General features: G+C 67.0%; 55 protein-coding genes, 1 tRNA gene and 1 pseudogene (2 of these 57 running past the window's edge). 27 read left to right on the top strand and 30 right to left on the bottom strand.

Features of this window, described 5'->3' with window-relative positions:
* The 5 genes from ACIBTM_RS27600 to ACIBTM_RS27580 form a co-directional block, all read right to left on the bottom strand.
* Window positions 1-1,833, bottom strand: partial view of a peptidase domain-containing ABC transporter gene (locus ACIBTM_RS27600; RefSeq protein WP_395880046.1) — the 5' portion only. 363 nt of this gene lie to the left of the window's left edge; 1,833 of the gene's 2,196 nt are visible here — the first part of the coding sequence; it begins with the start codon at window positions 1,831-1,833; its stop codon lies off the left edge, out of view.
* Entirely contained in the window at window positions 1,830-2,312 is a 483-nt protein-coding gene (locus tag ACIBTM_RS27595; protein WP_395880045.1) for a hypothetical protein, read from the bottom strand. The genes ACIBTM_RS27600 and ACIBTM_RS27595 overlap by 4 nt, the downstream gene beginning before the upstream one ends.
* Entirely contained in the window at window positions 2,309-5,629 is a 3,321-nt protein-coding gene (locus ACIBTM_RS27590; protein ID WP_395880044.1) for a type 2 lanthipeptide synthetase LanM family protein, read from the bottom strand. Before ACIBTM_RS27590 ends, ACIBTM_RS27595 begins: the two co-directional genes overlap by 4 nt.
* A gap of 96 nt (window positions 5,630-5,725) precedes the next feature.
* The gene (locus ACIBTM_RS27585; RefSeq protein WP_395880043.1) at window positions 5,726-5,992 is read right to left on the bottom strand and encodes a mersacidin/lichenicidin family type 2 lantibiotic; all 267 of its coding nucleotides are present in this window, start codon (window positions 5,990-5,992) and stop codon (window positions 5,726-5,728) included.
* 82 nt (window positions 5,993-6,074) lie between these two features.
* Entirely contained in the window at window positions 6,075-6,314 is a 240-nt protein-coding gene (locus ACIBTM_RS27580; protein ID WP_395880042.1) for a mersacidin/lichenicidin family type 2 lantibiotic, read from the bottom strand.
* Window positions 6,315-7,065: 751 nt separating this feature from the next.
* On the opposite strand from ACIBTM_RS27580, the gene ACIBTM_RS27575 reads away from it, so the two are divergent.
* Window positions 7,066-7,722, top strand: a complete 657-nt coding sequence (locus tag ACIBTM_RS27575; RefSeq protein WP_395880041.1) for a response regulator transcription factor — start codon at window positions 7,066-7,068, stop codon at window positions 7,720-7,722.
* Here ACIBTM_RS27575 and ACIBTM_RS27570 read toward each other — a convergent pair.
* Both ACIBTM_RS27570 and ACIBTM_RS27565 read right to left on the bottom strand, forming a co-directional pair.
* Window positions 7,706-8,374 (bottom strand): response regulator, encoded by a 669-nt coding sequence (locus ACIBTM_RS27570; protein ID WP_395880040.1) that lies wholly within the window; start codon window positions 8,372-8,374, stop codon window positions 7,706-7,708. The two genes, ACIBTM_RS27575 and ACIBTM_RS27570, sit on opposite strands and share 17 nt — an antisense overlap.
* Complete coding sequence (locus tag ACIBTM_RS27565) at window positions 8,371-9,669, bottom strand: histidine kinase (protein WP_395880039.1); 1,299 nt, start codon at window positions 9,667-9,669, stop codon at window positions 8,371-8,373. The genes ACIBTM_RS27570 and ACIBTM_RS27565 overlap by 4 nt, the downstream gene beginning before the upstream one ends.
* A 256-nt stretch (window positions 9,670-9,925) precedes the next feature.
* Here ACIBTM_RS27565 and ACIBTM_RS27560 point away from each other — a divergent pair, with 256 nt between their 5' ends.
* The 3 genes from ACIBTM_RS27560 (at window position 9,926) to ACIBTM_RS27550 (ending at window position 14,282) form a co-directional block, all read left to right on the top strand.
* Window positions 9,926-11,179 (top strand): PucR family transcriptional regulator, encoded by a 1,254-nt coding sequence (locus ACIBTM_RS27560; RefSeq protein ID WP_395880038.1) that lies wholly within the window; start codon window positions 9,926-9,928, stop codon window positions 11,177-11,179.
* A 167-nt stretch (window positions 11,180-11,346) separates the two neighbouring features.
* Complete coding sequence (locus ACIBTM_RS27555; RefSeq protein WP_395880037.1) at window positions 11,347-12,585, top strand: pyridoxal phosphate-dependent aminotransferase; 1,239 nt, start codon at window positions 11,347-11,349, stop codon at window positions 12,583-12,585.
* Entirely contained in the window at window positions 12,585-14,282 is a 1,698-nt protein-coding gene (locus ACIBTM_RS27550) for a thioredoxin family protein (protein ID WP_395880035.1), read from the top strand. The genes ACIBTM_RS27555 and ACIBTM_RS27550 overlap by 1 nt, the downstream gene beginning before the upstream one ends.
* Before the next feature lie 354 nt (window positions 14,283-14,636).
* Here ACIBTM_RS27550 and ACIBTM_RS27545 read toward each other — a convergent pair whose 3' ends face one another.
* From ACIBTM_RS27545 to ACIBTM_RS27530, 4 genes are all read right to left on the bottom strand, one after another.
* Complete coding sequence (locus ACIBTM_RS27545; RefSeq protein ID WP_395880034.1) at window positions 14,637-15,575, bottom strand: GDSL-type esterase/lipase family protein; 939 nt, start codon at window positions 15,573-15,575, stop codon at window positions 14,637-14,639.
* A gap of 68 nt (window positions 15,576-15,643) precedes the next feature.
* Window positions 15,644-16,882, bottom strand: a complete 1,239-nt coding sequence (locus ACIBTM_RS27540; protein WP_395880033.1) for a serine hydrolase domain-containing protein — start codon at window positions 16,880-16,882, stop codon at window positions 15,644-15,646.
* Window positions 16,883-16,909: 27 nt separating this feature from the next.
* Complete coding sequence (locus tag ACIBTM_RS27535) at window positions 16,910-18,265, bottom strand: spinster family MFS transporter (protein WP_395880032.1); 1,356 nt, start codon at window positions 18,263-18,265, stop codon at window positions 16,910-16,912.
* Window positions 18,255-19,913: a long-chain-fatty-acid--CoA ligase gene (locus tag ACIBTM_RS27530; protein WP_395880031.1), complete on the bottom strand. Its 1,659-nt coding sequence runs from the start codon at window positions 19,911-19,913 to the stop codon at window positions 18,255-18,257. Before ACIBTM_RS27530 ends, ACIBTM_RS27535 begins: the two co-directional genes overlap by 11 nt.
* 350 nt (window positions 19,914-20,263) lie before the next feature.
* Between ACIBTM_RS27530 and ACIBTM_RS27525 the strand changes: the two genes are divergently transcribed.
* From ACIBTM_RS27525 to ACIBTM_RS27500, 6 genes are read left to right on the top strand one after another with little or no spacing between them, the layout of a single operon-like run.
* Complete coding sequence (locus ACIBTM_RS27525) at window positions 20,264-21,490, top strand: acetyl-CoA C-acetyltransferase (RefSeq protein ID WP_395880030.1); 1,227 nt, start codon at window positions 20,264-20,266, stop codon at window positions 21,488-21,490.
* Entirely contained in the window at window positions 21,490-22,227 is a 738-nt protein-coding gene (fabG, locus tag ACIBTM_RS27520; RefSeq protein ID WP_395880029.1) for a 3-oxoacyl-ACP reductase FabG, read from the top strand. Before ACIBTM_RS27525 ends, fabG begins: the two co-directional genes overlap by 1 nt.
* A 14-nt stretch (window positions 22,228-22,241) precedes the next feature.
* Entirely contained in the window at window positions 22,242-23,009 is a 768-nt protein-coding gene (locus tag ACIBTM_RS27515; RefSeq protein WP_395880028.1) for an SDR family oxidoreductase, read from the top strand.
* 21 nt (window positions 23,010-23,030) lie between these two features.
* Window positions 23,031-24,833 (top strand): acyl-CoA dehydrogenase, encoded by a 1,803-nt coding sequence (locus ACIBTM_RS27510; RefSeq protein ID WP_395880027.1) that lies wholly within the window; start codon window positions 23,031-23,033, stop codon window positions 24,831-24,833.
* A gap of 4 nt (window positions 24,834-24,837) precedes the next feature.
* Window positions 24,838-25,470 carry a DUF4328 domain-containing protein gene (locus ACIBTM_RS27505; RefSeq protein WP_395880026.1) on the top strand — a complete coding sequence of 211 codons (633 nt, stop codon included), beginning with the start codon at window positions 24,838-24,840 and terminating at the stop codon, window positions 25,468-25,470.
* A 46-nt stretch (window positions 25,471-25,516) separates the two neighbouring features.
* Entirely contained in the window at window positions 25,517-25,921 is a 405-nt protein-coding gene (locus ACIBTM_RS27500) for a DUF6221 family protein (RefSeq protein WP_395880025.1), read from the top strand.
* 389 nt (window positions 25,922-26,310) lie between these two features.
* Here the strand turns inward: ACIBTM_RS27500 and ACIBTM_RS27495 are convergent, their stop codons facing one another.
* The gene (locus ACIBTM_RS27495; RefSeq protein WP_395880024.1) at window positions 26,311-26,589 is read right to left on the bottom strand and encodes a hypothetical protein; all 279 of its coding nucleotides are present in this window, start codon (window positions 26,587-26,589) and stop codon (window positions 26,311-26,313) included.
* Between ACIBTM_RS27495 and ACIBTM_RS27490 the strand changes: the two are divergent.
* Window positions 26,491-27,063, top strand: a pseudogene (locus ACIBTM_RS27490) (recombinase family protein); the annotation flags it as partial. The gene ACIBTM_RS27495 and the pseudogene ACIBTM_RS27490 sit on opposite strands and share 99 nt — an antisense overlap.
* A gap of 869 nt (window positions 27,064-27,932) precedes the next feature.
* Here ACIBTM_RS27490 and ACIBTM_RS27485 read toward each other — a convergent pair.
* A tRNA-Leu gene (locus ACIBTM_RS27485) sits at window positions 27,933-28,009 on the bottom strand.
* 173 nt (window positions 28,010-28,182) lie between these two features.
* On the opposite strand from ACIBTM_RS27485, the gene ACIBTM_RS27480 reads away from it, so the two are divergent.
* Window positions 28,183-28,794 (top strand): ANTAR domain-containing response regulator, encoded by a 612-nt coding sequence (locus ACIBTM_RS27480; RefSeq protein WP_005157321.1) that lies wholly within the window; start codon window positions 28,183-28,185, stop codon window positions 28,792-28,794.
* Window positions 28,795-28,846: 52 nt separating this feature from the next.
* On the opposite strand, the gene ACIBTM_RS27475 is transcribed toward ACIBTM_RS27480, so the two are convergent.
* The 4 genes from ACIBTM_RS27475 to ACIBTM_RS27460 are packed head-to-tail and all read right to left on the bottom strand — an operon-like array spanning window position 28,847 to window position 33,732.
* Window positions 28,847-30,055 (bottom strand): alkaline phosphatase, encoded by a 1,209-nt coding sequence (locus tag ACIBTM_RS27475; protein ID WP_395880023.1) that lies wholly within the window; start codon window positions 30,053-30,055, stop codon window positions 28,847-28,849.
* Between the two features lie 50 nt (window positions 30,056-30,105).
* A complete protein-coding gene (locus ACIBTM_RS27470; protein ID WP_395880022.1) occupies window positions 30,106-30,759 on the bottom strand; it encodes a response regulator in 654 nt (217 codons plus the stop codon).
* A complete protein-coding gene (locus ACIBTM_RS27465) occupies window positions 30,756-32,270 on the bottom strand; it encodes a sensor histidine kinase (RefSeq protein ID WP_395880324.1) in 1,515 nt (504 codons plus the stop codon). The genes ACIBTM_RS27470 and ACIBTM_RS27465 overlap by 4 nt, the downstream gene beginning before the upstream one ends.
* A 16-nt stretch (window positions 32,271-32,286) precedes the next feature.
* A complete protein-coding gene (locus ACIBTM_RS27460; RefSeq protein ID WP_395880021.1) occupies window positions 32,287-33,732 on the bottom strand; it encodes an alpha/beta hydrolase in 1,446 nt (481 codons plus the stop codon).
* 246 nt (window positions 33,733-33,978) lie between these two features.
* Here ACIBTM_RS27460 and ACIBTM_RS27455 point away from each other — a divergent pair, with 246 nt between their 5' ends.
* The 6 genes from ACIBTM_RS27455 to ACIBTM_RS27430 all read left to right on the top strand — a co-directional run bounded on the left by ACIBTM_RS27455 (window position 33,979) and on the right by ACIBTM_RS27430 (window position 37,140).
* Window positions 33,979-34,443 (top strand): Asp23/Gls24 family envelope stress response protein, encoded by a 465-nt coding sequence (locus ACIBTM_RS27455; protein ID WP_395880020.1) that lies wholly within the window; start codon window positions 33,979-33,981, stop codon window positions 34,441-34,443.
* 41 nt (window positions 34,444-34,484) lie between these two features.
* Entirely contained in the window at window positions 34,485-34,661 is a 177-nt protein-coding gene (locus ACIBTM_RS27450) for a hypothetical protein (protein WP_016335849.1), read from the top strand.
* Between the two features lie 5 nt (window positions 34,662-34,666).
* Window positions 34,667-35,053 carry an Asp23/Gls24 family envelope stress response protein gene (locus ACIBTM_RS27445; protein WP_395880019.1) on the top strand — a complete coding sequence of 129 codons (387 nt, stop codon included), beginning with the start codon at window positions 34,667-34,669 and terminating at the stop codon, window positions 35,051-35,053.
* A complete protein-coding gene (locus ACIBTM_RS27440; RefSeq protein ID WP_395880018.1) occupies window positions 35,050-35,577 on the top strand; it encodes a DUF6286 domain-containing protein in 528 nt (175 codons plus the stop codon). The genes ACIBTM_RS27445 and ACIBTM_RS27440 overlap by 4 nt, the downstream gene beginning before the upstream one ends.
* Window positions 35,574-36,140, top strand: a complete 567-nt coding sequence (locus ACIBTM_RS27435; RefSeq protein WP_395880017.1) for an alkaline shock response membrane anchor protein AmaP — start codon at window positions 35,574-35,576, stop codon at window positions 36,138-36,140. The genes ACIBTM_RS27440 and ACIBTM_RS27435 overlap by 4 nt, the downstream gene beginning before the upstream one ends.
* 64 nt (window positions 36,141-36,204) lie before the next feature.
* Window positions 36,205-37,140 (top strand): SDR family NAD(P)-dependent oxidoreductase, encoded by a 936-nt coding sequence (locus ACIBTM_RS27430; protein ID WP_395880016.1) that lies wholly within the window; start codon window positions 36,205-36,207, stop codon window positions 37,138-37,140.
* On the opposite strand, the gene ACIBTM_RS27425 is transcribed toward ACIBTM_RS27430, so the two are convergent.
* From ACIBTM_RS27425 to ACIBTM_RS27415, 3 genes are all read right to left on the bottom strand, one after another.
* Window positions 37,137-37,832 (bottom strand): anti-sigma factor domain-containing protein, encoded by a 696-nt coding sequence (locus ACIBTM_RS27425; protein WP_395880015.1) that lies wholly within the window; start codon window positions 37,830-37,832, stop codon window positions 37,137-37,139. The genes ACIBTM_RS27430 and ACIBTM_RS27425 overlap by 4 nt on opposite strands.
* On the bottom strand, window positions 37,829-38,425 hold the full coding sequence (gene sigK / locus ACIBTM_RS27420) for an ECF RNA polymerase sigma factor SigK (protein ID WP_395880014.1): 597 nt from the start codon (window positions 38,423-38,425) through the stop codon (window positions 37,829-37,831). The genes ACIBTM_RS27425 and sigK overlap by 4 nt, the downstream gene beginning before the upstream one ends.
* 94 nt (window positions 38,426-38,519) lie before the next feature.
* The gene (locus ACIBTM_RS27415) at window positions 38,520-38,987 is read right to left on the bottom strand and encodes a MarR family winged helix-turn-helix transcriptional regulator (RefSeq protein WP_395880013.1); all 468 of its coding nucleotides are present in this window, start codon (window positions 38,985-38,987) and stop codon (window positions 38,520-38,522) included.
* A gap of 86 nt (window positions 38,988-39,073) precedes the next feature.
* Here ACIBTM_RS27415 and ACIBTM_RS27410 point away from each other — a divergent pair, with 86 nt between their 5' ends.
* On the top strand, window positions 39,074-40,180 hold the full coding sequence (locus ACIBTM_RS27410) for a cytochrome P450 (RefSeq protein WP_395880012.1): 1,107 nt from the start codon (window positions 39,074-39,076) through the stop codon (window positions 40,178-40,180).
* A gap of 45 nt (window positions 40,181-40,225) precedes the next feature.
* Here ACIBTM_RS27410 and ACIBTM_RS27405 read toward each other — a convergent pair whose 3' ends face one another.
* From ACIBTM_RS27405 to ACIBTM_RS27395, 3 genes are all read right to left on the bottom strand, one after another.
* Window positions 40,226-40,432, bottom strand: coding sequence for a CsbD family protein (locus ACIBTM_RS27405; protein ID WP_016335858.1), 207 nt, complete (start codon window positions 40,430-40,432; stop codon window positions 40,226-40,228).
* Between the two features lie 98 nt (window positions 40,433-40,530).
* Entirely contained in the window at window positions 40,531-41,415 is an 885-nt protein-coding gene (locus tag ACIBTM_RS27400) for an alpha/beta fold hydrolase (RefSeq protein ID WP_395880011.1), read from the bottom strand.
* Window positions 41,415-41,915: a hypothetical protein gene (locus ACIBTM_RS27395; protein ID WP_037344996.1), complete on the bottom strand. Its 501-nt coding sequence runs from the start codon at window positions 41,913-41,915 to the stop codon at window positions 41,415-41,417. Before ACIBTM_RS27395 ends, ACIBTM_RS27400 begins: the two co-directional genes overlap by 1 nt.
* 139 nt (window positions 41,916-42,054) lie before the next feature.
* Here ACIBTM_RS27395 and ACIBTM_RS27390 point away from each other — a divergent pair, with 139 nt between their 5' ends.
* Both ACIBTM_RS27390 and ACIBTM_RS27385 read left to right on the top strand, forming a co-directional pair.
* Window positions 42,055-42,666 (top strand): LysE family translocator, encoded by a 612-nt coding sequence (locus ACIBTM_RS27390; protein ID WP_395880010.1) that lies wholly within the window; start codon window positions 42,055-42,057, stop codon window positions 42,664-42,666.
* An 11-nt stretch (window positions 42,667-42,677) separates the two neighbouring features.
* Window positions 42,678-43,325, top strand: coding sequence for a B3/4 domain-containing protein (locus tag ACIBTM_RS27385; RefSeq protein WP_395880009.1), 648 nt, complete (start codon window positions 42,678-42,680; stop codon window positions 43,323-43,325).
* Here the strand turns inward: ACIBTM_RS27385 and ACIBTM_RS27380 are convergent.
* Together ACIBTM_RS27380 and ACIBTM_RS27375 are read right to left on the bottom strand one after the other, a co-directional pair.
* Window positions 43,312-44,241 (bottom strand): Ku protein, encoded by a 930-nt coding sequence (locus tag ACIBTM_RS27380; protein ID WP_395880008.1) that lies wholly within the window; start codon window positions 44,239-44,241, stop codon window positions 43,312-43,314. The genes ACIBTM_RS27385 and ACIBTM_RS27380 overlap by 14 nt on opposite strands.
* Before the next feature lie 58 nt (window positions 44,242-44,299).
* Window positions 44,300-44,578, bottom strand: a complete 279-nt coding sequence (locus ACIBTM_RS27375) for a YggT family protein (protein WP_395880007.1) — start codon at window positions 44,576-44,578, stop codon at window positions 44,300-44,302.
* A 431-nt stretch (window positions 44,579-45,009) separates the two neighbouring features.
* Here ACIBTM_RS27375 and ACIBTM_RS27370 point away from each other — a divergent pair, with 431 nt between their 5' ends.
* From ACIBTM_RS27370 to ACIBTM_RS27360, 3 genes are all read left to right on the top strand, one after another.
* Window positions 45,010-47,922, top strand: a complete 2,913-nt coding sequence (locus tag ACIBTM_RS27370; protein WP_395880006.1) for an AfsR/SARP family transcriptional regulator — start codon at window positions 45,010-45,012, stop codon at window positions 47,920-47,922.
* Window positions 47,923-48,003: 81 nt separating this feature from the next.
* On the top strand, window positions 48,004-48,126 hold the full coding sequence (locus ACIBTM_RS27365) for a hypothetical protein (protein ID WP_340687764.1): 123 nt from the start codon (window positions 48,004-48,006) through the stop codon (window positions 48,124-48,126).
* 53 nt (window positions 48,127-48,179) lie between these two features.
* Window positions 48,180-49,253 (top strand): SagB/ThcOx family dehydrogenase, encoded by a 1,074-nt coding sequence (locus tag ACIBTM_RS27360; RefSeq protein WP_395880005.1) that lies wholly within the window; start codon window positions 48,180-48,182, stop codon window positions 49,251-49,253.
* Between the two features lie 465 nt (window positions 49,254-49,718).
* On the opposite strand, the gene ACIBTM_RS27355 is transcribed toward ACIBTM_RS27360, so the two are convergent.
* Together ACIBTM_RS27355 and ACIBTM_RS27350 are read right to left on the bottom strand one after the other, a co-directional pair.
* A complete protein-coding gene (locus ACIBTM_RS27355) occupies window positions 49,719-50,927 on the bottom strand; it encodes a DUF222 domain-containing protein (RefSeq protein ID WP_395880004.1) in 1,209 nt (402 codons plus the stop codon).
* Window positions 50,928-50,993: 66 nt separating this feature from the next.
* A complete protein-coding gene (locus ACIBTM_RS27350; RefSeq protein ID WP_395880323.1) occupies window positions 50,994-51,683 on the bottom strand; it encodes a methyltransferase domain-containing protein in 690 nt (229 codons plus the stop codon).
* 34 nt (window positions 51,684-51,717) lie between these two features.
* Here ACIBTM_RS27350 and ACIBTM_RS27345 point away from each other — a divergent pair, with 34 nt between their 5' ends.
* Entirely contained in the window at window positions 51,718-52,098 is a 381-nt protein-coding gene (locus ACIBTM_RS27345; RefSeq protein WP_395880003.1) for a MerR family transcriptional regulator, read from the top strand.
* 24 nt (window positions 52,099-52,122) lie between these two features.
* On the opposite strand, the gene ACIBTM_RS27340 is transcribed toward ACIBTM_RS27345, so the two are convergent.
* Genes ACIBTM_RS27340 through ACIBTM_RS27330 form a run of 3 tightly spaced genes read right to left on the bottom strand, consistent with a single transcriptional unit; the run spans window position 52,123 to window position 53,525 of the window.
* A complete protein-coding gene (locus ACIBTM_RS27340; protein WP_395880002.1) occupies window positions 52,123-52,710 on the bottom strand; it encodes a DUF305 domain-containing protein in 588 nt (195 codons plus the stop codon).
* 52 nt (window positions 52,711-52,762) lie between these two features.
* Window positions 52,763-53,134 carry a DUF6153 family protein gene (locus tag ACIBTM_RS27335; RefSeq protein ID WP_395880001.1) on the bottom strand — a complete coding sequence of 124 codons (372 nt, stop codon included), beginning with the start codon at window positions 53,132-53,134 and terminating at the stop codon, window positions 52,763-52,765.
* Between the two features lie 19 nt (window positions 53,135-53,153).
* Entirely contained in the window at window positions 53,154-53,525 is a 372-nt protein-coding gene (locus ACIBTM_RS27330) for a metalloregulator ArsR/SmtB family transcription factor (protein ID WP_037344985.1), read from the bottom strand.
* Between the two features lie 75 nt (window positions 53,526-53,600).
* On the opposite strand from ACIBTM_RS27330, the gene ACIBTM_RS27325 reads away from it, so the two are divergent.
* On the top strand, window positions 53,601-54,587 hold the full coding sequence (locus tag ACIBTM_RS27325) for a cation diffusion facilitator family transporter (protein WP_395880000.1): 987 nt from the start codon (window positions 53,601-53,603) through the stop codon (window positions 54,585-54,587).
* Window positions 54,584-55,311: the 5' portion of a winged helix DNA-binding domain-containing protein gene (locus ACIBTM_RS27320; protein WP_395879999.1), read on the top strand. It continues 319 nt past the right edge of the window; only the first 728 of its 1,047 coding nucleotides appear in the window; it begins with the start codon at window positions 54,584-54,586; its stop codon lies beyond the right edge, outside the window. Before ACIBTM_RS27325 ends, ACIBTM_RS27320 begins: the two co-directional genes overlap by 4 nt.

Below are 55,311 nucleotides of genomic sequence, written 5' to 3'. Positions count from 1 at the left end.
CATGGCCGTAATTTCGTCGTGCAGGCAGGCAAGTCTTGCCGCATATTCGATCTTATCGAATGACGCGTCGGGCGCGGTTATGGTGATGTTGCCCAGAATGGAGCCGCTGAACACGGCGGCGTCCTGGACGACGACGCCACACTGCTGCCGGAGCGCGGTCAGGTCGAGTTCGGTCAGATCAACGTCGTCGAACAGCGCGGCGCCGTGGGTGGGCCGATGGAGGCCGCACAAGAGCCGGGCGAGGGTGCTTTTGCCCGATCCGGTACTTCCGACGATGGCAGTGAATGATCCGCCCGGGCACGACAGCGAGACTTCACGGACTGCGGGCGGCCCTTGGGCCCCATACGAGTATGTAATCCCGCGGGCCTCGACGGCGCCCTGCAAGCGGATCTTGCGGCGAGCCGAGGTGTCGAGCTGCTCAGGTAGTTCATCGAGGACATCTTTGATGCGGGCAAGGTGGACGCCGACCCGTTGAAGTTGCCGGGCGGTATTGCTCAGGCTATTGAGCGGGGCCAGGAGACTGCCAGTGATCGCGCCAAGGGCGAGCATACCGCCCAGGCTCAGGCCTCCTGAGATGACACGGTGGGCGCCATAAAGTACCAGACCGAGTGTCATGCCGGTGCGTAGAGCGTTCAACCCGGTATCGACGCGGTTGTCGAGACTCAGCCGGGATCGTGCGCTGCCGATTTGGTTCCTGAATAGTACTTCCCAGCGGTGGTACACGTGCTGCTCGGCACCGGCGGCCTTGATCGATTCGATGCCGACTATGGTTTCCACCATGTGACTCTGGGCGTCGGAGACCGCGCCGAGCTCGCGGTTGGTGAGGTCTGTTGCCCGTCGGGTGGTGAATGCGACGAGGACAAGTTGAGCAGTCGCGACGACGATTACGATTAAGGCGTAGTCGGGTGCTCGTCCCAGGAGGACCGTCAGATAAAGAACGACGCTGACAACATCGAGGGCAGTGGTGATGGCCTGCGTGCTCACCAAATCCCGGATGATCGTGTTGCTACTCAGACGAAGTAGCAGATCCCCACTGGTACGAGTGTGGAAGTAACTGAAGGGCAGCATGAGAAGGTGCCGCAGAAAGGAAGTCATCATTTGTGTGTCGAGGTGGCTCTGCAGGTACAGCAGGAGTTCGGCACGGGCGTAGCTCACAGCAGCTTGGCTGGCGAGAACCGTGAGAACTCCGACCGTGACGATTGTCAGCGCACTGCTCGCACCCGACGGAACGAGCTGATCGACCGTGAAGCCGGTTAGGGCCGCCGGCACGAGACTGATCAAGGTAAGGATCAAGGAGAAGACGATGATCGCAGTGAGGGCTAGTGGTCGTCGGGGTATGTAGCGTGCGAGAAAGCGAAGCATGCTATCGCCTCTGTGCCGGGTACGGCGCATCGACGTGGTCGGTAGGAACGTAAGGACAACGCCGGTGAACTCGGCTCCGAATTCCTCGTGATTCACTCTTCGTCGTCCCGCGGCCGGATCGACGAGGTGTACGCCGTGGCTGGTGACCTTCTCGACAACTACGAAGTGGTTGAAACCCCAATGCGCGATCGCAGGCAGGCGTAGCCGGCCAAGGACCGAAGGTTCACAGTGCAGGCCCTTCGACTCAAGACCGTAGGTCTGGGCAAGCTTGGCCAGAGCCAACGCGGAGACGCCATCGCGGCCGAGCCCGAGCCGATCACGAACCTGACGCACCGTCGTCTGGCACCCGAAGTACGACAACACCATCGCAAGGCAAGCAGCACCACATTCAACGGCGGAGGCCTGGGGTTGAAAGCGGATGCTGCGTCTGCGCATGGATTTGGAGTCCTTCCGGCGGCGTGCCGCGATCACGGAAAGGCCGCCTTGACCAATACCGATGCCAACGCCGTGGTCCCGGTCCGAAGCACGAGTTGCCCGGGCAGGCCCTCATCGGCCGTTGGCCCGACGCCGATGTTCGCTGTGGCGACGCGCAAAGCAAGTAGCCGGTAGCCGGCGGGACCCGTGACGGCAGCCGGTTCACGGGTGACGGGAACCCATCCGTTGCCGACTCGTGCCTCAAGTGACCCGCTCGTGAGGTCCGCGGTTTGCGGCGGCAGGACGAGCAGGACGTCACTATGGCGACCCATGATCGTGACCGTGGCCGTTCGGTCGACTCTGATCACAACGACGGCCAGTACTGCGAGTACGACCACAGCCGCCGCCACCATCGCCGGCCACCAGCGAACGCCGACGTCGACGAAAGCCCGGTGACGAGTGCGGCTGGAGGGATTGGCCCGGTACCTGCGCAGGTTCTCTGCACGAAAAAGTCGCGTGCCCGAGGTTCCGGTCACGGCGACGCCTCCGCGCGGGGTGGTTCCAACAGGAGTGGCGAAGCCACGGACTGCGGGTGCGCAGCGCTCAGCAAACCAAGGCCGATACCAGAGAGGCCTGTCATCAAACCAGGTGTTTCGACTCCCGTCGGCACGCCACACGTCCATCCACGGCGCCGGCCGACCTCGACGACGGTCCGCAGCAACCGTCGTGTCCGGATCGCCATACCTCGGTTTCCTGTGGTGTGGGCGTAGCGCCGGAGGAATTCCAGGTTGCCGAAGTCGCCATGGCAAAGGCTCTGGTTCCCTAGTCCGTCGATAGCCGAGCCGTCGAGACCCGCGGCCAGAGTGGCTCGCACCGCGATCTCGAGGTCATCGGCCAACTGCTCCCGGAGCATGTCGTCGGTCCGAGATCCGAGCAGCTCCAGGCGAGCAAGCCCGATACCCGGTGCACCATGACACCAGGCAGTCATGAATTCGCCCTTGCCAGCCGCAATTTCGCGAGCATCACGCCAGTTGCCTGCCGCGGCGTCGTAGAGGCTACGTTCGTAGTTCAGCGCGTGCCGAATGGCGGCCCGGTACCGCGGATCCGGCTCGAGTTCATCGACCCGGCTCAGGGCCACGGCGTACCCAGAAGCACCATGGGAGAATCCGGCGAGCGGAATCGAGCTTGTACTGATCACAGATGGCCATGCACGGTATCCGGCGCCAACGTCGGTCTGGGTGGCGAGTAGCCGTTCGGCCGCCGCTGTCGCGACAGCCAGAGCCAATTCATCACCCAAGATTCTTCTGGCGGCCAACGCTACCAGGATGGTCCCGGCGGAGCCGCTGACCACGTCGAGGTGCGGGTCAGTGCCGCAACGCGGGATCAACTGGTTTCCCAGCCCCCGCGCGGTCTCTGTCCAACGGTCGTCGCCAGTGAGGGCACTGATGGTGGACAGGAAGTACAGCGGCCCGGCCAGCGGGCCGAAGCCCCCCACCGTGACCAGACGGTGGTCAGGGTCGTCCTCGTCGAGTCGCGCTCCGTCCTGCAGCAAGGGCGCGAACCTTTCACAGAGGTGGTCGGCGATCGTCTCGGCTGCGGCGGCCGCCTCTGCGTGATTGGCAATCCGCCCTAGGTAACCCAGAAAGACGCCGATCCCGGGCAGCCCGCTGTAGAGATCGGTACCCGCCGCGTTCAGCGTCCAGATCCGTTCGTCGACCAGGTCCAGCCCCAGCCAGCCAATGCGTCGATCGGCGCGAAATGCCGTGGCCAACAGCCGCTCTCCGATCTGAGTAGCCGCGTCCACGAGGTCGTCCCGGACAGCCTCGGCATCGGACAGCGTGGTCGCGTATGGAGACCACGGCTCCTGCGAAACTCCCATCTCGTGGCAGGCAAAGGAACTCTCGATAACACGCGACTGCGCGTCGAGGTCATCCTCGCCGAATTGTTCGATACGTTCCCGCACCACCTCACTCGGTGCTGCACTGAAGAAACCCTGCAAGACCAACCCATCGGCAAGAAGTAAATCTCGACTTGCGGGAAAGAACTCGAAAATCGGAATATTTCCGGTTGCCAGTTGCGCTATCTCACTCTGGATCAATCTGTCGCGGTACGGGTGGCCGACGAGGCCACCCCAGAGCCGATCCAAGCAGATGTCACGATCCAGTGCGTCGCGAAGGAAATCAGGGTGAAGACTATCTTGAAGAAGTCGGGCATAAAATCGCGTGGGCCTCAGGATCAGGCGTAGTCGCGCTGCGTTGAACTGATCCAGCGGCCCACCCGGAGCCAACAGCTCAGCGCGGTGTTCGACGACGGTCCGGTATGTCGCGGTAAACCCACGGGCCAGGTCCGCGCGATACTTGCTTGGATCGGCACGCTCGCCGTCGATGATCGGCTGGTTGTCACCCCCCGGCATAGGCAAGCGCCGATTGATCAATCGCATGCTGTCGGTGGCCACCCCGGCCCAGACCGGCACCTCAATCGGGGTCAGCTGCCGGTCGTTCCCGCCGACACCGCTCACGTCGACGCTCTGCGTCACCTGGCGCTCGTCCTGGTACAGAATGGCGGTCGGCAACAGTCCAACCTGTATCACCGAATGTTCAAGGAAAGCGTAAGCCGGATCCGACGCAGACCCAGGAGCATTCTGCGGGATCTCCGTCCGAAAGGTGTGGAAAAGCGCTTCCAGGTCTACCACCACTGGGTTGTCCCCGGCGGCCACGACGTTTTCCAGATGGAAGTCCGTCGCCTGCAAAGTGTGCAACAGCGCCAGCAGACTACCCATCCGCCAGTAGAACGAAGGAAGCTCGGAAATCCCCTCACAATCGGCTCGCCCCACGAACTCCGCCCAGCCATACTCAGGGCGGTCAAGAACCCGCACTGCTCGCAATCGATGGCGAGGACCGGTAGCGTTGAACCAGTTTAATAGACAGCTGAATGCCACATCCGAACGCAAAGAACGTGGCTTGTACACCAGATTGGAATCCTCGAATTTTACAATGGCTACTGCCTGACCATCGCGATGCAGATCACCAGCGCCGAAGGACACCTCCACGATCTGTCCGGCTCCGGCCGCCAAGACACCCGAATCTATAAGCTCTGGCAGATCCACGATCAACCGTTCGGCAAACTCGACGGCGCGGCGAGCCCATTGGTCGCAAAGCTCGACCACGTGCCGCACCATCACCGGGTACTCGTGCCACAGTGCCGCCGCGACATCCGGCTTGGCCAGCATCGACAGGAAATCGGCGAACCGCGCCTCAGGACTGTCTCCGTCCAGCCGACCTTCGAGCCGGGCGACGTTGAGTTCCAGGACCAGCGCGCCTGTTACCGCGTCCAGCAACCGTTGCGTTGGCAACGTGGCAAGCATGACTTCTCGCAGCCCGACCAACTGCAACGGTACGTTCCCGCGAAGCGCTATCTCGACACTCGCAGCCACCCGTCGGCGCGCAGCCAGCACCACCGGACGCATGAACTCACTCAACCCCAGTACGATCTCGTCATCACCGGTGTGGTCATCAGCAGTCTCCACGCTTTCCACAAAGGTGACCCACCACTGAGGAGGCTGACCCATTCGGGCCGCTAGCCCGTCAGGGCTTTCAGTAAGCAGAGCACGGAAGTCGCTCCAGTCGAGTCCAATCGCAGCCAGCCGGTCGTGGACGGCCTCCGGGTGACCCTGAACCCACCACAACTCACTCCAGGACGCCACCCGGTAATCGCCATGATCCGACTCGCATGCCACCGGCTGTGGGCTTGCTGCAATTCGCTCCGCCAACGTCGCCGCCGTCACCCACGGGGTCGACGCAGCGAGATCACGGACCACACTACTCGGCATGACCGGCTCGTTGGAAGGTTGCATGACGCCTCTCTGGGAACAGTTACACGGCTTGCAGACGCTCTCGCCCACGTCGGCGCGGCGGCCTACCTTTGCTTGGACCACCGCGCCGAACTGGGATTAGTTGCACAACTTTTGAGTTGCGATCACAATGCCCGGCAAAGCGGGGGGAATAAAGAGTCCAACGAAAGTCCAAGTTCCTTCCGCAGAGTGGCAACAGCCGAAGGTTGCAAGCTTGCTGGTACCTGCACCATTCACTACCGCCAATTCGCCTTCGCTCAGCACCCCCAGCGCCACCTCGCCGGCGGGATGCTCAAGTGACCCCGACCTCTCACCCGCAGCACGTCGGTAGACGGGGTCTTTCCACGCGCGAATAACATTCACCATTTTATCCTTTCAAGTCAACCGGATAAGCATTTACTTTCATGGCATTCGAGACGCGCAGCCCGCGAAACCGCAAAGGGTAAGATTAGCAACAAGCCAAGGTTCCCCACTTGCACGATCCGCACATCGTGCCATTCGGTGAACATAGGCCAATGGTCACGGCTACCCCAAGGCCGAGACCCGCCAGCAAACTACCCCCGCCGATGTCGTCCAATTCGCGATCGGTCATCGAGACCGTCCCCGAAGGGTGAGTCGGAAGTACATCACGATCAGGACTGAGCTGTCGCCGGTAACGGGGGTCTTTCCATGCCCGAACAACGTTCACTCACTTCTCCCGTCTGCTGAATTCCATACAAGGAACTAGAATGGCACAAGTTTCCCAAAGCCACCGTGGCACACGGCTAACCCTTCTGGAGGGGTGGCCGCGCACTTCTCCAGAACAATCTCCGTTGAGCAGAGAACCTGTCTTCACTCGCTCACACAACCTGCCCGACCCGAAGCCTTAGGTCAAGATCACGCCAGTCGTGAATTTGCCCGAATATCTCCGGGGAGATATTGACGTCACACAGCGGCCACACTAGGAAGATCACTCATGCGCCGACGCCCTCGACAGCGTGACCACACCATTCCCCATCGTTGCGCGATAGGAAAACACAGTGGGGCTATCTCCAATGGATAGATCGTGATGGCTCGTGCCAATCGGCTGCGCAATCAGCCGAACGTGATCTCCTGCGGCTACCAGCTCGGCATTCTCGGAACCGAGGCTGCGGTCGCCCAGCCGCCGAGGCGGCCTGGGTGCCGGGTTCAAATCCCGGCACCCAGCCGTGCCCGGCCGGCGTGGAGGGCCCTAGGACCGGGCTCTCGGCCATTATTTCCGCTCTCGGACGGTACCTGTCAATGAATTCGGGCAGTGCCCGAACACGGACCGATTCTTTCGTGTCAAACCCTTATTGACGCGAACTCCTCTGCCGTGTCAGCCTGGCGACTTCGAGTCTAGGAGTAAGGTCATCAACGCATTTCTCTCGCGGCTTCCAGCTCGCGCGGGCGCTCGTACATCGACCGCACCGCTCAGCCTGATGATGGTCGACCAGGACCCGCTCTTCCACGACGGCCTCCGTGCGGCAACGGTGCGCGAACCCGGGCTGCGCTGCGTCGGAGCGACGTGTGATGGCGGTCGAGCGGTGCGCATGTGCAACGAGACGCGCCCGGACGTGGTCCTCGTGGACTCCCGGCTGGACCGGCGAGCGATGCTCACCCAGGCGCTCATTGCGATCGAGACCGTCCGGACGGTCGTCGTTCTGGTCAGCCCGACTGACCAGAACGCCGCCTACCTGCACGAACTTTTACGATACGGGGCAGACGGTGTGATCGACCGTGCGGTCTCCGCGGACCGGCTGGCGGAGATCGTAGCCTTCTGTCACTACGAAGGTGGATACGTCGCAGAGCAGTTCGAAGGGATCGTGCACGGCTCGGCGCAGCGTCGTCCTCCTGGATCGAGTGCCGTTCTGTCTGCGCGGGAGTGCCAGATCCTCGGCCTGATCGCCGTCGGACTGGCGACAAAGGACATCGCCGAGTCCTGTTTTCTCTCCCCCGAGACTATTCGCTCGCACGTCAAGAACACACTGCGAAAGCTGGGGGCTCGAAACCGGGCGCACGCGATCATGCTCGGCCATGCCCAGGGCATTCTCGGCCATCGCCCGGGTTCGTCCGGCAGTGCTAAGGCCCCGGTGTGACCAGGCCGGTTTCGTAGGCGAAGATCACCAGGTGCGCCCTGGTCGGCAGGCCGAGCTTGGACATGACATTGGTGATGTGGGTCTTGACGGTGGTCGGTGCCAGGAACAACGCTCCGGCGATGTCGCTGTTGGACTGTCCACTCGCGACCAGTTTGAGGATTTGGCGTTCTCGATCGGTCAGTGTCTCAAGCTTCGCGCGTTCATCCGCGTCGCTCCTCCGTGACCATCGCACGCGGTTCTGCTCGATCAGCCGCTTCGTGACCTCGGGCGAGACGAGCGCTTGGCCGTCGGCCGCTAGCCGTACCGCTCGGGCCAAGTCCTCCACCGGCATGGTCTTGAGGAGAAATCCCGACGCGCCGGCCGCGAGCGCGGCGTAGACGTTCTCGTCCGAGTCGAACGTCGTCTGTACGAGCACCGCGGTGCGGCCCGCGCTCTCGGCGATGATCTGCTCCGTCGCGGCGAGCCCGTCCAGGTCTGGCATGCTGATGTCCATCACGACGACGTCTGGTTGGAGTCGCCGCGCGAGGGTTACCGCGTCGCGGCCATTGCCTGCTTCACCGACTATGTCGATGTCCGGTTCGGCGTTCAGCATCGTCGCGAAGCCGATGCGGATCATCGGTATGTCGTCGACAAGCAAAACTCTGACCGTCATCTGTCCCCACCCTTGCCCGCGGCGCCGCTGTCGATGTTTCCGGTCGCCAGCTGCGCGCGCACGCGGAATCCCCCGTCCGGGGTCGGTCCGGCCTCCAGTGAGCCGCCGTAGAGAAGGACGCGCTCCCGCATGCCGAGCAGGCCGTTGCCCGTCGACGGCGGCGGGTCCCGCTGCTCGCCGGCCTCGTTGACCACGTCGATCAGCAGTACCTCCGGCCGGTAGTCGAGTCGGACGGTGGTACGCACCCGGCCTGCGTGCTTGAGCACGTTCGTGAGCGCTTCCTGCGTAATCCGGTAGGCGGCCATGTCGTGCCCAGGCGCCAGCGGGCGAGGCGTGACACGCACCGGCTCGTCGACCGGCAAGCCCGACCGCCGCATCGTAGCGACCAGATCGTCGAGCCGGGCCAGTCCCGGCCGTGGTCCCGGCTCGTTCCCGGCCTGCAGGGACCGCAGCGTGGCCAGCATGCGCCCCATGTCGAGAACGGCGTCACGGGCAACGTCCTCGATCACGCGCAGGAGATCCTCCCGCTGTTCAGGCAGGGCGAGTGCCACACCTGCCTGCACCTTGATCACGCCGAGTCCGCGCGCGACGACGTCGTGTAGTTCCCGGGCGATCGCCTGCCGTTCCTCCAGGACGGCCTTGGCCGCCAGCTGCTCCTGCGCCCGGCGCAGTTCGGCGGTCTTCTCCTGTAGCTCTCGGGCCCGGCCGCGGCTCGTCCGCACGGCCACGCCGAATGCCACCGCCGTCGACGACATCGTGACCTGTTCGATCACGACAACGATGAGAGCCCAAGCGAAGGCCGTCGTGGCCACCGGCTGCCCGGCCCGGTTGACGAGGTAGGCCTGCCACAGCACGCCAAGAACGAGCATGACGACGACACCCGCGAGCGCGACGACCATCACCCGTCGGCTGCACGACGTCGCGACTTCGTACATCGTGATCAAGACAGCGATGAACGGAAACGCACTCACACCGTTGAGTACATCGACGGCCAGCACATAGGCCGTCAGTAGCGCAAACAGAACCGTAACCGGATAGCGCCGCCGGACAGCCAGTAAAGCCAGCGTCAAGCCGAGCATTACCAATTGCCAGATTGCCGGTAGCTCAGGCAGCCACACCCTTCTACCCGCAGGCATCGCCAAGCCCCACCATGCTGCGGAGACAGCGACGTGGCCCAGCACAAAAGCCACCGCCAGCACCGAATCGGCGATGACCGGACGGTGGCGATACAGTCCACGCCAGCGCTCGACCCATGCGGGCAACACCATGAATTCCCCGCTCAGCCACGAAAACACTACAAAATGATCACGGACCGGCTCCGCGCGCACGATGATGCGGTCGATGCGGATGACTGGTGAACACGGGTAACGCGGTCACGCTGCAAAGGCCCTACTGCCACGGTACAAGGTGTCTCTCATCCTCACGGTGTACCCCACTCGTGTTTTGGCAGTAGTTCACCACGAATGGCTTGTGAAACCTGACAAGGATTCCTAGAAAGGGCGATATCCGCCGTCTGCGAAGCGGTCCGAATTCCTTGTTCGGGAGAAGCGCATGAGCATTGACCCGCCCCTCGTCCACCGGCCGCTGCGCGTTGGCGGCATCGCCGTGCACGAACGCCTGCTGAGCCTCGAGACGCAACTGGTCAAGCAAATGGCCGGGCACATCGACCAGGAGATCGCCGCGATCCGGGCCATGTCCCCCGAGCGGGTGGTCGAGCCCATCCGGCGGCTCGTCGGCCTGAACCTCGACCACGCCGCTCGCATGCTTCGCGACCGTGTGCCACCCAACTCCGGCGATATTTCCGGTATTTCGGACGTCGTCGAGCGAGCCGTCCAGGATGGGCTCACGCTGACGACAGTCCTGCGGGGGTGTCAGGTCGGCCTGCGCGGCGGCTGGGAACTTCTGGTCCAGGACGCGTTGCCGGACGACGTCGATGACGTCGTCGAGGCCACCAAGCTCCTCATGCAGTTACAGGAGACCGTGACCACGGCCGCGTGCACCGCGTACGTCGAGGCGCTGAACCGCGGGGCGAAGGACGACCGGGCGACGCGCCGCATGCTCCTGACGGCACTGCTCAACGGCGAACCCCACGACGAGCTCGCCGAGCACTACGGCATCCCGGTCGCCGCCCACTACGACATACTCCGCCTTGCATTCGGCCGCGGTACCGGAGACGACACAACTACCCTGCGTGCCCTTCACGAGGCGATGGGGTCCCTGACCGACGAGCTGCCGCTCGCGGCGCTCTACCCGGACCGCGGCGTCGTCCTGCTGGCCCGGAGCGAGCAGAGGCCGCGAAGCCGGGTCGACCTCGACGACCTCGTCACGAGCCTGGCCGTGACAACCGGAATCCGGATCACGGCGGCCACCGCGGCCGGCTCTGCCCAATCGGTACCGGAGGCGGACGAACAGGCAGGCGAGGTACTCGACGTCGTAGTTGCCCTCGGGCTCCCGCCCGGCCTGTACACGGTCGCGGACATCCCGCTAGAGCTTCAGGTCGCCAAGCCAGGCCCGGCGGGCGAGGCGTTGGCGATGATGCTGGATCCGCTGGCGGAGTTCCCGTTCCTCTTCGAAACGTTGGAGACCTACCTGCGGCACGACGCGAACCGCCGCAAGACCGCGACCGCCCATGGCGTGCATGCGAACACGATCGACTACCGCCTCCGGCGGATCGCCGAGCTCACGGGCCTGGACCCCGCGCGCCCGGCACACTTTCAACGGCTCAGCGCCGCCTACACGGCGCGGAGGATCTACGAAGCGAGACGGAACGCGGACCGGCCGAGCACTGGCCGGCTCTGCCTCTGACCAAACCCCGGCCTACGTCGCTGGAACAAATAACGGCACCTTGTACCCGCTCACGAACCCTGTCCGTGTGATTCGGCAATTCAGCGAACCGCACAAGCCCGCCTCACTCCGCCGTCGAAGATCGCAAATCGAACTCCCTCATTTCTCCAGCGACGTAAGGATTTCCGGTGACCGTTCCCTCCGTGACCCCCGCGCTCAACGAGAGCATCCGGAGCCGGCGGTCTCGGGTCCTCAACCTCGGTTTCGGGCAGGTGGGCCTGCCCGTGCTGCCCGAAATCGAACACGCACTGACCGGTTCTGCGCACCGCAACGACTACGGCCCTGTCTCCGGCGGCGGCGCCGTCCGCGACGCGGCAGCGTGGTATCTCACGAGCCGCGGCCTCGAGACCGCCGCGAGCCAGGTCGTGCTCGGCCCCGGCAGCAAAGCCCTCCTCTTCGCCGTGCTCGCCGCCCTGCCCGGCGACGTCGTCCTGCCCCGCCCGTCCTGGGTGAGCTATGCGGCCCAAGCCGGGCTGACCGGCAAGCGCGTCCTCTGGGTCGACGTCCCGGGTAACACCGGCGGTGTCCCCGATCCCGGCAACCTCGAGCGAGGACTCGCCGCAGCACACCAGGCGGGGATCTTCCCCCGCATCCTGGTCCTGACCCTGCCGGACAACCCGACGGGTTCGCTGGCACCCTCGTCGCTGATCAAGCACGTCTGCGAGATCGCGCGGGAACACGACCTGGTGATCGTGTCCGACGAAATCTACCGTGACCTGAGCTACGAAGACCTGGTCTACAGCCCCGCCCTCGAACTGCCGGAGCAGACAGTCGTCACCGGCGGGCTCAGCAAAGCCGCTGCGCTCGGCGGCTACCGGATCGGGTACGCCCGGCTCCCGGACGGGCCGCTTCGCACGAAGGTCCTCGGTATCGCAAGTGAAGTCTGGTCCAGCGTCCCCGGCCCGATGGAGGCGGTGGCGGAGTACGTGTTCGCCGACCACGCCGAGGTGCGCGACTACGTCGACGCCGCGCGCCGTCTCCACCACGCTGTCGTCGACGCCGTCCACGCGGGACTCGTTGCCGCCGGCGCATCCTGCCGGACGCCGCAGGGTGGGTTCTTCCTCTACCCCGACTTCGAGCCGGTCCGGCCGGTGCTCGCCGCGCAAGGCATCGAGACGGGTGCGCGGCTGGCCGACGTCCTGCTCGAACGTTACGGGATCGGTGTCCTGGCAGGCGCGGCGTTCGGCGACGATCCGCGGGCACTCCGGTTCCGGGCCGCCACAGGCCTGCTCTACGGGAGCAGCGCGGAGCAGCAATGGTCCGCACTCTATGGGGACGACCCGCTGAACCTACCGTGGATCGCGGACTCGCTCGCTCATATCCGGGAGTCGTTGCAGGACCTCGTGCATCCCGAAGGCGTCGCCTGATGGGCGGCTCCATCGGCCGGATCGACCCGCGGGCCCTGCGGGATGCGCTGCGCCACCACACCGACGTCCTGGTCTGGTTCACCGCGTCCTGGTGCTCGCCCTCGCCCGGCTTCGCCGGACCACTCGAAGTCTTCGCCATCAAATATCAGGACCGGGTGCACGTGATGTCCGTCGAGGTCGACCGATATCCGGAGTTGCGGCGCCGATATCAGATCGCCGGTTTCCCCACGTTCGTGATCTTCCACCGGGGCAATCGCGTATGGCAACAGGTCGGCTTCGACCAGCACACGACCGCGGACGACCTCGCCGCAGTCCTCCTCCCGGTCTTGGAGGTCGTGGGCAACCTGGACCCGAGGATCGACATCAGCCCGGCCGTGCGCGACCGGTGGCGCCCACGCATGCTGTACGTACCCTCGGACCTGGACACGACCACCGAAGTCTTCGTGACGTGCAGCCACAGCCGGGTGCGAGCTCGCGAAATCCAGCCTGGAAGCACGGTCATCGTCGGCGTCGACGAGCTCGTCGAGGTGCGCCTGCGCGCCGACCACCGGCAGAATCCGCCGATCGACCCTGGGGTCCTGCACGAGTTCCTGCCGGGCTGTATCGACCGGCTGACCATCACAGGCCGCGACGTGCGTTTGCCCGGTTTAGCCGACGTGCCTGCCGTCAGCCTGGTCACGTCGGTCGAACTCGACCTCCGAGGCGCCGCCGAAGAGACGGTCGAAGAAGTCCTCCGCCTGCCGAACCTGGTCAGCCTCGTCGGGACGGACGACCTGCCGGTACCTCACTCGGCCCGCATCGTCGTGAACGGCCAATGGAAGCTCCCCGAATTACAGGACCGCACCGACGGCAAACCCGATCACCCGGCGACGAGCGACGAGCGGATGGACGAGTTCGACGCCACGCTCGCCCGCTCCACCGTGGTCGTCCTCGCGTTCACCGCACGATGGATCGTCGACCGTGGAACAGTTCAAACCTGGTTGCGTCGCGTGACTCGTGACCAGCCGATCGTGGTGATCGATGCCGATCACGAACCGGATCTCACCGCCCGCTTCGGGATCCGCACATTACCCACGATGGTCGTGCTGTGGAACGGCCGTCAGGTCTGGCGGTCCTCAGAGATTTTCGCCGACGGCTTCGACGGACGGCTTCGCGGCGCCCTTCAGGACGCTGCCAACCTCACCGGACCGCCGACGGCCACGCTCCCAGAGTTCGTAACACATCCACCACGGACCTTCACGTTGCCCGCCGGCCCCCAGCCGTTCTGGGTGGAGTTGGTTCCACCGGGCCGCTTCGGCGAGGACGCCACCCAGATCCGCCGAGGCGGGCACATCGACGTGCCCGCCGGCTGGTCGGTGGCGGTCGAGCTTGGCCCCGACCGGCTCCGCGACAACGCGACACCCACCTCGCTCGCAAGCGAGATCGATGAGCTGCGTGTCATGGGTGTGGGCACGCTCGGGCACCGCGAGATCAGACGCCTCGCGTCCTTCCGCCGGCTTCGCACGCTCCAGCTCCTGCCCGAGCGAATCACCCGGGACGCTACGTACGCCCTGCGCTCGCTCAGCGGTCTGTCCTCATTGGACCTATTCGCCTACACGACGGACGACTTCTTGGCCTTCACAAGCGAAATCGACGCGCTCCGGCTGGCGCTGCCGCAGACGATCGTCAACGAGAACTGGAGCTCCTTCCGGCGATAACCAGGCAGGACGACACGAACAGGCGGGACCGCCGCAATGGGAAGGCGCGCGCCGCGCCAGCGATTCAGCCCGACGGGCCGGGAGCTGGCGTCGTTTGGCGGTCGGTCTCGTCCAACCCCACGGCAGCAGCGCACGGGATCCGCGGGACCAGCATCCCGCTGGCGCAATGGCCCGAACTGATGCAAGCAGTTCCCGAACAGGTCTGCCCAGGCCGTACGACGAAGACCGAATCGGTCGTGCCCGTCGCGGACAGAGACGGCTTCTATCGTTGGTGGATTCGCGCAGTTGATCGGCCCGGCACGCCTGACACGCAGACAGTCATGCCGGGCCACGGCCACCAGCCACCGCTCTGTATCAACCTGCAGCCTTCAGGACGTCCGCGATGGCGTCGGCGTACATATCCACCCCTTCGGCAGTGGGGTGATTCGCTATTCCATCCGTCGGATTCAAGGAAAACGCTCCCTGGTAGACCGGCGGACCAACATGATTTTCAGCGGCTGCGGCGATGTCGACGAAGCGAATCTTCCGCTGCGATTTGTTGCTACTGCCTTCGTGCGCACTCGCATTCCCCACGGCGTCCTTGATCGCACGATTGAGCGTATCGCCAACCGTCGGCTGCCACGGGAACAACCAGCATCCGCCCGGCACTTCCGCTCGTTTCAGGCTGACGTAGCCAGTCACCGCAATAACTGCGTTAGGACTCGCGCGTCCGGCAACGTCTTCGATCGTCGCCACCAACCTCTTTTCGAGAGCAGGAGCCAACAGGGCCGCGATAAACGCCTGGAATGGATCACAGGGCTTGGTCAGGTCGACATACTTCCAGAGGTCATTGGCGCCAATGCTGATTGTCACCAGGTCCGTATCCGACTTCACGCTATCGGCTTGCATTATCTTCCCCTGCTCAAGTCCCTGAGCAACGCCGACAGGCACGCTCTCAAGTTCGCGCAGTGAGGAAGGAAGGGCGACGATACCCGCGTACCGACTCAAGTTGAGCGTGAGCGCGCCGGTGCACTCAACCTCTGTCAGGGTCGTCGTGTCGTTCATCAAATTAACGCCTTCAGCCTTCAAGCGCTTTTGCAGTTCCGTGGGGTAGCGTTTTATTCCTCTCAAGCAGAGGCCCGGGTCCCAGCCACCGACGACCGGGGCCGCGACGCTGGAATCACCCAGCGCTACGTAGTGCTTGAACGTCCGAGGGGGCGGCTCATTCGCCGACGCCGGCGCGCTGGCGCCGATCACGCTAGCGAAGACGCAAGCGGTCGCCACGACGACTGCTACACGTTTTATCACTTTCATGAATCATCCTTAATTTCGACATGATGGGAAATCAGAGGGACCGTCTGCGGGCGGCGCCCCCGTATCAGTCACCCCACGAGCGCCTGGTACACCAACTGCTTCAGCAATGGCCTAATAGGCAGTGCTGAGCCCGGCAGAACCTGCGTGAAGAACAAGACGGTGAGTTCTTCGACGGGATCGACCCAGAAGATCGTGTTCGCGGCTCCGCCCCAGGCGAACTCGCCGGCTGTCCCGAGCGTCCCGGTGGACATCGGATCCAGAACGACCGAGAAGCCGAGACCGAATCCCACACCGTTCATACCGGTTTCCCCGTATCCAGAGCGAACGACTCCGCGCAGGTCGCTTCCGCCCGGAAGGTGGTTCTGCGTCATGTAATCCACAGTTCGAGGGCCGAGCAGCCGGATGCCGTCGAGTTCCCCGCCCCGCAGAAGCATCTGCGTGAACCGCTGATAGTCGTGTGCGGTGGAAATCAGCCCACCTCCTCCGGACAGGAAGTCCGGCTTAGCGACACCGGGGACAGTCACCTCGCTGCCTCGGACGACCCGCCCCGATCCTTCGTCGAGCAGGTACATCGCGGCGAGATCGTCGGCGGCATCTTCATCGACGCTGAAGCCGGTTTCCGACATGGCCAGTGGGTTGAGGACGTACTCCGCCAAGACCTTGTCCAGCGACCAGCCGCTGATGACGGAGAGAAGGTGCCCCAGTACGTCGGTCGACACTGAGTAATTCCACGCCGTTCCCGGATTGAACAGGAGAGGGAAGCCGGCGAACGCCTCGCACCCGGACCCCAGGTCCACCCCCTGCGGGGTACCGAAGTCGTACCCCGCCGCCCGGTACAGGGCGTCCACCCGGTGTGAGTGTTGGAAGCCGTAGGTGAGGCCGGCGGTGTGGGTCAGGAGATGCCAGACCCGGATCGGCTCGGTGGCAGGCACGGTGACCGGCGTTCTCGCCGCTGCGGATGCGGTGTACACCCGCATGTCGGCGAACTCGGGCAGGTAGCGCCCGATCGGGTCGGTCAGCTCGAATGCGCCTTCCTCGTACAACATCATCGCCGCGACCGAAGTGATGGGCTTGGTCATCGAGTAGATCCGCCAGCGCGTCGAATCGTTCACCGGCAGCAGGCGCTCGCGGTCGCGGTAGCCGCCGCAATGGGAGTAGACGACCTCCCCGGACCGGCTGATCACGATGTGATAGCCCGGAAGCACGCCGTCTTCGACGTACCGGTCGAAACGGCGATCGATCCGTCCCAATCGCCGCGGGTCGAAGCCGAAGCGCGAAGAGTCGTCGGTCACCTGAATTCTGGTCACAGCTTTCCTCCAGTGAGCGTCGTGTGGCTAGTCCTGTCGACGGCGCATGGCCGCGGCGTCGCGCAGGATGTGTCGGGACGCCCGCCAGACGCACACGCCGGCGAGCGCTAGCGCCACGGGGCAGCTGGCGAGCAGTGCGTACCGCAATCCGTCGGCAACGGCAGCCGGAGTCGGCACCTCGCCGTGGGCGGCCAGGTGCGCGAACCAGTCGGACATGGCACCTATCAGGAACGGACCGAAAGCGGCGCCGAGGACGTACATCGCGATGAAGTACACGGCGGTCGCAGTGCCGCGCAGACGCGGTTCGACGACGTCGTAGATGCTCGCGTACACCGGCGAGTACATGCCGAAGAGCAGCAACGTGGCCAACGCGCTCAGGACCGCATAGCCGGCGAACGCGTTCTTGCCGAGCAGAAAGGCGACGGCCAATATCGGGGCTGCTGTCAGCAGGGCGACCACTGCGACTCGCAGGCGGGCCTGTTCCGAGCGGCGACGGGCCCGGTCGGCGACGACACCGCCGAGCAGCAGTCCCGCGACTCCGAAAACACCAGTCACGACGCCCGTCGTCACCGATGCGCCGGCCAGGTGGATTCCGAAGTAACGAAGCAGGAACGGCACTCCGAAGTTCGCGATCCCGTACATGGCGAAGTTGAACGCCGCGCCGCTGAGCGCGATCCAGCGGAGGCTCGGGATCGCCAGGACCGCACGGATCGGGTGTGCGACCGGCGCTGGACGCACTGTCGGTGCTCCTTCGCGGGTCCCACGAGGTGGTTCCTTCATCCAGAACATCGCGGCCGCGATCAGAAGGCCGGGAATGGCCGCGAGGAAGAACGGCAGACGCCAGTTGCCCGACGCCTGGGCGATCGGCCCGACGGTGAACGCAGCTAGCACGGTGGCCGCCGGGATCCCGAGTTGCATCACCCCCACCGCACGGGCGCGCTGGGCGGGAAGGAACATGTCCGCGACAAGGGAGTTGGCGGCCGGTGCGCATGAGGCCTCACCGATTCCGACGGCGCTGCGCAGCGCTGTGAACGACCAGGCGTTGGGCATGAGGCCATTCAGCGCCGTCAGGACGCTCCACCCGGAGAGCCCGACACCGAGGACGCGTACCCGGTTCGCCTTGTCCGCCAACCGGCCGAGCGGGATCCCGGCGATCGCGTAGATCACGAGAGCTGCTGACGCTGTCAGGCCCAGCTGCGTGTCGGTGAGCCCGAATTCGTGTTTGATGTTTTCTGAAAGCAGGCCCGGAATCGAGCGGTCGTAGAAGTTCAACAGGTTGGCCAGGAACAGCAGAATCAGTGCGCGCCGGGCGAAACCGCGGGTGATCGAGCCACTGGTCGAGGACTGCTTTTCCGGCCGTGCAATGTTGATGTCAGACGACATCCTCAGGTTCCTTCCTCCAGGCGGTATGGCGCGGTCGCACGTCACCGGCCGAGGACTCGGTTTGTTCGGGCGTGGGCGTGTGGTGATCGTGGCCGTCGGCGAACCAGCGGCGCAGTAGCTTCTTGTCGTGCTTGCCGACGGCGGTCGTCGGGATGCTGTCGGGAAACGCCCAGGCGTCGGGGATCCACCACCGCGCGACGCGGTCACGCAGGTGGTCCTCGAGTGCGGCCGGCGTCGCGGTCCGACCTGTCTTGAAGGTGACCCACGCCAGCGGGCGTTCTTCCCACCGCGGGTCGGCCACGCCGATGACCGCCACATCGGAGACCGCCGGATGGGTCGCGATGGCCTTCTCCAGGTCGAGGCTGGAAATCCACTCGCCGCCCGACTTGATCACATCCTTCAGCCGGTCGGTGATGCAGACTTCGCCCGTCGGTGAGACGCTCCCGGCGTCGCCGGTGCGGAGCCAGCCGTCGTGGAACTTCTCCGGTGCTTCCGCGCCGTAGTAGGACGACGTCACCCAGGGGCCCCGGACCTCGATTTCACCGACCGAGAAGCCATCGCACGGCAGGACTGCACCGTGCTCGTCGACGACGCGGATCTCGACGCCGGGCACGACCTTGCCGACCCCGTTGACCACCGACTCGGGATCACGAGACCGGGAAATGGACAGGAGCGGGCTGGTCTCGGTCATGCCCCAGCCCTGGACCACAGGCACGCCGTGCTCGTCGTGGAAGCGACGTGCGGTCGACACCGAAAGCGCAGATCCTCCTGAGTTGACCAGCCGCAGGCTCGACAGGCTTCCCGGATGAGCGCCGGCCGCGTCGAGCAGCGAGTTCAGCAGCGTCGGCACCCCGCCGGTGATCGTCGCGCGCTCGGAGGCGATGAATCGCACGATCTGCTCGGGCCGCATGTACCGGTCCGGCAGCAGCAGATCGGCGCCGGTCTGGAAACAGGCGTAAGGCAGTCCCCAGGCGTTGACGTGGAACATGGGCACCAGCACCAGCGCCCGGTCGACGTCCGAAAGGCCGAAAACTCCGCCCGCGCAGGCCGCCATCGTGTGAAGACAGGTCGAGCGGTGGCTGTAGACGACGCCTTTCGGCGTGCCGGTGGTTCCGCTGGTGTAACACATGGCCGCAGCCGATCGCTCGTCGAATTCCGGCCATGCGAATCCCGTACCACTTTCGATCAGGTCTGAATAACGATGGCATTCAACACCCGTGAAATCCGCAGCCGTCTCGCCGACTGTGACGACATGCTTGACCGTCGGCGTCCGTGCCAGCACCGGCTCGAGCACCGATACGAGGACGTCGTCGACCAAAACCACGGAATCCTCGGCCTGGTTGATGATGAAGACCAGGTCATCCACCGCGAGCCGGTGGTTCAGCGTGTGCAGGACCGCCCCCATGCCCGGCACCGCGAAATAGGCCGCCAAGTGAGGACGGTGGTTCCACATCAGCGTGGCCACTCGATCACCCGCCGACACTCCGAGGTTCCGCAACGACGAAGCCAGACTGGCGGCATCCCGGCCGACATCGGCGAAGGTCGCGTACTGGGCACCATCGGAATCGTTGGCCACCACTTGACTCGTCCCGTTGACCTCCATCCCGCGCCGGAGGATCCGGCTGATCAGGAGCTCATCGTCGGGCATGGTGCTTCGCAGCGTCGTCTTCGACACAGGCAACCTCTCCGAAAAAACGTGAACTGTCGAGCCGGGCATCAGACCCGCACCGAGTTCCGCGACTATGCGGCAGGAATACTCAGCAGGGCAAGGAATTGCCTTCAGGTTGTCCAACACACAAAAGCCGGCGCGCCTTATTGGGCGAACACACATACATTCCAAGCTCCAGCGAGACGGCGCCGATTTTCGTGCGGATCACGAGATCTTTCCGGCTCTGTTGTCACATTGCCCGACCGCGGCGCGAATTCTTGACTTGCGGAGTCGGTGAACCGAGTATCGGATCGACTTGATCAATCATTCACGCGCATCACGGAGGCCCCATGCCCGAAGCAGTGATCGTCGCTGCTGCCCGCTCCCCCATCGGCCGCGCGAACAAGGGCTCCCTCGCCGAGGTGCGAGCCGACGACCTGACCGCGCAACTGGTCCGAGCCGCGCTGGACCAGGTACCGGAGCTCGACGCGGCCGAGATCGACGACCTGGTGCTCGGCTGCGGCCAGCCCGGCGGGGAACAGGGCAACAACCTGGGGCGGGTCGTCGCGGTGCTGCTGGGGCTGGAAACCGTTCCAGGGACCACGGTCACGCGGTACTGCTCGTCGTCGGTGCAGAGCACCCGGATGGCACTGCACGCCATCCGGGCCGGTGAAGGAAGCGTATTCGTCTCCGCAGGGGTCGAGACCGTCTCCCGCTACGGCAAGGGCACCTCCGACTCCCTTCCGGGCACTCGGAACCCGCTCTTCGCCGAGGCGGAAGCCCGGACGCTCGCGACTGCCGAATCGGGTACCGACACCTGGACGGATCCACGAGAAGCCGGCGACCTCCCGGACGTCTACATCGGAATGGGACAGACCGCGGAGAACCTCGCCCGGTTCAAAGGGGTGACCCGAGAGGAGATGGACCGGTTCGCGGTTCGGTCACAGAACCTCGCCGAAGAAGCCATCTCCGAGGGTTTCTACGCCCGCGAGATCACTCCCGTGACTCTGCCCGACGGCACCCTCGTGGAAACCGACGACGGCCCCCGCCCCGGCGTCACCTACGACGCCGTCTCACAGCTCAAGCCGGTCTTCCGGCCCGATGGCCTGGTCACCGCGGGCAACTGCTGTCCCCTCAACGACGGCGCCGCCGCCCTGGTCGTGATGTCCGACTCCAAGGCCCGCTCGCTCGGGATCACCCCATTGGCCCGCATCGTGGCCACCGGCGTCAGCGCACTGTCCCCCGAGGTCATGGGCTACGGCCCGGTCGAGGCCTCTCGCCAGGCACTCACCCGGGCCGGGATGACCATCGACGATGTCGACCTCGTCGAAATCAACGAGGCGTTCGCCGCGCAGGTCGTCCCTTCCGCACGGGACCTCGGCATCGACCCGTTCGGCGACAAGCTCAACGTGCACGGTGGCGCCATCGCACTCGGCCACCCGTTCGGTATGACCGGCGCACGCATCACCACCACCCTCCTCAACGGACTGCGCGCGAAAGACAAGACCGTCGGCCTGGAGACGATGTGCGTCGGAGGCGGGCAGGGCATGGCCATCATCTTCGAGAGGTTGTCCTGATGGGAAACCTGATCTTCGACTTCACCGGGCGCAGCATCGTGGTGACCGGTGCCGCACGTGGTGTCGGCCGCGCGATCGCCGAGCGATTCCACACCGCCGGAGCGTCGGTGTACCTGGTCGACTTCGACGCCGAAGCCGTCGCGCTCACGGCGAAGGAAATCGGCGCGACCGCCCTGGCAGCGGATGTATCGGAAACCGACCAGGTGACAGCCGTGATCGACCGCGTCATCACCGACACCGGACGACTCGACGTGCTGGTCAACAACGCCGGCATCCTGCGCGACGGCATGCTGTGGAAGCTCACCGACGAGGACTACGACACCGTGATGGCGGTCCATGCCGGCGGCACCTTCCGCTTCACCCGTGCCGCTGTCCCGTACCTCCGCCGTCAGGGCCACGGCCGGATCATCAACGTCACGTCGTACACGGGCCTGCACGGCAACCCTGGGCAGTCGAACTACGCCATGGCCAAGGCCGGGATCATCGGATTCACGAAAACGGCGGCGAAGGAGCTGGCCCACTTCGACATCACCGTGAACGCGATTTCACCCAACGCGCAGACCCGGATGATCGAGTCGATCCCGGCGGACAAGCTCGCCCGGCTGACGGAGACGATCCCGCTCAAACGGTTCGGCGACCCCGCGGAAATGGCGGCCGCCGTCGCGTTCCTGGCCTCCGACGAAGCCGCCTACATCACTGGCGTCGTCCTTCCCGTCGACGGCGGGATCTCCCTCTGAGCTGGAGCATCTCAATGACCAATCTCTTCGACTTGACGGGACGGACCGCCGTCGTCACCGGCGGCAGCCGCGGCATCGGCTTCATGGCTGCCCGTGGCCTTCTCGAAGCAGGGGCTCGCGTCGTCATCTCGTCCCGCAAGCCGGATGCCTGCCGCGCGGCATGCGAGCAGCTGTCCGAGTTCGGCGAGATCTCCGCGGTCGCGGCCGACCTGTCCACCGAGGACGGGTGCCTGCGGCTTGCCGGCGAGGTAGCCACCCACTACGACGGTGTGCACATCCTGATCAACAACGCCGGCGCGACCTGGGGCGCACCGCTCGAGGCATTCCCCGGCTCCGCGTGGGACAAGGTCGTCGACCTCAACCTGAGGGCGCCGTTCTTGCTGACCCGAGCCTTTCTGCCGCTGCTGGAGAAGACCGCGACCCAGGGCGACCCGGCCCGTGTCCTCAATGTCGGCTCCATCGACGGCCTGCGCGTCCCGGGCATGCCGACCTACGCCTACTCGTCGAGCAAGGCCGGGTTGCACCACCTGACCCGTGTCCTGGCCGTCGAACTCGGGCCGCGCATCACCTGCAACGCCATCGCCCCCGGCCCATTCCCCTCGAAGATGACGGCCAAGATCCTCGCGGACCACGGTGACTACTACGTCGCCAAGGCGCCCCTCGGCCGGCTCGGACAGGCCGAGGACATCGCCGGCGCGGTCGTCTATCTCAGCTCGCCGGCGGCGAGCTATGTCACCGGTGCCGTCCTCCCGATCGACGGCGGCATCAGCCTCACTCGTTGACCCTTCCCTCGGAGCACACCCATGCCGGCCAAATCCTTACTGCTGTCCCGCAACGACCTCGACTTCCTTCTCCATGATTGGCTCAACGTCGAAGCGCTCACCGCGCGCACGCGGTTCACCGATCACTCTCGCGAGAGCTTCGACGACATCATCGATCTCTGCCACGACATCGCCGAAGCGCATTTCGCGACCCACAACAAGAAGAACGACACGCGCGAGCCTGAACTCGTCGACGGGCAAGTCCGCTTGAACCCGGAAGTCAAGGACGCGCTCGACAAGGTCGTCGCGGCCGGGCTGCTGGCGGCGACGGCCGATTCCGCGATCGGCGGTCTCCAGCTTCCCTGCGTGATCCAGTCCGCATGCTCAGCCTGGTTCTCCGCCGCGAACACCGCCACCTGGGGTTACGCCTTCCTCACCATGGCCAACGCGAACCTGCTGCTGGCGCACGGCTCGGCGGAGCAGATCGACCGGTTCGTCCGCCCGATGTTCGACGGCCGCTTCCACGGCACCATGTGCCTGTCGGAACCAGAAGCCGGATCGTCCCTGGCCGACATCACCACCCGAGCTGAGCCTCGCGCCGAGGGCACCTACCGCATCTTCGGCACCAAGATGTGGATCTCGGCCGGCGACCATGAACTCGGGCAGAACATCGTCCACCTCGTGCTCGCCCGGATCCCCGGCGCACCGGCGGGCGTGAAGGGCCTGTCGCTGTTCCTGGTGCCGAAGTACCTCGTCGGCTCCGACGGAACGATCGGTGAGCGCAACGACGTCGTCCTAGGCGGGCTCAACCACAAGATGGGCCAACGCGGCATCACGAACACGCTGCTGAATTTCGGTGAGGGCAAGCATCTTCCGCTGGGCGAAGCCGGGGCCGTCGGCGAGCTGGTCGGCGCACCGAACCGCGGGCTCGCCGTCATGTTCCACATGATGAACGAAGCACGCATCGGCGTCGGCGCGAGCGCGACCGCCCTCGGCTACACCGGCTACCTCAAGTCACTCGACTACGCGCGAACCCGCCTCCAGGGACGACTGCCGACCGACAAGGAACCTTCGTCACCTCAGGTGCCCCTGATTGCGCACGCGGACGTCCGCCGGATGCTGCTAGCGCAGAAGTCCTACGTCGAAGGCGCCCTGGGCCTGACCCTCTACGCCGCCAAACTGATCGATGACCAGCGCACCGCCGAGACGGACGAAGAACGAGACCGCCTCGGACTCCTGCTCGACGTCCTGACACCGATCGTGAAGAGCTGGCCATCCCAGTGGTGCCTGCACGCCAACGACCTCGCCATCCAGATCCACGGCGGATACGGCTACACCCGCGAATACGACGTCGAACAGCACTACCGGGACAACCGGCTCAACCCGATCCACGAAGGCACACACGGAATCCAGGCCATCGACCTGCTGGGTCGTAAAACCGCCATCGCCGACGGCGCCGGCCTGCGGGCACTGGAATCCCTCCTGCAGAACTCTGTGAACCGCGCGCGGGCTGTCGGAGGCGAAGCGGCGCACCTGGCCGGGCAACTCGGCGCCGCGCTCACCAGGCTGGCCGACGTGACGCGGAGGCTGCATGCCGAACCCGACCTCACCACCCGGCTCGCGAACGCCTCTATCTACCTCGAAGCCACCGGCCACATCGTGCTGGCCTGGATCTGGCTCGAACAGTTCCTCGCAGCCAGCGTCAGAGAGGACGACCTCGGCGGCGGCAAACGCGCCGCGGCCCGCTACTTCTACCGCTACGAGCTCCCCAAGACCGGACCCTGGCTCGAGGTACTGGCGACCGTCGACCGCACGACGCTCGACATGTCACCGAACTGGTTCTGAAACCATGCACCGCAACAGCCCTGCAATCGCGGGTACACGTCAGCTGCATCCGCTGCGGACGTGGCAGATCGCGTCAGTGTCCCTGATCGTCATCGCCTCGCTCTCGGCCGCGGCGTCCACGTGCCTGACGTGGCAGGCCTACACATCCGCCCACCGCAACGACTTGCTCGCGAATGTCGTCGACTGGGTCGCCTTCGCGGCACAACTTGGCACCACCGTTTGCTTTCTCCGCTGGTTATGGCTCGCCAGACTCAACTCGGAACTGCTGTCGGCTGAGGCACCGCGGAAGGAGCGTGGCTGGGTGATCGGCGGCTGGGTCTGCCCCATCGTGAACTTCTGGTACCCCCACGTCGTCATCACCGACATCGGGAGAGCGAGCAATCCTTCAGTCACAAGCGAACACTCAGCCCACCGCGGCACGCCCGGCGGCACCACGATCAACTGGTGGTGGGGCGCCTTCCTGACGAGCCAACTCGCCACAGTGGTCGAAGGACGGATCACTGGCCCACCGCTGGCCATCGTCGTCGTGGACACGGTCTATGCCACGTTCCTGGGGATCGCAGGCGTACTGCTGGTCGCCATCATCCGGCGGATAAGCAGCTGGCAGTCGGCACAAATCCACAGGCGAAAGTTCTGACACTTCACGATTGCGCGCCACGTCCACAGGCGGAAGGGTGCGATTGATGGAAGATCTTGCCTCGCTGATCACCTTCGTCCGCGAGCGATACGACGAAATCGAGAGTATCGCCCGAGCCGCCAAGGGCCGCACCAGCGGCGAATGGAGCGACTTCGGAAAGGCGGGGCTCATCACCCTGCACGACGAGTCCGGCACGATCACTGTCGAGGATCACCGGCACATCGCCACCCAAGATCCGGCGCGGACGCTGCGCCGCCTCGACGGCCTCCGGCTCATCGTCAACCGGTGCGTCGCCACCCTCGAAGTCCTCGAGCGCGACGACGACCACGCTACCCTGAACAACGCGCACTTCGTGCTCCACGCCCTGGCTCTCGAGTTCGCCGACCACTCCGGCTACCGCCTCGAATGGGCGGTACCACGGCATCCACGGCCGGTCACCGGGCGATCATGATCGGCGTGCCGCCATCTCCCTCGCGTCACCCAGGTGACAGCCACCAGCGGAGCACGCCCCGCCCGCGACACCGGAACGCGTGCAGCTGCCGCTTCGACGAACCAGCCGGCCATGCTGATCCGCAGAAGCACTGAACTGCAACATGCCGCTCGGCTACAGCAGAGACATGTCGCCGAACCTGACCCTGGACCGGCCGAAAAACTACCTCGACACCCTAACCAGCGGGGAGCCCACATTTCCTAAGAGAATTGATACCGAAACATCCGGCCTGCACCTGTTGGAGCGCTTGTATTATTCGCCGTTCCGGGGCCCTGTACCGACTTCCGACGCTACAACGACGATGTTGTCCTTGTAGCTGTGCGCCTGCTTGTCGAACGCGCCGCCGCAGGTCACCAGCCGCAAGACCGGTTGATCGAGGCCGAGGTGAACGCTACGAGCGCTTCGACATCCCGATTCCACGAGACGGTGGTATCGGCGATCTGCTCGAGCAGGCTACATACCCCGATCGAGGCTTCGATGTCGTCATTTGCGAGAACATCGCCCGAGTCGCTCGCCGGGCCTTCGAAGGCCTGACAGTCGAGCGAGCTCTGGAGCGTGTCGAGGTTCCCCTCTTCGCCGCCAACGAACCGATCACCCTCGGCGGTAGCCGCGCCCAGCGCATCCTGCAACGCCGGATCAACCAGTCACTGGCCGAGTACGAAGTCCTCAACACCCTCGAACAGTCCTGGGGTGGGCTGTGCACCCATGTACGGGACGGCTACAACATCGGCAAGCCGTGCCATGGCTACAAGGCGAAGACCATCCGGCATCCCAACCCGTCCAAGGCAGCGAAGGGGCTGACCAAGTCCCGGCTGGAACCCGACGGACTTCGCGGCGAGACGGTCACCCAGATCGCGCTGTGGCGGTACTACGAGAAGCTTGGCGGCGACACCATCGCCGATCGCCTCAACGCCGACCTTGCCAAGTACCCGCCGCCGGTCCCACCAGGCAAGAACCGGGCCCGCGGCACCTGGAGCAGAACAAGCGTGTACGAGATTCTGAGAAACCCCAAGTACACGGGTTACCAGGTCTTCAATCGCCGCGCTTCCCGCTCGCGCGGCGGCAAGGTCAACGACCCGGTCAAGTGGGCGTGGTCGCCGAAGCCGGTTCACGAGCCGCTCATTCCCAAATGGATGTACGACGAGATCAACGCACACCGCGACGCGAAGCGCGGATCTCGTGACGGCGACTCGGCCAACAAGCATCCGCTCACCGCTCGCACCAATCTCTTCCGCAGCAGGATCATCTGCGAATGCGGTCGTCGGACGTACGGATGCGTCCGCAACAAGGCCTCGTACTACCTCTGCCAGATCAGGAACAACAACCGAGGCCGGCCAGACAAGTACGCCGATCACCAGAAAGCCTTGTATGTACGGGAAGACGCCATCCTGGACGCGGTGACCAAGTTCTTCGCCGACCGCGTGTTTGGGCAGGACCGCCGGGCGATCCTCGCCGCAGACCTCTCAGGAGTCGATGACCGTGCCGCGCAGGATCGCCAGAACGAACGAGAACGGCTCCAACGACAGCTCGACGACATCGCTCAGCGCCAGAAGTCGCTCATGACGCAAGCCCAGCAAGGCGACCCGAACGACCCCTTCACCAAGGCGCTCCGCGGAAGCTACAACGAGCTGGAAGGGAGCAAGAGCGAAGCATTGGCGTCGATCGCAGAACTCGACGAAGCCGACAAAGCGGAGCAACGCCCGCTTGACGCGACGGACATCGACCTGTTGGACGCGCTACCGCATCTGGCACTCAACTTGGCCCAGGCACCACGAACGCTACTCGGTACACTGTTCGACACCACCCAACTCAGGGTGGAACTGAACCACAGCGGCGACCAGGCCACCATCACCATCCGCCTGCCTGCCGGCCAGCTGCCTGAAGTCGCCATCTCGGCGGAAAGGATCACCGACGCCATGCCTACACAGAACGTGCCCGCTCAGCGCGCGGCCGGTACCTGTGTGGTTCCTGTTGGTGCCCCCGGTGAGATTCGAACTCACACTGGACGGGTTTTGAATCCGTTGCCTCTGCCAGTTGGGCTACGGGGGCGGTGCCCGGTGAACTTTACGGGATCACGGGAGCGCGTCTTCCGCCGGGCCCGGGAGTGTGACGACCGTCTGACGTGGTGAACGCCATCTAGCCGTCTGGATCGTTCCCGGTAGGCTTCAGGTTCGCGGACAGTCCGCGAGCCGAACTGCCCGACGACCTTCAGGAGGACCCCGGTGACCGAGCAGGCTGCCGAGGCCAATGGTGCCGTCGCCGCACCCCAGCGGCGGGTGCTCGTGGCCGAAGATGAGGCCCTCATCCGTTTGGACCTCGTCGAGATGCTCCGCGAGGAGGGCTACGAGGTGGTCGGTGAGGCCGGGGATGGCGAGCAGGCCATCAACCTGGCCACCGAGCTGAAGCCCGACCTGGTGATTCTCGACGTCAAGATGCCGAAGCTCGACGGTATCGAGGCCGCTTCCAAGATCACCGGCGACCGGATCGCGCCGGTCGTCATCCTGACCGCGTTCAGCCAGCGCGACCTCGTCGAGCGGGCCAGGGACGCGGGCACGATGGCGTATCTGGTCAAGCCGTTCGCCAAACGCGACCTGGTGCCCGCCATCGAGCTGGCCGTGAGCCGGTTCGCCGAGCTGCAGGCGCTGGAATCCGAGGTCGCGGGCCTCACGGACCGGCTGGAGACGCGCAAGGTCATCGACCGCGCCAAGGGGCTGCTGATGAGCCGTCAGGGGCTCACCGAGCCGGACGCCTTCCGGTGGATACAGCGCACCGCGATGGACCGCCGGACCACGATGAAGGCGGTCGCCGAGGCCGTCGTCGAGAGCATCGGCTGATCGAACCCGCGAAAAAGGCCACCTCCGTCGGCGGAGGTGGCCTTTTTCGTGCTCAGAGACCGCTCGCCAGCCGCATCACCCAGTAGACGTCGGTGTTCTCGACGGTGCCACCCAGCCGGGTGGAGCCGGGGCCTTCGGCGGTGACCGGGGTGTCGGCGCCGGTGTGATCGTGCGTCGTCCAGTCCACAGTGAACTGAAGCTTCGAGCCGGGTACAGCGAAGGGACCGTCCTGGTCCGGGTCGGTGTCGGACGCGTCGTAGTTCTCGATGCTCAATCCGCCCGTCTCGTGGTCGCCGCCGATGATCACCAGCGTGTCGGGATGCGTCCGGACGAACCGCAGGACCTCGGCGACGGTGGCGTCGAGCGCGCGGCCCGCGTCGATCACGCCGTGCGCGTTGTTCTCGTGCGACATCCCGTCGGTCCCCTCTTCCTCCAGGAACAGGAAGAAGCCGCGCGGGTTCTTCGAGAGAGTGTCCAGCGCCTTGCGGGCCATCTGCTGGAGCGGTACCCGCGGCGCGTACTTCCCGACGCCGTCCGGGCCGTAGTCGACCATGTCCTCGTTCGCGAACAGGCCGAGGATCCGGTTCGCCCGTGTGGTCCGCAGTTCGTCGCCGTCGCGCACGTAGGTGTAGCCGGTCCGCTGCGCGTGTTCGACCAGGTTGCCGTAGGGGCTGCGGCTCTCCTCCCCCGGCTTGTCCGGCCAGAGCCCGGGCTCGCCCTTGGGATACCACCAGTCCTCGCCGCCGCCGAGCAGGACGTCCGGACGGCTGTTCTCGATGTACTGCTTCGCGATGTCGCTCTGCGAGTCCCGGCTGGGCACGTGCGCCGCGAAGGCCGCCGGCGACGCGCCCGTCACCTGCGCGGTGGTGACCAGGCCGGTCGACTTCCCCGCCCGCTTCGCCCGTTCGAGGATCGTCTCCAGCGGGCGCCCGCGGCCGTCCACCCCGACCGCGCCGTTGCGCGTCTTGTGCCCGGTCGCGAGTGCGGTGGCCGCCGCGGCCGAGTCGGTGACGATCTCGCCGGGGTCGTCCGAGGACGTCCGCACGAGACCGGTGGCCGCGAGCCCGTCCATCGCGAGCCTGCCGTTCTTGCCCTTGAGCGCCAGCCGGAGCAGATCCCGCTGGCCGAGGCCGAGGCCGTCGCCCTGGATGTAGATGATGTTCCGCGCGCCGGACCCCGCCGTCGTCGTGTCCGCGACGGCGGCCGAGCCACCGCACAGGACCACCAGAACCGTCGCCGCCGCAAGACCACGTCCGCGCACATCGCCTCCCGTTAGTTAGGAACCTTTCCTAACAGAGAACAGGAGCTCGTTCAACCGCGCAGGATGCCCGCGTCGTGCGCCAGGATCGCGGCCTGGACGCGGTTCGCGCAGCCCAGCTTGGCGAGGATGCGGCTGACGTGGATCTTCACCGTGCCGTTCGACAGCCGCAGCTCCCCCGCGATCTCCGCGTTGCCAAGGCCCCGCCCCACCCGCACCAGGACGTCGAGTTCCCTGGCGGTCAGCGCCTCGATCCTCCGCCTGGCCCGCGCGACGTTGTCGGCGTCCGCCGCGTCGGCGTCGCGAAACCGGTCGATGACCTGCTTCGCGATCCGGGGCGACAGCACCGCCTCACCGGCGGCCGCGGACCGGACGGCCTGGATGAGCTGCACCGGATCGGTGTCCTTGAGCAGGAACCCGGCCGCCCCCGCGCGCAGGGCGCGGGCCACGTAGGCCTCGTCCCCGAACGTGGTGAGCATGATGACCCGCACTTCACGCGCGATCTCTTCGACCGCGGCGAGCCCGTCCATCCTGGGCATCCTGATGTCCATCAGTGCGACGTCCACGGTCATCCGCCGGACGACGTCGATCGCCTCCGCGCCGTCCGAGGCCTCGGCCACGACGTCGATGTCACCCGCCTGGTTCAGCAGGAGCCGCGCGCCCGCACGGAGCAGCGGTTCGTCGTCGGCGAGCAGGACCCGGATCATGGCGTCTCCTCCGGTACGGGAACCTCGAACCAGGTCTTCTCCACCAATCCTCGCTCACCGAAGCAGAACCGGAAGATCGCGGCGGTTTCCGCGTCGGGCGGATCGGCTGCCGCGACGTAAACGCAGTAGCTGTCGCCGGGTATTGGCGGCTCGTACCCCTCCGCGGCGGCGTGCGCCGCGGGTTCGTTCGGGCCGAACCACGCCTCGACCTCCTCCGGTGTCATCCCGATCTTCACGCTGGCCAGCGGATCCTCGTGGTCGGCAGGCGTGAGCGGCGGCACGAAGGCGAGCGTGGTCAGCAGCAACGCGGCGACGGCGGCCAGGCCGGTGGTCAGCAGCAGACCGGACTGGATCCGGCCCGGCCGTTCCTCGCCCGTCTCTTCGGCGAGCGGCGCGTTCGCCCGCGGCGGCAGGTCGGCCGTGACGGCGAAGCCGCCTTCCGGATCCGGCCCGGCCGTGAACGTCCCGCCGAGGAGACGGACCCGTTCACGCAGGCCGCTCAGCCCGCGCCCGGTACCGGGCAACCGCTCCCCCGCCACCTGCTCGGCGCTGTTGCGCACCACGACCTTCACCAGGTCGGGGCCGTGGTCGACGACGACGGTGACCGACGCCCCGGCGGCGTTTTTGTGCACGTTGGTCAGCGCCTCGCGCACCAAACGGTGCACGGCCCGGCGGACCGGTGGCCGGACGCCGTCGAGGTCGGAGCCTCGCCAGTCGAACGCCACGTCGAGGCCGGCATCGCGCGACGACGCCACCAGGCCCGCGATGTCCGCCTTCGTACCGGCGGCGTCGGTGGCCTCCGCCGGCTCGGCCGGTTCCCCGCCCGGCCGCAGGATCCCGAGTGATTCCCGCAGTTCTTCGAGCGCGAGTTTGGCCGTCGACCGGACGTGCCCGGCGGCCTGCCGCAACTCGGGATCCTTGCCATCGGCGGCGACTTCCAGCGCGCCGGAGAACATCGTGATGAGGCTGAGCCGGTGCCCGAGCTGGTCGTGCATCTCCTCGGCGAGCCGCGAGCGTTCCTCCAGCCGGGCGCGGTCGCGCAACGCCACCACCAGTCTCGCCTGCTGCGCCTGCATCGCGCCGGCCAGCGCGGGCAGGACGAGGCACGAGACCGTCGAAACGGCGATCACCACGAGGACGTACTGCCAGCGGAAGGCAGGCTGGGTGAGCAGCACGACCGCGGCGGGCAGCAGCGCGGTGAGGCCGAACAGCGGCCACCGCCGCCCCCGGGTCCCCGCCGTATGCGCGACGACCGCGAGCGCGACACCGGTCGCGGGGAACAACCCGAACAGCACGGTCGCGGCGAGCAGCGCGGCCACCGTGAACCGGCGGCGCAGCAGCACCAGCACGACGGCGCAGGCGATCACCGCGGTCAGCACCGGCGCCGACGGCGAGAACACCTCCGGCCAGCCCCACGCCGGCAGCAGATCGGCGAGGAAGACCGTCACGCCCGCGACGAATCCGGCCAGGAGTACCTCGGCGAGCACCGCGCCGAGCCGCCGGTCCAGCATCTTCACCCGTCCAGCATCACACGGGACCGCCGGTACAGCGGGCCGGGGCGGCGGGAATCGTCAAGTCGACCAGATACCGGCTGACCGCATCATCCACACAGGACGACCCGCCACCGTAGACGGCGTGCCCGACGTCCTCATTGGACAGAAGAACCGCGGATTTGACGCTCTCCGGCAGCCGCCGCGCCCAACCGTAGGGTGTCGCGGCGTCCTTCGTGGTCCCGACGAGCAGGATCGGCGGCGCGCCGTCCGCCCGGACCGTCCGCGACGGGGTCGCGCCGGTGGGCAGGAAGGCGCAGCCGAGCGCTTCCGTGCCGGACGAGAGCCGGGAAACGCGGCGAAGCTCTCGCGCGGCGTCCTCGTAGGCCGCCAGATCGGTGGGATGGGTTCGGTCGAGGCAGTTGACGACGGTGAGCGCGTCGGTCGTGTCGGTCGAGGGCTCCGGCTCGTCGGCGGGCTCGTCCGACGAGCCGTCCGAGGGAGCATCGGCGCCGAGAATGATTTTCGACAGCTCCGGCCAGTCCGCCGGAAAGGTCAGTTTCGCGGAGATCTCCGAGCGAAGAGCACTCCCGTCCCCCGCTTTGTCCGCTTTGGCCAGCACCCGGTCCACAGTGGCGAGGATTTCGGTCTCGTCCTGGCCAGGGCACGGTTTGCCGGTCCTGGCGGCACATTGTTTCGCGTAGGTCAGCAGGGTGTCTTCCACGCCTTTCGCCTGCTCGACGGTGTCGGCCCGCCAATCGAGATAGGTGTTGTCGACGCCGTCGAGCACCATGGCGCGGATCTTCTTCGGGAACCGGTCGGCGTACAACTGCCCGATCCGCGTGCCGTAGGAGTAGCCGAGGTAATTCAGTTTCTCCTGGCCGGTGACCACCCGGAGGACGTCTAGGTCACTGACGACGTCGTCGGTGCCCAGGTGCCGCAGCACGTTCTCCCCGGTGTGCTTCAGGCACGCCTCGGTGTACTGCCGGGTGCTCGGGACCTCGGCGCCGATCAGCGGCAGGCCCTCGGGCGCCTTCGAAGCGGGCTCACCCTCGGTGTCGCAGCGGAGCCGCGGTTCGCTGCCGCCGATGCCCCGTGGATCGAAGCCGACCAGATCGAACCGGGCCCGGACCGAGGCGGGCCACGTGCCCGCGATGTCCTTCACCATGGCGACCCCGGACTGCCCGGGACCACCCGCACCGGCGATGAGCGTGCCGAGCCGCTCTTCAGGCCGGGTCGCCGCGGCCTTGATCACCGGCAGTGTGAACTTCGGCCCGTCCGGCCGCCGGTAGTCCACGGGCACGGTCAGCTTCGCGCACTGCAGGGCGTCACAGGGGCGCCAGTCCAGGGTCTGCCGGTAGAACGACGTCAGCGCCGCCTCCTGCTCCGGTTCGTCCACTTTGGTCACCGGCGCCGGGCTTCCTTGCGACGTAGTACATCCGGCGACCAGCACGATCGACAGCACCGCGCACTTCAAGCTCACTCGTAACTCCTGCTTTCGGGACACCTGACGATCCAACCCCGTCGCCCGCCGTGCGCACGACCCTCGACGGGATGGAAAAGGGCCACCGTCGTCGGCCGCGGGAACTAGGCCGAAAGGCATACCCACGAGCGATGAGATCCAGACCACACGATCGGGTCGTGACGATCTTCGCGCGGCTGGGTCTATGGAGTGTGGAAGCGAAGAACTTCCACCGCAGGCAGAGGAATCCGAACCGAGGAGATCGCGATGACGAACACCGCCACCACCGCCAAGCCGAACTCGAACTCCAACGCCCCCGCCGAGAACAGCGCACTCGTCTCCACCCAGGGCGTGACCACGATCGCCGACACCGTCGTGCAGAAGGTCGCGGGCCTCGCGACCCGCGAGATCACCGGTGTCCACGCGCTGGGCGGCGGCGCCGTGCGGGCGTTCAACGCGCTGCGCGAGCGCATCCCGGGCGCCACCGCGTCCGCCGGGCAGGGCGTCTCCGTCGAGGTCGGCGAGCGCCAGGCCGCGGTCGACCTGCAGATCGTCGTCGAATACGGCGTCGCGATCGCGGACCTCGCGAAATCGGTGCGGCGCAACGTGATCGGCGCGGTCGAGCAGATGACCGGGCTCGAGGTCGTCGAGGTCAACATCAACGTGTCCGACGTGCACATCCCGGGCGACGACGACGCCGACGACAACACCGAATCCGGCCGCGTCCAATGACCATCGGCGCCGGTCCGCGCCAGACAGCAAGGAGAACGTTCATGAACGCCACCCAACTCGGCCTGTTGACCGGTCTCGTGCTCGGCGTGGCCGGCGCGTTCGGCGGCTTCGGCGCCTTCCTCGTCGTGCTCGTGCTCGCCGCGCTCGGCCTGCTGGTCGGCCGGTTCCTCGACGGCAAGCTCGACCTTTCGGCCCTGGCGGGCCGCGACAGGGGCTGATCGCCATGACGACCATGACCACCGCCGCGCCCGGAACGGACGGGCGCGGCGGGCTGACCGTGGCCGGCGGCGCCGTCGAACGGATCGCCGCGCGGGCGATCACCGAACTCGACGGTGTCGGCGGCGCGGCCTCCCGGGTGCTCGGGATCGCGGTCGGCGGCGAAGACCTCGGCCAGGGCGCCAAGGTGAGCGCGCACGTCACCGGTTCGACGACCACTTTGGACGTCCGGCTCTCGGTGGAGTACCCGCTTTCGGTGCGCGCCACCACCGAGACCGTGCGAGAGCATCTGATCCGCCGGGTCGGCGGGCTCTCGGGCCTGACCGTCACCAGGGTCGACATCACCGTCACGGCCCTGCACTCCGCGGAGACCGAAACGAGGAGGGTCCGATGAAACGGCGCCCCCGCCGCAGCGTCCCGGCCGTGCTGGTCGCCCTCGTGGTGCTCGCCGGATGTGTCCTGGCCGCCGCCGTCGCGGTCCAGACGATCGTCGGGGAGAAACCGTGGATCAGCTACGGTGCCGTCGCGTCCGCGCTGCACGACATCCGGTGGAATGATCCCCTTCCGGCGATCGCCGGTGGCGTGGTCGCGCTTCTCGGTCTGCTGCTCCTCGTGAGCGCGATGGTCCCGGGACGGCCGACCGTGCTGCCGCTCGAAGGCGGTCCGGATTCAGGCGCCTCCAGGCGCAGCTACCGATCGACGTTGCGCACCGCGGCATCCACTGTGGACGGTGTGTCGGCGGCGAAGCTGAAGGTGAAACGGCGCGCGATCGTCTCGGTGGTGACCACCGGGCGGACGAATACCGCCGGGCTCGCCGACGCCGTCCGCACCGCCATCGAGCGCCGCCTCGCCCAGATCGGCCCCGCGTCCGTTCCCGCCGTGCGGGTCCGGGTCAAAGCCACCAGGAGCGTGTCATGACCGATCTCAACCGTCCCGCCCGGCTGAACCGCACCCTGCTGGTGCTGACCGGGCTCGTGCTGATCGCCGGTGGCGGATTCGCCGTCGGTACCCATTTCGGCCGGATCCCGCTGCTGGATCCCGGCGCCACGCTCGTCCCCGGCACCGCCATGCCGCCCGGCTGGGTCTGGTACGCCGTCGCCGGGGGCGCGGTGCTCCTCGGCCTGCTGGTCCTGCGCTGGCTGATCGCGCAGCCCGTCCGCAAACCCAAATCGCACACCTGGCGCTTCGAACAGGACACCGGCCGGACCGCGCTGGCCGCGAGCACCGCGGTGGACCCCTTCACCGCGGAGGTCGCGACCTATCCCGGCGTCCACGCCGCACACGCCACGCTCGGCGGTACCCAGGACGCCCCGGTGCTGGCCGTGGTGCTGAACGTCGAACAGGACGGTGAGCCGGCCGCGATCCGCGAACGGATCACCGAGGAGGGCTTGCCGAGGCTGCGCCAGGCGCTGGATCTCGGTGAGCTTCCGATGACCATCGAGTTCCGCTTCTCCGCCAAGACCGGCTCTCGCATTCGGTAGATCGAGGTTTCCGCCGGGCCCCCTCCGGGAAGACGCGTACTACGACCGACGAAGGAGCGTCCGTATGTCCACTGTGACCCGAGCCGTCGACACCGTGCTCGACCGGACCCTGCTCGGGTACGGCAACATCGGGTACCTCCTGCGCCGGAACTGGTGGCCCGGCGATCCCGCGCCGGACGCGCTCGCGGGCAAGGTCGCCGTGGTGACCGGTGCGAAGGCGGGCCTGGGCAAGGCGACGGCCATCGGCCTGGCGAAGCTGGGCGCGACCGTCCGCCTCGCGATCCGGGGCGACGGTGACGCCGCCCGCGCCGAGATCGAGCGCGCCGTCCCCGGTTCGCGGATCATCGTCGACCAGTGCGACGTCAGCCTGATCTCGTCCGTACGCGACTACGCCAAGAATCTCGATGGAGAGGTCGACGTCCTCGTGCACAACGCCGGGGTCATGCCCGCGGAACGCACCGAGACGGCCGAGGGCAACGAACTCATGCTGGCCACGCACGTGCTCGGCCCGCATCTGCTGACCGCGTCGCTCCGGCCGAAGCTCGCCGACGGCGCGAGGGTGATCTGGATCGGCTCCGGTGGCATGTACGGTCAGCCGCTGCGCGCCGACGACCTGCAGTACCGCCGCGACGAATACAAACCGGCCGCCGGATACGCGCGCACCAAACGGATGCAGGTGGTGCTCGCCGAACTCTGGGCGGACCGGCTGGACGGTTCCGGGGTCACCGTGCACAGCGCCCACCCCGGCTGGGCGGACACGCCCGGGGTCGCGACCTCCCTGCCGACGTTCCGGAAGCTGACGCGCCCGCTCCTGCGGACCCCCGAGCAGGGCGCGGACACGTTCGTCTGGCTCGCCGCCGCCGGGGAACCGAGCCGGTACAACGGCATGTTCTGGCACGACCGTGCCCAGCGCCCGACGCACTACCTCGGCAGGACCCGGGAAACCGCCGCGCAGCGCCAAGACCTCTGGCAGGCCTGCGAGCGGCTGACCGGCGCCTAGGCCAGATTCACCATGACGACCGCCGGAACCGTCGGTGCGGGCGAGCCGCCGGCGGGTTCCGCGGTGATCCCGACCCGGTCGATCCCGCCCGGCAGATCCGCGAGCACCGGCTGAGTCCGATGTGGACCGTCCGGCGCCAGCAGACCGGCGGAATGCACCCCGCTCGCCCCGATGAGCCACACCTGATACGCCTTGCCCGCCGCCAGCGGCGGGAGTTCACCGGCCATGACGACGATCTTGCCCTGGCTCCGCGACGTCACGACCGTGGTCGTCCCGCGTTCGGCGCTCTTGGCCGTCGAAGCGTCGGGCGCGGCGAGCACGGCGTCGACGGCGGTCGGCTGCTGTGGCGCGGGGTCGGTGGTCGCGGTGACCAGGCCGAACACCAGCGCTCCGACGGCGGCCGCCGCGGCACCCCAAAGTGTGAACCGGATCTTCGCGGCCTCGCCGCGACGCGCGACCGAGGGCGGCCACTGACGGGTGTGGGCGACCCGCCTGAGCGTCGCTTCCCGCAGCCTCGGCGGCGGAGCGGTGGCCAGCGCCCTCCCCAGTCGCGCGGCGGTCTCCCGGAGCTCCCGGACCTCCTGACCGCAGGCGGGGCAACCCCGCAGGTGCCGTTCGAACGCCGCCGCCTCTTCCGCCGGGACGGCGTCCACGGCGTAAGCCCCGGTCAACGTGTGCAGCTCCGCCGTCATTGCCCGACCCCCAAGCAGTCGCGCAGCCGGATCAGGCCGTCGCGGATACGGGTCTTCACCGTGCCGGGCGCGGTGTCGAGCACTTCCGCGACCTCCGGGTACGTGTACCCGTTGTAGTAGGCCAGCACCACCGATTCGCGTTGCAGGTCGGTCAGCGCGGACAGGCACTGGCGCACCCGCTGCTGCTCCAGGTTGCTGATCGTCGACTCGGCGACCTCGTCGAAGGGGCGCCGGAAATCGAGTCTGCCCGCGCGGTCGTCCCGGTCGAGCGAGGCCTGATGCGACCGCACCCTGTCCACCGCCCGCCGGTGCGCGATGGTGAGCACCCAGGCCAGCGTGCTCCCCTTGCCCGGTTTGAACCGCGCGGCCGTCCGCCACACCTCCACCAGGACCTCTTGGGTGACCTCCTCGGCGAACGTGCCGTTGCGCACGACCCTGTTCACCACTCCCCACACCGGCCCCGCCACGACGTCGTACAGGTCGGCGAACGCCTGTTCGTCGCCGGCCGCGACCCGTTGCATCAAGCTCGTTTCGGCGGGCTCCGTTCCGGTGCCACCGCTTCCGCGCGGACTCGTCCGCACACCCTCGACCATCAAGCTGCCTCCACCTCACCCGACGCCCGGCTACGCGGTTTCCATGGCGTCCGGGAGGGATTCGGTGCCGAGAGCGGATCGGACTGGTCCGGAGCTAAGCCTGTTCTTCGAGCACCTTGTCCATTGTGGACTTCAGCTGCCGCAGGAAGCCCTCGAAGCGTTCGATCTCTTCGGGCGGGTATTCCGCCACGAGCGCCGCGAGCCCGGCGCTGAACGGGCCGAAGAACGCCCGCGCGGGCGCCTGGATGTCGGTGCCGCTGCGCAGGGTCACCACCCGCCGGTCGGTGTTCTCCCTGGTCCGCACCACGTAGCCGAGGTTCTCCAGTCGGTTCAGCAGGTTCGTGGTCGCGCCGGAGGTCAGGGCGATGCGTTCACCGAGCCGGGCCGGTGACAACGGCGAGCCGGTGTCTTCGGCGTAGAGGATCTCCACCAGCGCGGCGGCGTCGGTGGCATGCAGGCCGAGCCAGTCCGCGAACCGGCGGGTGAACTCGGTGTAGTTCGCCCCGAAGCTCCGGAGGCCGTCCAGGAGCGACGCGCTCCGCGCCGCGACATCGTCCTCCATCACCCCTCCTCGGATCCGTGCTTTGACAACCTACCGGCCGCAAATATACCTTCACAGTGAAGCTACTTTTCCATGAAGGAGTTCTTGTGCTCCCCGATCCGTTCGCCGCGTCGACCCGCGGCATCACCGAACCCGACCTCGTCCGTCCCGCGCTCCGAGCCGCCGGTCCCCTCGTCGAAGTGGCCGCCCCCGAGGGCGGAAGCGCGTGGATAGTCACCGAGGAGGAGCTGGCCCGCGAAGTCCTCTCCGACCCCCGCATCGCCAAGGATCCGGCGCTGGCCCCCGAGGGCTGGACGGAACTCGAACAGACCGCCGCCGAACAGCCGTCCCTCACCACACTGGACGGGCCTGACCACACACGATTGCGGCGAGCGCACGCCCCGCTGCTGAGCGCCAAGCGGATCCAGGCGCAAGCGGACCGGATCCACCGGATCGCGCGCGCCCTGCTGACGGACCTCGGCGGCGGGACCGTCGACCTCATGGCCGGGTTCTCCACCCGTTTCCCGCTCACCGTGCTGCTCGACCTGCTCGGCATCCCGCTCCAGCTGCTCGACGTCGCCGTCGACGCCTGCCGCCGTATGTCGGCCCCAGAGCCGGGCGCCCAGGGCAAGGCCATCGCCGCCATCGCGGACCTCGCCGCCGCGGGACTGACGCCGAACCGGCAGGGACTCGCGACGGAACTACGCGACAGCCTCCCGCCCGGAACGTCCGAAAAGGACCTTCGGTATCACCTGTTCGCGTTGATCTTCGCCGGGCAGCTGACCACCGACGCCTCCATCGGCTTCCTGATCTCGCGGCTTCTGAACGGGGACGACGCATCCGTGAACGATCTCGTCCGCGAAACGCTCAAGGACCATCCGCCCGCACCGTTCACACTGTGGCGGTTCACCACCGTGGAACTCGACCTCGCCGGGATCCGGCTCCCCGCCGGGGCACCGGTACTCGTCGACATCCAGGGCATCAACACGGACCCGGCGAGGAAACCGGGTCCGGACCTGACTTTCGGCGCGGGGCCGCATTTCTGCGTCGGCGCCCAGCTCGCGCAGCTCGAACTGCGGGCGGTGGCGACGGTGCTGCGCACGGACTTCCCCGAAGCCCGGCTCGCCGTGCCGTACCGCGAACTCCGGCAGACGTTCCTCGGCGGCATCCAAGGCACGCGGCTCACGAGCCTGCCGGTACGGCTGCGCGGCTGAACCGGGCCGGGGCACGGGAATCCGCGCCCCGGCCCGGAAGGACCGTTACTTCTTGAAGGTGTCGCGGATCTTGTCCGCCGCGTCGCCGACGGCGTCCTTCACGTTTTCGACGGCGCCCTTGAGGCCGGCCTTCGCCTGGTCCGCCTGACCTTCCGCGCGCAGTTCGTCGTTGCCGGTGGCGTCGCCGGCGGCCTCCTTGGCCTTACCGCCGAACTCTTCGGCCTTGTTGCTGATCTTGTCGCCCAACGACATCGGGTCCTCCTCCGTCCGTGGCGCCCGGATCGTGCGCCTTACGTCCGAAGGACAAACGAAGATCGGGATTCGTCACGCGCACGGACGGGTGATCACCCTCACTGAAGCAGAGACGCCACCGCGGCGGCGAACGCTTCAGGCGCCTCCTGAGGAACGTTGTGTCCCACCCCCGGCAGCACCCGATGCTCGTACGGCCCGGTGAAGTACTCGCGATCGCCCGCCGCACTGGGCCCGCCGATGCCGTCGTCCCCGCTTTCCAGCACGACCGACGGCACCGTGATGGCCGGTTCTTCCGCGATCAGGTCTTCGAGCGCCTGATACCGCGGATCACCCTCGGCCAGGCCGAATCGGTGCCGGTACGAATGGATGACGACGTCGACGAAGTCCGGGTTGTGGAGGCTGGGGGCACTGGCCTGGAACGCGGCGCCCGCGCCGGCCCAGGTCGGCGACCAGGTGCGCCACAACAGGGCGCACAGCTCGTCGCGGTTCTCCGTCAGCCCGCGACGGCCACGCTCGGAATGGAAGTAGTACTGATACCAGTACGTGCGTTCCCATTCCGGCGGCGCCGGTTCCCCGGCGTAAGCGAGGTTCTGGACGTTGTAGCCGTCCACCGACACCAGTCCGCGCACGCGCTCGGGCCGGAGCGCGGCCACGATGCACGCCGCGCGGCCGCCCCAGTCGTATCCGGCGACGACGGCCTTTTCCAGCCCCAGCGCGTCCATGAATTCGAGAAGGTCCTGCGCGAGCGCGGCCTGCTGCCCGGAACGGGGCGTGGCTTCGTCGAGGAATCGCGTGCCCCCGAACCCGCGGAGATACGGGACGTACACCGAGGCGCCGCCCGCCGCGAGGACCGCGGCGACCTCGTCATAGGCGCGGACGTCGTACGGGAAGCCGTGGAGCAGGACCACCGGCGGCCCGCCCGCCTCGCCGAGTTGTTCGTATTCGATCTCCAGAACCGGCGTGGCGACGCGCTTCGTGACCATCAGCCGGACCAGCCGCTCAACCTCGTCAAAAGCCGTTCCAGGACTTCGGGATCGGCGCCGACGGGCTCGCCGGAGACGGGTTCGTCCACCAGCGTGCGCCGGTCGCCCCGCCTCGGCAGCCGGACCTGTCCGGCGGACAGGCCACCGGGCAGCGGCAGCTCGCACCAGACAGTCACGCCGCCGGTCGCGCTCGGCGCCACCCCGGTCCGCTCGCCCGGCGCGGGTGTCGGCACCGGAAGGCCGTCCAGCTCGTGGTCGACCTCGATGACCAGCACGTCCGACCGCAGGCGCAATCTCAGCGTCAGGAACGGCGGCTCCTTCGGATCGGCCGCGTCGACCAGCGTGCCCACCAGTCTGGCGGCGGCGGTCTTCGCCTGATCGAGCAACGGCCGCAAGGACCAATCCGACAAGATGAGACGGACGAAGAGCTCGGAGCACAACACGGCGTTCGGTTGTGCCACCAGCCGGAGGTCGTCCACCTGGGAAGTGCGCGCGCTCAAACCAAGGCCTTCCTCGTCGACGTGCGAGCGTGCATCATGCCACTCCATCCGGTGAACCCGTCGATCAACCCTTTGGTCCAGTGAAGCGGCACAGGTTTGGCTCTGTCCACGAGGCCAAACGGCGCGCACAGTGGTCGGCGTGAGCATCGCCTTCCTGATCACCACGCTGGTCGTGGTCGCCACACCCGGCACCGGCGTGGTCTACACCCTTTCCGCCGGGCTCGCCCGGGGAAGACGCGCGAGCGTCCTCGCCGCGACCGCCTGCACCCTCGGCATCGTCCCGCATATGATCGCCGCGATCACCGGCCTCGCGGCGCTGCTGCACGCGAGCGCGGTGGCGTTCGAGATCCTCAAGTACCTCGGTGTGGCGTATCTGCTCTATATGGCGTGGGCGACGCTGAAGGACCGGGAAGCCATCGTCGTGGAGGGCGATCCCGAACCCGCGTCGGCGTTGCGGACCATCACCTCCGGCGTGCTGATCAACGTCCTGAACCCGAAGCTGACACTGTTCTTCTTCGCGTTCCTGCCCCAGTTCGTCCCGGCGGGCGAGCCCGGTTCGCTCCCCCGGATGCTGCTGCTGAGCGGAGTGTTCATGCTGGCGACCTTCGTGGTGTTCAGCGTGTACGGCGTCCTCGCCGCGGGCGTGCGGCACCACGTCCTTTCCAGGCCGCGCGTGCTCGCCTGGCTCCGGCGGATCTTCGCCGGTTCCTTCGCCGCGCTCGGCGCCAAACTCGCGTTCACCACCCAGTAGACAGGTCCAGCATGCGACTCCAGCACCACCCGGAAATCCGGTCCGCCCACCCCGGCCTCGCCGTCGGCACGCTCCAGGCCACCGGGATCACCACGGAACTGCCGGTCGATCTCGAGAAGTTCCTCGCGCGCGCGAGGCGGCGGCTCGCGGACGGCCCGGAATCGGAGTTCCCCGAGATCCAGGCGTGGCGGCGGGCGTTCGCCAAGATGGGCCTGAAGCCGACGCAGTACCGCTGCGCGTCGGAGTCGTTGCTGCGCAGGCTGCGGAAAGAAGGCTCGCTCCCCCGCATCCACCCGGTGATCGACCTCTGCAACGCGGTTTCGGTCGCCTACGCCATCCCGGTCGCGGTGCTCGACATCGCGAAGATCAGCGGCTCGCTGGAAGTCCGTCACGCCCGAGGCGACGAGAAGTACGTGACCTTCGCCGGCACGGTCGAGCAGCCGAACCCCGGCGAGGTGATCTTCGCCGACGAGGACGGGCAGGCTCACGCACGCCGATGGACGAACCGGCAGAGCGGGCACTCCGCGGTCTCCGCCACGACGTCCGACGTGCTGATCGTGTCCGAAGGGCTGCACGCGACGGCGCCGGAGGACGTCCGGCTGCTCATTGAGGCCATCGCGGGCGAGCTCGCCGCGGCAGGCGTCGTCACGAGGCCTTGAGCGCCTTCTCCAGACTCGCGCGGGTCATCTTCGACCGGCCCTTGATGTCCCGCTCCCGCGCCAGCTTGTCCAGGTCGGCCTTCGACAGCGAAGAAAGGTCCTTCTTCGCTGTCGGCTTCTTCGCCCCGGACTTCTTCTTGGCCTTTCCGCTCTCCACGCTCTTCGAAAGGGCCTCGAACAGGTCGACGACCTTCGTCGGCTCCCCGGGTTCGGTGGCCGGCGTGATGGTGTCGCCCTTCTTCTTGGCCTTGATCAGCTCGCGGACGCGGTCGGTGTAGGTGTCGCGGTACTCCTCGGGCCGCCAGTCGTCGCTCATCGCGTCGATCAGGTTGACGGCCATGTCGAGTTCCTTGCCGCGCGCCTTCGCCTTGCCGGGGAGGTCCGGCAGCTGTTCGGCGGGATCCCGCAGGTCGGCCGCGAAATGGAGGGTGTTGAGGACCATCACGCCGTCCCCGGACCGCACCAGCGCCAGGTACTCACGGCCGCGCATCACGAACTTGGCGATCCCGGCTTTGCCCGACGAGTCCATCGCCTCGAGCAGCAGCGCGTACGGACGCTCGAACTCGTCCTTCGCGGGCGCGAGCCAGTAGGTCTTGTCGAAGAACATCGGGTCGATGGCGTCCAGCTCGACGAAGCTCTCGATGTCGAGCGACTTCGACCGGCCGGGCGCGATCTCGTCCAGTTCCTCCGGCTCGACGACGACGTACTCGCCACTGCCGAGCTCGTAACCCTTGACGATGTCCTCGTAGCCGACTTCCTTGCCGGTGCGCTCGTTCACCCGCCGGTACCGGATACGGTCCTCGGTGCCGCGCTGGAACTGGCGGAAGCGCACCGTATGGTCTTCGACCGCGCTGTAGAGCCGGACCGGCACCGTCACCAGACCGAGCGAAAGCGAACCGCTCCAGACCGGGCGCATGGGCACACTCCTCTCCTCCAGCGACCTGGTACCCGCGATCGAGGCGGATCACACCTGGTCAGAGGCTGAAGGCGAGGGACTGCAGGAGGACGACCCCGAGGAACACGAGGGTGAAGGCGAGGTCGAACGCCACGCCACCGGCCCGCACCGGGGGGACCACGCGGCGGACCGGCGCCAGGACGGGCTCGGTCAGCCGATGGGCGAAGTCGCGGATCCGGAACGCCCAGGTGGGCAGCCGCGTGGCCAGGTTGACGGCCCAGTCCAGCACCATCCGGACGATGAGCACGATCAGGAACAGGGTGAGCAGGACACCTGCGATATCACCAAGAGCACTCATGACGGCACACTCCTCTGTGGTCCAGTGTGCCGTGCTCAGCTGGGAGCAACCTGTGACGCGAAAAAAGGGCTACCAGGGCGGTTGGCCACCCCCAGTACGAAGGCCAACCGCCGCGGAGCCCCTACACGCGGTTCGGCGCGCTGCCCCGTCGCGCCGACCCGCCAGCTGTGCCTTCAGCTTTCCAAGGGCCTGCATCGGAATTACATCGGCTCTCCACCGCCGGACATTCGCGCAGATCAGGGGCCGCGGGGCGTAGAATCGGGAAGGTTTCAGGGCAGGCCCGCGCGCGCCCGTTAGGCCGAATGCAGTACGGCGCACCCCGCGCCGACCTGGCTGGAGGCCGAAGCGGTGGGCTAGGGTGCCGATCAGCCGGCGAACGGACTGGAGGTAGTGCGTGAGCACGCTCACGGCCTCGGACGACATAGTCGCATATGACCGCTGATCGTTTACCCGATTCGGCGGGATCGCCTCGAACCGCCGTCCAGAGTTCCCAGCTCGGCTTTTCCGTTCTCGGCCCGCTCGAAGCCGAAGTCGACGGCGTCCCCGTCCGGCTGGGCGGACGCCGTGAACAGCGTCTCCTCGCCGCCCTGCTGATCAACGCGGGGCGACTGGTCCCGGTGTCGTACCTGATCGGCACGATGTGGCCCGAAAATCCGCCGAAGACCGCGGTCCGTCAGGTCAGCAACGCGATCGCGCGGCTGCGGCACGACCTCGGAGTGGCCCGGTCCGCCGTGGTCACCACCGGTTCGGCGTACCGCGTCGTCATCAGCAGCGCCTCGCTCGACTCGGCCCGTTTCGAAGCCGACTACAACCAGGGCGCCGAACTCCTCGCGGCCGGGCTGATCTCCCAGGCCGCCGCCAAACTGGCCGACGCGCTATCGCTCTGGCGCGGCCCGGCGTTCGACGGTCTCGAAGGCGACGCCATCGAGCAGACGGCGCGACGCCTCGACGAAGAACGCCTCGCCGCCTGCGAGCTCCTCATCGGCGCCAGGCTCCGGCTCGGCGAGACCGAGGCGGCGGCTCGCGAGGCTTTCGACCTCGCCGCCTGGCATCCCACCCGCGAGACCCTGCAGTGCCTCACCATGCTGGCGCTCTACCGGGCGGGCCGCGGCGCCGACGCGCTCCGGACGTTCGACCGGACCAGGATCGCGCTCGCCGAAGAACTCGGCGTCGATCCGAGCGCCGAACTGAGCGCGCTCCACCAGCAGATCCTGCGTGCCGACGCCGAACTGATGGAGGACGGCGCCCTCGTCCGGTACGGCGTCGGTGGGCTCCGGACCGGGATGGACACCGGCGGGCGCCGCGAGGACGCGGACGCGCAGAAGGCGCTCTTCCCCCGTCCCGCGCAGCTTCCCGCGGACCTCCCCGCGTTCGGCGGCCGCGCCACGGAACTGCGGACCGTCCTCGAAATCGGTCAGGACGACTCCTCGGCGGGGCCGCGGCTGATCGCGATCGACGGCATGCCCGGTGTCGGGAAGACCGCGCTGGCCGTCCACGCCGCGCATCGGCTCGCCCCGCTGTTCCCGGACGGGCAGCTGTTCGTGAACCTCGAAGGGTTCTCCCCGGCGGGAGACCCAGTCGATCCGGGGGCCGCGCTTGAGGCGCTGCTGCGGTCGCTCGGCATCCAGGGTTCGGACATCCCCGCCGGGACCGAGCAGCGCGCGGCGTTGTTCCGCAGCTGCCTCGCCGGCAAACGTGTGCTCCTGGTGCTTGACAACGCCATCGGGGCGACGCAGGTGAGCCCGCTGCTGCCCGGTGCGGCGAGCTGCTGCGTGCTGATCACCAGCCGCACCCGGCTCGTGGACCTCGACGGCGCCGAACTGCTCTCGCTGGAACCGTTCAGCCGGGCCGACGCGGTGGACCTCCTCGGCCGGATCGTCGGGCCCTCCCGGTTGAAGCGGGAGTCCCCGGACGCGGCCGACCAGGTCGCGAGCCTGTGCGGCGATCTCCCGCTCGCATTGGCCGTCACGGCGAGCAGGCTGCGCGCGCGGGCGTCGTGGACGCTCGACTTCGTCGCCAGGCAGCTGCGCGACGAGCGGAACCGGTTCGGCGAGCTCACCGCGGGGGAACGCGACGTCGCGGGCGCGTTCCGGGTGTCCTATCTGAACTTGACCGAAACCGAACGGCGGGTGTTCCGCCGGTTGAGCCACCATCCCGGTGCCGCGTTCGATCTCCACTCGACGGCGGCCTTGGCCGAAGTCGACCTCGCCGAGGCCCGGCGGCTCGCCGAACGCCTCGTCGACGTGAACCTCCTGCGCCAGCCGTCGATGGACCGCTACGAGATGCACGACCTCCTCCGCAGCTACGGTCGCGAGCTCCTGCTCGCCGAGGAGCCCGAGCACCAGCGCGAGGCGATGATGCGGCGGCTGTTCGACTACTACCGCAGCACCGTCGCGGCCGCGATGGACTTCATCGACCCGGATTCCGAAGAGGAGCCAGGCGGTCTCGAGGTCCCGAAGAGCGAGTTCGGACAGTCCTTCGCCGACTACGACCAGGCCGCGCACTGGATGGACGCGCAATGGCAGAACGTGCTGCCGGTGGCCGTCGCGATGAACAACCATCAGCAGTACTCGGACCTCGTGCCCTTCTGTTCGGCCGTGTGGCGCTACTTCGACAACCGCGGCTACTACCGGCAGGCCAGGGAGCTGGAGACCCTCGCCCTGTCCGCCGCGCGGGTCACCGGGAACGTGGTCCTCGAGTACCAGGCCCTGCACATGTACGCGCTGACCCTGTGGCGGCTCAACGAGTTCACCGAAGCGAACCGGCTGTTCAACGAGGTGTTCGAACTGGCCGCGACCACCGGTGACATCCGGATGCAGTGCCGGGCCAGGGGCAACTCGGGGGTCACCCACTGGCTCAAGGGCGAGTCGGACGAGGCGATCGAACACCTCGGCTGGGTCCGCGAGACCGCTCATGCCCACGGCAGCGTGCTCATCGAGGCTCGCGCCAGGCACCGGATCGGACTGATCCACACCGAGAGCAGGCGGTATCCCGAAGCCGCCGAGGAACTCGACCAAGCACTGCGACTGGCGCAGGAGAACGAATCACCCGATCTCGAGGCGGAATGCTTTCTCGCCCTCGGTATCAATTCGCGCGGACTCGGTGACGGCGCGCTCGCGGTCAGTCAGTTGACGACAGCGCTGGAAGTGCTCGAATCGACCGGGAATCGCAGCATGCTGCCCATCGCCCACAAGGAGATGGCGTTCGCGTACGACATTCTCGGTGAGCGACTGAATGCGGACCGTCATCGACGGTTCGCATTGCGCCTCTACACCGATCTCGGCATTTCGGAGTCGCCCGAGGTTCGCGAACTCAAACAGCGCCTGAACGATTACTCGGCGTAATTAGCCGTTCCGCTCCGGTACTCTGTTGGCGTAGGTATATTCGCTTGACCGGAGTAACCGTTCACGGAGAGGATCTACGGCATGCACGATGAGGACGACGACGAGTTCTTGTACGAGCTCGAAGCGGAGTACAAGGCACAGAGCACCTGGGGCGGGTTCGAGCCGCCGCCGCACGGCGGGCCTCCTTTCCGCTCGCGACACTGAATGACCTGACGTATTCGGAAAGTATTACTGGGGACTGGGGCGCAAGACATTCGATGCTGGTCAGGGTTTCCTCATGCGGAACGCTCTATTGGTCCGATGGTGACGTCGTCTGGGACGATCACCTCGGACATCGCCAGCTCAAACTCGCCGAAGGAACCGAACGCGTCCTGCGATGGTTCAGTTCTTGGCGAGAACCGGAATCGGTCCGCGGCGCGGATGAGAATCCCGAGATCGGGGAAAGGCTCGTCCGTATCGCGCGAGCGATGATCCGGTACGAAGTGCTGGTGGTCAAAGGTTCTCACCGGCAAAAACGCGAAGAAGAGATCCTTCGCGATTGGGGTCCATGGGGAACGTCCGCACGGGCGTTTCACTTCGGCACCCGCTCGTTGCGCGAGACCGAGTTCACGACCAGCGAAACGACAGCGAAAACCTTGCTGGAGAAGGCGAAGGTCAGCCCTCCGCCTTCTCCGGTGAGGCCTTCGGGCGAGCACCACACGATCGAGCTGCCCGAACCGTCATCGGAACCGCTCAACACGATCGGGCTCGGCGACGCGCTGAGCCGACGCCGAAGCGTCCGCGAGTTCGGTGAAGAACCCTTGCGGCTGCGCGATTTGAGCGCGCTTCTCACGGCGGCCAGGCCGACGAGGCCGGAAACGCATCCCGACATCCCCGCCACCGGGAACGTCTTCAAGACGAGCCCGTCGGGCGGGGCGAGGCATCCGACAGAGGTGTACGTCTACGCGAGGAACGTCGAGGGCCTGGCCCAGGGCGTCTACCACTACGACGGCTTCCGGCACGGCCTCACGCCGCTCGACGGCAAGATCGACGACGACCAGCTGATCGCGCTCGCCGGCGATCAGCAGTGGACCGGGAACGCCGGTGCGCTGCTGATCTACACCAGCGTCATCGAGCGGAACCAATGGAAGTACCCGGTGAGCCGCACGTATCGCGTGCTGCTGATGGACGTCGGCCACCTCAGCCAAACCGTGTACCTGCTGGCGACCGCGCTGGGCCTGAACGTCACGTTCACCGCCGCGCTTCGCGACGAACTGGTCGAGGACCTCATCGGCTGCGATCCGGCGAACGAACTGGTGCTCGGTATGTCGGTGGTCGGCAATCGCTTGTGATGGCGCTGGTCCATGGGGCTTGGGCGCGCTCGGCAGCTTCCGACAGCTTTTCGGCAGCGAGTGCCTCCACCGCGAACGTCGCGCTGATCCGTTTCGACGGCGGGGCCATGGCCGGTTTTCGGCAATGGCTCCTCGCTGGGCACGGTCGGTTTCCGGCGATGCCGAGAACGGTAGTGCCTTCTTGGGTGGGCTGGTTCGTTGGGAAGGGTTCGCGATCGAACCCTGGCCGTACGTCGGCGACGAAGCCAGGACTGGCGTTCGTCCCGTGGCGGAGCCGTGGTCATTTTTCGGCGACAGCCGGGCTGGTTCCGGATGTTCGGCGGGGACGACGGCGAGAACGGGGTAGCGCCATCTTGGATGCGGGCTGCTTCGTAGCAAACTGGTTCCCGATCGAGCCTGGCAAAATCTCGGCAACCCGGCCAGCGTCGATGGCGGACACGGCTGTCGCCGTTTTCCGGCGACAGCTCAGAACGGTGGCGGTTCCTCGGCACGGGGTTCATGCAGCGGCGGAGGCGAACTGTCATAACTCCGCCCCGTGGGCGTGGTGATGGTGAGGGTCCCATCCGATGCCAGCCGATAGTTCCAGCCGGGCTCGTCCTTCAACCGATGGTCCCGGCGGCACAGATCGACCAGCTCGGTGTCGGCGGTATGGCCACCGTGCTGCCACGGCACCGAATGATCGAGATCGCACGCCTGCGCCACCCGATGACACCCCGGTCTTCGACACTCACGATCCCGCACCCGCACGAACTCATCCAACCCCGCCGTCGGCCGATACCGATCCCGGCCCAGATCGAGAACCTGCCCCGAGAGAGGGTCGGTGATGATCCGCCGCAACACCGTATTCGAACCACCAGCGATGTGCCGGGCCAGCGACGCCGGAATATGCCCGTGCCCAGCCAACTCCGCGGGATCGTCGTTCAGGCCGAGGTAGGTGTTGAGGTCCATGTAGAGAAATACTTCGGAGCGTTCGCTCTTCCCGCCTTGGCCGCCGAGCAGAAGATCAAGGGCGACATCCGCCCGCAGCTGATCCAGGGTGCGGGTCTCCCCACCGGCCCGCAATGCCCGTGCTTCGCGGTCGATGCGGGTGTAGGCGGCGGCGACTTTCTCGACGGGGCCATCTTCGACCTCGATGGAGGCCACCCCGGTCTCACCCTGCCGGATCGACAGCCGACGTCCGGCGCGAGTGCGTTCAGTCCGCCGAGCCGCACCCTCACGATCGGCCATCATCGCCGCATGATTCGCCGCCTTCCGGATCTGATCCGAGTTCCGATCCGGCAACCGATCCTCCAACACCGCATCCACCGCGCGGGCGTCCTCGTCGGAGAGCCACGCCGTCGCCGCGGCGACCTTCATCGCCCCATACCCACCCACCTTCCCCTGATCCAGCAACCCCAGTGTGCGGGGCAGACGAGACACCAACGCCTGAGCCGTCGACACCAACCCAGCCGCGTGACCATCCACAACAGACAGTTCGAACGCGACCTCCTGCACCACACTCGCGGCATCGTCACGATGACGACCCAGCTGCCTCAACGCACGAAACCGGACCGCCTCCAACCGCGCGATCCCCTCCGACGCCGCCACCGCAGCAGCGATAGCGTCCTTGTCCCCCAACGAATCCAGCGAAGCATTAACCTCCCCAAACGCATCCGACTCGGTGATTTCCTTCAACAGCGCCACAGTGGCGTTAAGAGTGTCTACACCCAGAACCTACAACCGACCACCGACAATTCCCGCTCAGACCACCCCGGAAGCCAGAAACTGCGGCACAGCAACATAATCGACCTGTTCCGAAAGCCAAACCTCCCCCTCCTCAACGGAAATCGCCCCCACTCGGACAGCGACGTCAACCAGCCCGCGAAAAAACGGTTCCCCACCGAGAAAGCCGATGACGCCCTCCACCGAGACGTCACGAAATCCGCACCCGGTGAGCAGTCGCCGATATCCGCGCGCGATCCGGGGCGCGGCGATCACCGAAGCCCGGGCACGCACGATCTCCCGTGTCAGCGCCGGGTAGGAGGAGTCGATCATCAGGCCCTCCCAGTCGGGCCCGGACAGCACGATCCGTCCGCCTGAGACCAGCACCCGCCGCGCCTCCACGATAGCGAGCTCTGGCTCCGCCAGTTCATGGAAAACCTTGTCCGCCCGGTAGCCCGCGAACCCGCCGTCCACCGGCAGCGCGTAGGCGTCCCCGAGCAGGAAGTCCCCCTCGGGCGACCGTCGACGGGCCTCGTCGATCATCTCGGCCGACAGGTCGACGCCGACAGCGCGGACACCCCGCGACGACAACTCCGATACGGCCAGCCCGGCGCCACAGCCGACGTCGATCACCGCGGCACCGGGTTCGAGCCGGAGCAGTTCGTAGGTCCGGGCCCGCAGTTCGGCGGCTCCCGGCAGGGCATCGGCGGCGTCGAGCCGCTGCAACATGGACATACCCCGGATCGTCCGACTTAATGGCGACATGAAGTCAAGCACCTTGAGTGTCGGCGAGGTCGCGGAACGCTTCGGCCTCGCGACGCATGTCCTGCGGCATTGGGAATCCGTGGGCCTTCTCAAGCCGGCACGGGCGGGCGACCGGCGGCGGTACGACGACAACGACCTCTACCGGATCGCGATCATCCTGCGCGCGAAGGAGGCGGGGCTGAGCCTCGACGGCATCCGCGAGATGTTCCGAAAGCCCAGCGAGCGCGAGGCGATCCTCAAGTACCACAAGCAAGAACTCGAGCGACGTATCGCGGCCGCACAGGCCTCGCTGGCGATCGTCGACTGCGCTCTCGGATGCGAGCACGACGACGTCACCCAGTGCGCGCATTTCCGGGAGGCGGTGGCACGGGCCGGTTGATCCAGGCCCGTGCCACCGGCCCACTCAGCCGAGCAGCGCGCGCATCTCGGTGATCTCGGCCTGCTGACCGTCGATCACCTTCTGCGCCAAGGCCTTCACCTCGGCATTGCTGCCTTGCTGTAGCGCGGTCTTCGCCATCTCGAGTGCGCCTTCGTGATGTTTGACCATCATCTCCAGCCACTTCTTGTCGAAGGCGGCGTCCTTGGCCTTGCCGAGGTTCGCGAGATCGTCCTCGGTCATCATGCCCGCCGCCGAGCCGTGCCCGGAGTGCTCGCCCGACGGCGCCACTCCCCAGCTCTTCAACAATCCGTTCAGCTGCTGGATCTCCGGATCCTGCGCCTTCTGGATCCGGGCGGCGAGGTCGACGACCTTCGCGTTGCGGGTGCGGCCTTCGACGAGTTTCGCCATCGCGAGCGCCTGTTCGTGGTGCGGGATCATCCCTTGCGCGAACGTGACGTCGGCTTGGTTGTGGCCGGCCTGCTGAGGGTCCGGCGCCTTGATCGTGGACATGTCGTGCCCGGTGGACGCGGTGTCGGAACTGGCACATCCGGTGAGCACGGCGAAGGAGGCCAGAGCGGCGAGCGCCGCTCCGACCAGTTTCCTGCTGGTCATGGTTCTTCCTCGAATCGATTTCGGGCAGGGCAGGGCGGGACGAACCCGCCTGTCACACCCGCGACACGCAAAGGAGGGACAACCTTTCCGGCACCGGTCTCCAGCGCGGCGGATCACGGCCCGAAGCCGAACCCCCGGCCCGCCTCGACTTCCACGTCGCCACCGTCCGTCCATTGCGGACGAGCAGCCAGGTGACGATCAGCAGTACCCCCGCGGCGAGCACCGCGAGACACAGGTGCAGTCCACTGTGCCCACCGTCGTCGTGCGAAGGCGTGTCCGCGCAACACGGATCCGCCATCGCGACGGCGGAGTGCCCCGCGCCGTGGCCGGACTCGGCGACGACGTGGTGCATGCCGACGAGCCCCAGCGCCACCACGCACAGCAGCAGCCACCGCAGGACGGCCGGGCGCGAGGACTGGGTCACGGCTCAACCGTAGCCGGATTCAGTGCGCCGCCGGCCGGTGGGGTTTCGCCGCCGAATGCAGTGCCGGGATGTCGCGATCGATGTGGTCGGCGTGGAACAACGCCTGCGCGAGCAGACCGCGGACGTGATCGTTGGCCGCCGAGTAGTAGACGAACGTCCCCTCACGGCGGCCTTTCACCAGGCCCGCGAGCCGCAGTTTCGCGAGGTGCTGGCTGACCGCCGTCGGCGCCGCGCCCGCCAGTTCCGCGAGGCAGGCGACCGAGGACTCGCCCTGCAGGAGCGCCCAGAGGACCTTGACCCTCGTCGGATCCGCGAGCAGCCGGAACGTCTCCGCGGCCAGGTGGACCTGCTCCTCGGTGGGCATCTCGAAATCCGGAACCGACTCGTGCATGCCAGGAGGATAGCCGCTATCCTTCTGCCTGCGTACCTGCATGACTGCGCAGGTAGCATGACAGTGAGGTGGAAGATGCCCGGGCATGGACACAGTCACGGCCACCAGCCTGCGAAGAGCCGTCTCCGGCACCTTCTGACCCCGCACAGCCACGACAGTGCCGACCGTGTCGACAGCGCGTTGGAGACCAGCAAACGCGGCGTCCGGACGCTGATCTGGTCGTTCGCCGCCCTGTTCGTCACCGCCGTCGCCCAGCTCGCGCTCGTGCTGATCACCGGCTCGGTGGCCCTGCTCGGCGACACGATCCACAACTTCGCCGACGCGCTGACCGCGGTCCCGCTCGGCATCGCCTTCCTGCTCGGCCGCCGAGCCGCCACCCGCCGCTACACCTACGGGCTCGGCCGCGCCGAAGACCTGGCCGGTGTGCTCGTCGTCCTGCTCATCGCCGCCTCGGCGTTCCTCGCCGGGTACGAATCCGTCCAGCGGCTGCTCGATCCGCGTCCGGTCCAGCATCTGTGGGTGGTCGCGGCGGCGGGGGTCATCGGCTTCGCGGGCAATGAACTCGTGGCCCGGTACCGGATCACCGTCGGCCGCGAGATCGGGTCGGCCGCGCTGGTCGCGGACGGCCTGCATGCCCGCACCGACGGGTTCACGTCGCTCGCGGTCGTGCTCGGCGCCGCCGGTGTCGCGTTCGGCTTCCCGATGGCCGACCCGATCGTCGGTCTCGCCATCACCGTCGCGATCCTGTTCGTCCTGCGCGACGCGGCCAAGGAGGTCTTCCGCCGCCTGATGGACGCCGTCGACCCGGCCGACGTCGATCGCGCCGAACGCGCGGCCGCCGAGGTCCCCGGCGTGCTCGGCACGCGGGACCTGCGGATGCGCTGGATCGGGCACAGCCTGCGCGCGGAACTGGCGGTGTCGGTCGAGGCCGGGCTGACCGTCACCGAGGCGCACCGCCTTGCCCATCGTGTCGAGGCACGGCTGCGTGCGGTCCTCCCGCGGCTCGCGGAAGCGGTCGTGCACACCGAACCGGTGAACGCCCATGAGATCGTCAGCGGGTGACGCCGTCCGACAACGACATCCGCGCCGTCCGTGCCCGCGCGCAACTGCTGACCGCTCCGGCCACGGACGTACTCGCCGTCGCCGGATCCGTCGCCGCCGTCCAGGCGCAGTCGACACCCGCCGCGCGGCTCGCGTTCCGGGCCCGCAGCCGTGACCTGACCGCGCGGGACGTCGACGCGTCCCGCGCGGTGACGCGCACCTGGCTGATGCGCAAGACGCTCCACTTGGTGCCGACGGTGGATCTCCGCTGGCTGAACCGGCTGTTCGGCCCACGTAACGTCCAGGCGGGGCAGGGACGTCGCCGGCAGCTGGGCCTCACCGAGGAACTCTGCGAACGCGCTCTCAAGACGCTCCAGGATCTCCTACCCGGCAAGGCACTCACCCGCCAAGAGATCCTCGACGGCTTGGCCGCCGACGGCATCGCGCTCGACGCGAAGTCTCAGGCCCCGGCCCATCTCCTGGCGTACGCGGCCAATCGCGGGCTGTTGTGCCGAGGCCAGGACGCCGGGACGGAGCCGACGTACGTACTTCTCGACGAATGGGTCACCGAAGACCACGACCCGGCGGAACCGCGTACCGAACTCGCCCACCGGTACCTGACCGCGTACGGCATCGCGACCGTCGAAGACTTCGGTGCTTGGTCCGGGCTTCCGCTCGGCCTCTGCCGCAAGGCTTTCGCCGCGCTGGATCTCGTGTCCGCCGGTGGCGGTTTCGCCCTTTCGCG

Source organism: Amycolatopsis sp. NPDC049868, from assembly GCF_044461365.1.
GTDB lineage: Bacteria > Actinomycetota > Actinomycetes > Mycobacteriales > Pseudonocardiaceae > Amycolatopsis.
This window is presented reverse-complemented; position numbering and strand designations above follow the sequence as displayed.

Coding starts and splice junctions, on each gene's coding strand:
- ACIBTM_RS27430 (WP_395880016.1), top strand. CDS start 36,205: ATGTCCACTGTGACCCGAGCCGTCGACACCGTGCTCGACCGGACCCTG.
- ACIBTM_RS27340 (WP_395880002.1), bottom strand. CDS start 52,710: ATGACCAGCAGGAAACTGGTCGGAGCGGCGCTCGCCGCTCTGGCCTCC.
- ACIBTM_RS27560 (WP_395880038.1), top strand. CDS start 9,926: ATGAGCATTGACCCGCCCCTCGTCCACCGGCCGCTGCGCGTTGGCGGC.
- ACIBTM_RS27465 (WP_395880324.1), bottom strand. CDS start 32,270: ATGCTGGACCGGCGGCTCGGCGCGGTGCTCGCCGAGGTACTCCTGGCC.
- sigK (WP_395880014.1), bottom strand. CDS start 38,425: ATGGTCGAGGGTGTGCGGACGAGTCCGCGCGGAAGCGGTGGCACCGGA.
- ACIBTM_RS27380 (WP_395880008.1), bottom strand. CDS start 44,241: ATGCGCCCGGTCTGGAGCGGTTCGCTTTCGCTCGGTCTGGTGACGGTG.
- ACIBTM_RS27585 (WP_395880043.1), bottom strand. CDS start 5,992: ATGGTGAATGTTATTCGCGCGTGGAAAGACCCCGTCTACCGACGTGCT.
- ACIBTM_RS27345 (WP_395880003.1), top strand. CDS start 51,718: ATGAAGTCAAGCACCTTGAGTGTCGGCGAGGTCGCGGAACGCTTCGGC.
- ACIBTM_RS27415 (WP_395880013.1), bottom strand. CDS start 38,987: ATGGAGGACGATGTCGCGGCGCGGAGCGCGTCGCTCCTGGACGGCCTC.
- ACIBTM_RS27375 (WP_395880007.1), bottom strand. CDS start 44,578: ATGAGTGCTCTTGGTGATATCGCAGGTGTCCTGCTCACCCTGTTCCTG.
- ACIBTM_RS27385 (WP_395880009.1), top strand. CDS start 42,678: ATGCGACTCCAGCACCACCCGGAAATCCGGTCCGCCCACCCCGGCCTC.
- ACIBTM_RS27365 (WP_340687764.1), top strand. CDS start 48,004: ATGCACGATGAGGACGACGACGAGTTCTTGTACGAGCTCGAAGCGGAG.
- ACIBTM_RS27500 (WP_395880025.1), top strand. CDS start 25,517: ATGGAAGATCTTGCCTCGCTGATCACCTTCGTCCGCGAGCGATACGAC.
- ACIBTM_RS27535 (WP_395880032.1), bottom strand. CDS start 18,265: ATGTCGTCTGACATCAACATTGCACGGCCGGAAAAGCAGTCCTCGACC.
- ACIBTM_RS27440 (WP_395880018.1), top strand. CDS start 35,050: ATGAAACGGCGCCCCCGCCGCAGCGTCCCGGCCGTGCTGGTCGCCCTC.
- ACIBTM_RS27545 (WP_395880034.1), bottom strand. CDS start 15,575: ATGAAAGTGATAAAACGTGTAGCAGTCGTCGTGGCGACCGCTTGCGTC.
- ACIBTM_RS27425 (WP_395880015.1), bottom strand. CDS start 37,832: ATGACGGCGGAGCTGCACACGTTGACCGGGGCTTACGCCGTGGACGCC.
- ACIBTM_RS27505 (WP_395880026.1), top strand. CDS start 24,838: ATGCACCGCAACAGCCCTGCAATCGCGGGTACACGTCAGCTGCATCCG.
- ACIBTM_RS27325 (WP_395880000.1), top strand. CDS start 53,601: ATGCCCGGGCATGGACACAGTCACGGCCACCAGCCTGCGAAGAGCCGT.
- ACIBTM_RS27510 (WP_395880027.1), top strand. CDS start 23,031: ATGCCGGCCAAATCCTTACTGCTGTCCCGCAACGACCTCGACTTCCTT.
- ACIBTM_RS27350 (WP_395880323.1), bottom strand. CDS start 51,683: ATGTTGCAGCGGCTCGACGCCGCCGATGCCCTGCCGGGAGCCGCCGAA.
- ACIBTM_RS27530 (WP_395880031.1), bottom strand. CDS start 19,913: ATGCCCGACGATGAGCTCCTGATCAGCCGGATCCTCCGGCGCGGGATG.
- ACIBTM_RS27570 (WP_395880040.1), bottom strand. CDS start 8,374: ATGACGGTCAGAGTTTTGCTTGTCGACGACATACCGATGATCCGCATC.
- ACIBTM_RS27515 (WP_395880028.1), top strand. CDS start 22,242: ATGACCAATCTCTTCGACTTGACGGGACGGACCGCCGTCGTCACCGGC.
- fabG (WP_395880029.1), top strand. CDS start 21,490: ATGGGAAACCTGATCTTCGACTTCACCGGGCGCAGCATCGTGGTGACC.
- ACIBTM_RS27575 (WP_395880041.1), top strand. CDS start 7,066: ATGATGGTCGACCAGGACCCGCTCTTCCACGACGGCCTCCGTGCGGCA.
- ACIBTM_RS27550 (WP_395880035.1), top strand. CDS start 12,585: ATGGGCGGCTCCATCGGCCGGATCGACCCGCGGGCCCTGCGGGATGCG.
- ACIBTM_RS27370 (WP_395880006.1), top strand. CDS start 45,010: ATGACCGCTGATCGTTTACCCGATTCGGCGGGATCGCCTCGAACCGCC.
- ACIBTM_RS27470 (WP_395880022.1), bottom strand. CDS start 30,759: ATGATCCGGGTCCTGCTCGCCGACGACGAACCGCTGCTCCGTGCGGGC.
- ACIBTM_RS27525 (WP_395880030.1), top strand. CDS start 20,264: ATGCCCGAAGCAGTGATCGTCGCTGCTGCCCGCTCCCCCATCGGCCGC.
- ACIBTM_RS27400 (WP_395880011.1), bottom strand. CDS start 41,415: ATGGTCACGAAGCGCGTCGCCACGCCGGTTCTGGAGATCGAATACGAA.
- ACIBTM_RS27450 (WP_016335849.1), top strand. CDS start 34,485: ATGAACGCCACCCAACTCGGCCTGTTGACCGGTCTCGTGCTCGGCGTG.
- ACIBTM_RS27455 (WP_395880020.1), top strand. CDS start 33,979: ATGACGAACACCGCCACCACCGCCAAGCCGAACTCGAACTCCAACGCC.
- ACIBTM_RS27435 (WP_395880017.1), top strand. CDS start 35,574: ATGACCGATCTCAACCGTCCCGCCCGGCTGAACCGCACCCTGCTGGTG.
- ACIBTM_RS27330 (WP_037344985.1), bottom strand. CDS start 53,525: ATGCACGAGTCGGTTCCGGATTTCGAGATGCCCACCGAGGAGCAGGTC.
- ACIBTM_RS27360 (WP_395880005.1), top strand. CDS start 48,180: ATGCTGGTCAGGGTTTCCTCATGCGGAACGCTCTATTGGTCCGATGGT.
- ACIBTM_RS27445 (WP_395880019.1), top strand. CDS start 34,667: ATGACGACCATGACCACCGCCGCGCCCGGAACGGACGGGCGCGGCGGG.
- ACIBTM_RS27405 (WP_016335858.1), bottom strand. CDS start 40,432: ATGTCGTTGGGCGACAAGATCAGCAACAAGGCCGAAGAGTTCGGCGGT.
- ACIBTM_RS27590 (WP_395880044.1), bottom strand. CDS start 5,629: ATGCAACCTTCCAACGAGCCGGTCATGCCGAGTAGTGTGGTCCGTGAT.